General features: G+C 60.0%; 38 protein-coding genes and 1 pseudogene (2 of these 39 cut by a window edge). 22 read left to right on the top strand and 17 right to left on the bottom strand.

The annotated features are described in order from the left end of the window. Positions 1–16,132: the 5' portion of an SDR family NAD(P)-dependent oxidoreductase gene (locus tag AC07V8_RS00710; RefSeq protein ID WP_494677107.1), read on the bottom strand. The gene continues 230 nt to the left of window position 1, outside the view; the window shows 16,132 of its 16,362 coding nt (coding positions 1–16,132); it begins with the start codon at positions 16,130–16,132; its stop codon lies beyond the left edge, outside the window. Between the two features lie 596 nt (positions 16,133–16,728). Here AC07V8_RS00710 and AC07V8_RS00705 point away from each other — a divergent pair. Next, positions 16,729–16,956, top strand: a pseudogene (locus tag AC07V8_RS00705) (transposase); the annotation flags it as partial. Positions 16,957–17,326: 370 nt separating this feature from the next. On the opposite strand, the gene rnhA reads toward AC07V8_RS00705, so the two are convergent. Together rnhA and AC07V8_RS00695 are read right to left on the bottom strand one after the other, a co-directional pair. Continuing rightward, positions 17,327–17,761: a ribonuclease HI gene (gene rnhA / locus AC07V8_RS00700; RefSeq protein WP_062117257.1), complete on the bottom strand. Its 435-nt coding sequence runs from the start codon at positions 17,759–17,761 to the stop codon at positions 17,327–17,329. Positions 17,762–17,863: 102 nt separating this feature from the next. Then, positions 17,864–18,649, bottom strand: a complete 786-nt coding sequence (locus AC07V8_RS00695; protein WP_494677108.1) for a class I SAM-dependent methyltransferase — start codon at positions 18,647–18,649, stop codon at positions 17,864–17,866. Here AC07V8_RS00695 and gloB point away from each other — a divergent pair. The 3 genes from gloB (at position 18,648) to fabI (ending at position 22,205) form a co-directional block, all read left to right on the top strand. Then, positions 18,648–19,469, top strand: a complete 822-nt coding sequence (gene gloB / locus AC07V8_RS00690; RefSeq protein ID WP_494677109.1) for a hydroxyacylglutathione hydrolase — start codon at positions 18,648–18,650, stop codon at positions 19,467–19,469. The two genes, AC07V8_RS00695 and gloB, sit on opposite strands and share 2 nt — an antisense overlap. 224 nt (positions 19,470–19,693) lie before the next feature. Beyond that, a complete protein-coding gene (locus AC07V8_RS00685; protein ID WP_494677110.1) occupies positions 19,694–21,202 on the top strand; it encodes a transglycosylase SLT domain-containing protein in 1,509 nt (502 codons plus the stop codon). Between the two features lie 220 nt (positions 21,203–21,422). Further along, positions 21,423–22,205, top strand: coding sequence for an enoyl-ACP reductase FabI (gene fabI, locus AC07V8_RS00680; protein ID WP_494677111.1), 783 nt, complete (start codon positions 21,423–21,425; stop codon positions 22,203–22,205). 94 nt (positions 22,206–22,299) lie between these two features. Here the strand turns inward: fabI and AC07V8_RS00675 are convergent, their stop codons facing one another. Further along, positions 22,300–22,830 (bottom strand): OmpA family protein, encoded by a 531-nt coding sequence (locus AC07V8_RS00675; RefSeq protein WP_494677112.1) that lies wholly within the window; start codon positions 22,828–22,830, stop codon positions 22,300–22,302. A 503-nt stretch (positions 22,831–23,333) separates the two neighbouring features. Between AC07V8_RS00675 and AC07V8_RS00670 the strand changes: the two genes are divergently transcribed. Continuing rightward, the gene (locus AC07V8_RS00670) at positions 23,334–24,740 is read left to right on the top strand and encodes a DEAD/DEAH box helicase (RefSeq protein WP_494677113.1); all 1,407 of its coding nucleotides are present in this window, start codon (positions 23,334–23,336) and stop codon (positions 24,738–24,740) included. Between the two features lie 112 nt (positions 24,741–24,852). On the opposite strand, the gene AC07V8_RS00665 is transcribed toward AC07V8_RS00670, so the two are convergent. From AC07V8_RS00665 to edd, 7 genes are all read right to left on the bottom strand, one after another. Continuing rightward, positions 24,853–25,716 (bottom strand): EamA family transporter, encoded by an 864-nt coding sequence (locus AC07V8_RS00665; protein ID WP_494677114.1) that lies wholly within the window; start codon positions 25,714–25,716, stop codon positions 24,853–24,855. Positions 25,717–25,868: 152 nt separating this feature from the next. After that, complete coding sequence (locus AC07V8_RS00660; protein ID WP_098493128.1) at positions 25,869–26,999, bottom strand: ABC transporter ATP-binding protein; 1,131 nt, start codon at positions 26,997–26,999, stop codon at positions 25,869–25,871. Next, positions 26,996–27,649: an ABC transporter permease gene (locus tag AC07V8_RS00655; RefSeq protein WP_494677115.1), complete on the bottom strand. Its 654-nt coding sequence runs from the start codon at positions 27,647–27,649 to the stop codon at positions 26,996–26,998. The genes AC07V8_RS00660 and AC07V8_RS00655 overlap by 4 nt, the downstream gene beginning before the upstream one ends. Before the next feature lie 10 nt (positions 27,650–27,659). Then, a complete protein-coding gene (locus tag AC07V8_RS00650) occupies positions 27,660–28,574 on the bottom strand; it encodes a glycine betaine ABC transporter substrate-binding protein (protein WP_494677116.1) in 915 nt (304 codons plus the stop codon). A 27-nt stretch (positions 28,575–28,601) separates the two neighbouring features. Next, positions 28,602–29,318 (bottom strand): ABC transporter permease, encoded by a 717-nt coding sequence (locus AC07V8_RS00645; RefSeq protein WP_494677117.1) that lies wholly within the window; start codon positions 29,316–29,318, stop codon positions 28,602–28,604. Between the two features lie 591 nt (positions 29,319–29,909). After that, the gene (locus tag AC07V8_RS00640) at positions 29,910–30,566 is read right to left on the bottom strand and encodes a bifunctional 4-hydroxy-2-oxoglutarate aldolase/2-dehydro-3-deoxy-phosphogluconate aldolase (protein ID WP_494677118.1); all 657 of its coding nucleotides are present in this window, start codon (positions 30,564–30,566) and stop codon (positions 29,910–29,912) included. After that, positions 30,563–32,443, bottom strand: coding sequence for a phosphogluconate dehydratase (gene edd / locus AC07V8_RS00635; RefSeq protein ID WP_494677119.1), 1,881 nt, complete (start codon positions 32,441–32,443; stop codon positions 30,563–30,565). The genes AC07V8_RS00640 and edd overlap by 4 nt, the downstream gene beginning before the upstream one ends. On the opposite strand from edd, the gene AC07V8_RS00630 reads away from it, so the two are divergent. The 8 genes from AC07V8_RS00630 (at position 32,442) to AC07V8_RS00595 (ending at position 41,444) form a co-directional block, all read left to right on the top strand. Continuing rightward, entirely contained in the window at positions 32,442–32,651 is a 210-nt protein-coding gene (locus tag AC07V8_RS00630) for a hypothetical protein (protein ID WP_494677120.1), read from the top strand. The two genes, edd and AC07V8_RS00630, sit on opposite strands and share 2 nt — an antisense overlap. Before the next feature lie 105 nt (positions 32,652–32,756). After that, positions 32,757–34,448, top strand: coding sequence for a glucose-6-phosphate isomerase (gene pgi / locus AC07V8_RS00625; protein ID WP_494677121.1), 1,692 nt, complete (start codon positions 32,757–32,759; stop codon positions 34,446–34,448). A gap of 78 nt (positions 34,449–34,526) precedes the next feature. Beyond that, complete coding sequence (zwf, locus tag AC07V8_RS00620) at positions 34,527–35,999, top strand: glucose-6-phosphate dehydrogenase (RefSeq protein ID WP_494677122.1); 1,473 nt, start codon at positions 34,527–34,529, stop codon at positions 35,997–35,999. 7 nt (positions 36,000–36,006) lie between these two features. Then, complete coding sequence (locus AC07V8_RS00615; protein WP_061946325.1) at positions 36,007–36,861, top strand: SIS domain-containing protein; 855 nt, start codon at positions 36,007–36,009, stop codon at positions 36,859–36,861. Positions 36,862–36,908: 47 nt separating this feature from the next. Next, positions 36,909–38,129: an AGE family epimerase/isomerase gene (locus tag AC07V8_RS00610; protein ID WP_494677123.1), complete on the top strand. Its 1,221-nt coding sequence runs from the start codon at positions 36,909–36,911 to the stop codon at positions 38,127–38,129. A gap of 38 nt (positions 38,130–38,167) precedes the next feature. After that, positions 38,168–39,124 carry a carbohydrate kinase family protein gene (locus tag AC07V8_RS00605; protein ID WP_494677124.1) on the top strand — a complete coding sequence of 319 codons (957 nt, stop codon included), beginning with the start codon at positions 38,168–38,170 and terminating at the stop codon, positions 39,122–39,124. 405 nt (positions 39,125–39,529) lie between these two features. Beyond that, complete coding sequence (locus tag AC07V8_RS00600; protein ID WP_494677125.1) at positions 39,530–40,657, top strand: porin; 1,128 nt, start codon at positions 39,530–39,532, stop codon at positions 40,655–40,657. A 259-nt stretch (positions 40,658–40,916) separates the two neighbouring features. After that, positions 40,917–41,444 carry a cytochrome b gene (locus AC07V8_RS00595; RefSeq protein ID WP_494677126.1) on the top strand — a complete coding sequence of 176 codons (528 nt, stop codon included), beginning with the start codon at positions 40,917–40,919 and terminating at the stop codon, positions 41,442–41,444. A 51-nt stretch (positions 41,445–41,495) separates the two neighbouring features. On the opposite strand, the gene AC07V8_RS00590 is transcribed toward AC07V8_RS00595, so the two are convergent. Together AC07V8_RS00590 and zwf (AC07V8_RS00585) are read right to left on the bottom strand one after the other, a co-directional pair. Beyond that, on the bottom strand, positions 41,496–43,481 hold the full coding sequence (locus AC07V8_RS00590; protein WP_494677127.1) for a glucokinase: 1,986 nt from the start codon (positions 43,479–43,481) through the stop codon (positions 41,496–41,498). A gap of 112 nt (positions 43,482–43,593) precedes the next feature. Further along, on the bottom strand, positions 43,594–45,063 hold the full coding sequence (gene zwf / locus AC07V8_RS00585; protein WP_494677128.1) for a glucose-6-phosphate dehydrogenase: 1,470 nt from the start codon (positions 45,061–45,063) through the stop codon (positions 43,594–43,596). Between the two features lie 384 nt (positions 45,064–45,447). Here zwf (AC07V8_RS00585) and AC07V8_RS00580 point away from each other — a divergent pair, with 384 nt between their 5' ends. The 5 genes from AC07V8_RS00580 to tal all read left to right on the top strand — a co-directional run bounded on the left by AC07V8_RS00580 (position 45,448) and on the right by tal (position 51,021). Further along, positions 45,448–46,701 carry an ABC transporter substrate-binding protein gene (locus AC07V8_RS00580; RefSeq protein WP_494677129.1) on the top strand — a complete coding sequence of 418 codons (1,254 nt, stop codon included), beginning with the start codon at positions 45,448–45,450 and terminating at the stop codon, positions 46,699–46,701. A 178-nt stretch (positions 46,702–46,879) separates the two neighbouring features. Continuing rightward, positions 46,880–47,833 carry a carbohydrate ABC transporter permease gene (locus AC07V8_RS00575; protein WP_098493142.1) on the top strand — a complete coding sequence of 318 codons (954 nt, stop codon included), beginning with the start codon at positions 46,880–46,882 and terminating at the stop codon, positions 47,831–47,833. After that, positions 47,823–48,716 carry a carbohydrate ABC transporter permease gene (locus AC07V8_RS00570; protein WP_494677130.1) on the top strand — a complete coding sequence of 298 codons (894 nt, stop codon included), beginning with the start codon at positions 47,823–47,825 and terminating at the stop codon, positions 48,714–48,716. Before AC07V8_RS00575 ends, AC07V8_RS00570 begins: the two co-directional genes overlap by 11 nt. Before the next feature lie 93 nt (positions 48,717–48,809). Then, positions 48,810–49,955, top strand: a complete 1,146-nt coding sequence (locus AC07V8_RS00565) for an ABC transporter ATP-binding protein (protein WP_494677131.1) — start codon at positions 48,810–48,812, stop codon at positions 49,953–49,955. A gap of 130 nt (positions 49,956–50,085) precedes the next feature. Then, a complete protein-coding gene (tal, locus tag AC07V8_RS00560; RefSeq protein ID WP_211470577.1) occupies positions 50,086–51,021 on the top strand; it encodes a transaldolase in 936 nt (311 codons plus the stop codon). Between the two features lie 87 nt (positions 51,022–51,108). On the opposite strand, the gene purU is transcribed toward tal, so the two are convergent. Then, positions 51,109–51,978, bottom strand: coding sequence for a formyltetrahydrofolate deformylase (gene purU, locus AC07V8_RS00555; protein ID WP_211443768.1), 870 nt, complete (start codon positions 51,976–51,978; stop codon positions 51,109–51,111). Here purU and AC07V8_RS00550 point away from each other — a divergent pair. Continuing rightward, the gene (locus AC07V8_RS00550) at positions 51,919–52,182 is read left to right on the top strand and encodes a hypothetical protein (protein WP_494677240.1); all 264 of its coding nucleotides are present in this window, start codon (positions 51,919–51,921) and stop codon (positions 52,180–52,182) included. The two genes, purU and AC07V8_RS00550, sit on opposite strands and share 60 nt — an antisense overlap. On the opposite strand, the gene AC07V8_RS00545 is transcribed toward AC07V8_RS00550, so the two are convergent. Next, on the bottom strand, positions 52,179–52,730 hold the full coding sequence (locus tag AC07V8_RS00545) for a bactofilin family protein (protein ID WP_494677132.1): 552 nt from the start codon (positions 52,728–52,730) through the stop codon (positions 52,179–52,181). The two genes, AC07V8_RS00550 and AC07V8_RS00545, sit on opposite strands and share 4 nt — an antisense overlap. 299 nt (positions 52,731–53,029) lie before the next feature. Between AC07V8_RS00545 and AC07V8_RS00540 the strand changes: the two genes are divergently transcribed. The 3 genes from AC07V8_RS00540 (at position 53,030) to AC07V8_RS00530 (ending at position 56,008) form a co-directional block, all read left to right on the top strand. Next, the gene (locus AC07V8_RS00540; RefSeq protein WP_494677133.1) at positions 53,030–54,127 is read left to right on the top strand and encodes a YjgN family protein; all 1,098 of its coding nucleotides are present in this window, start codon (positions 53,030–53,032) and stop codon (positions 54,125–54,127) included. Between the two features lie 12 nt (positions 54,128–54,139). Further along, a complete protein-coding gene (locus AC07V8_RS00535) occupies positions 54,140–55,147 on the top strand; it encodes a M48 family metallopeptidase (protein ID WP_494677134.1) in 1,008 nt (335 codons plus the stop codon). Positions 55,148–55,213: 66 nt separating this feature from the next. Next, positions 55,214–56,008 (top strand): thymidylate synthase, encoded by a 795-nt coding sequence (locus AC07V8_RS00530; RefSeq protein WP_098493150.1) that lies wholly within the window; start codon positions 55,214–55,216, stop codon positions 56,006–56,008. 12 nt (positions 56,009–56,020) lie between these two features. Here AC07V8_RS00530 and AC07V8_RS00525 read toward each other — a convergent pair whose 3' ends face one another. Beyond that, complete coding sequence (locus tag AC07V8_RS00525; protein ID WP_494677135.1) at positions 56,021–57,490, bottom strand: efflux transporter outer membrane subunit; 1,470 nt, start codon at positions 57,488–57,490, stop codon at positions 56,021–56,023. Between the two features lie 11 nt (positions 57,491–57,501). Beyond that, positions 57,502–57,671 carry the 3' portion of an efflux RND transporter periplasmic adaptor subunit gene (locus AC07V8_RS00520; RefSeq protein WP_494677136.1) on the bottom strand. It continues 1,102 nt past the right edge of the window, so only the last 170 of its 1,272 coding nucleotides appear in the window; the start codon falls outside the window, past its right edge; the stop codon is at positions 57,502–57,504.

Here is a 57,671-nt window from a genome sequence, read left to right as displayed (position 1 = left end):
CGCAGGCCGGCAATGGCGCTCGGCTCACAGTTGCAAGCGCTGCAACTGCAGTCGCATCGGCTTGCGGCCCGTGGCTCTTCTCGAAGGCAATCGCGTTGTCGAACAGGCTCTCGACGCCGATCCAGCTTTCAATCCGATGGATCGGCACATGGGCGTAAATACGCTTGCGATTCAGATTGCGCTGCAAACCGGTCAGCCAGCCCGCAATTTTTTCGCGACCGGCCGTGCAGATCCTGACCGGCACAAAATTGTGCAACGGCTCATGGCTGTCTGCATCGGACCCGGTGGCGGCGTTCGGCCCAGGTGCGAATGCCTTCAAGATACCGAATTGAGAGCAACGCACCTTCGTGTAACGGTTGATCAGGATGGCCCAGGCCGCCGCGATCAGGGTTTCCACTTCAATCCGATGCAATTGGGTGCAGCGTTGCAGGGAGTGGGTCAACTCGCGTCCGAGCGAATCGGAGACGAAGTGTGCCGGCAGCTCCTCGGCGGCATCCTGTCCGACATACTCGGGCAACAGCGCCGGCGCGAGCAGGAAGCTAGAGTCGGCGATGTCTTGCAGATGGCCGATCCAGTACTGCCTGGCCATTTCATCGCCCTCGTCAGCGCTGCCCTCAGCGTCTTGCAGCGCCTGATTCGGCGTAGCCTCCAGACTGAACCACTCTTGGTTTCCTTGCAGTTCGTCCTCGGCCGCAGCGTTCTGGGGCAGCGCATCCACTTCAACTGAAGACGAGGCGGCAGTGCCGGTTTCGAGCGCTACCTGACGCTTCCCATGCTCCCCTCGTGCGCCTGCGTCACCTAAGTCGCAGCGAATCGTATCGAACGGATACGCCGGAAAGGACACCCGCCGCCGGCTTGCATTGAGGTGCAAGCGCGGCCAGTCGATGGCGCATCCACGCGTCCAGATCGAGGCTAATTTGTCCCATTGCCGCGATTGCAGCAGCGCATCGATAAATTCCCGGCCGGCATTCCCCGCCAGCAGATCCGGCAACCCGTCCGGCGAGCGAGCGCCGTCGGCAAAGATGCCGAGCGCTGCGACAGGCCCGGATTGAAGGTATTTGTTTACCTTGGCGATGAGTTCCAGTCGATCGGTCGCGACGATTGCCAGGCGATGCTCGAACGCTGACCTTCCGATCTGGCTCGAATACGCCATATCTGAAAAATCCGCAGTCGACCATGCTTCGCAGTCGCCATGTGCCAGGAAGGCCAGCAATGCGCTTGCATAAGCCCGTAAGCGATCTTCGCTTTTCGCCGACAGCACGACGATTGACGGCTCGACCTGAGCGCCCGCCCGGTTCTGCCTGGATGTAGCCGGATCCCGGGATTCAAGCACCACGAACACGTTAGATCCCCCCATGCCGAAGGAATTGATGCCGGCCGCACGCGTGCCGCGCTGGTTCACATTCCATAGCTGCGGCTCGCGCGGAAAGTGGAATGGCGAGAACTCGTGTTCGAACGACGAATTCACCGAGGTCAACTTCGCGCACGGCGACAGATGGCCATGCTTCATGCTCAACAGCACCTTGATCAGCGAGCAGACGCCAGAGGCTGCCTCCATGTGGCCGAGATTGGCCTTGGTGCCTATCGCGCAGAACCGTTCCGCCGAAGTAGACTGCCGCAGCGCGTTGGCCAACGCCTTGAGTTCGATAGGATCGCCCAGTTCAGTACCGGTGCCGTGGCTCTCGATGTAAGACAAGTCCTCGGCACGCAGGCCGGATTCGCGCAGGCTGCGCACCGCCGTTTCCTCAAGAACCTTGAGATTGGGCAGGTATTGACCGGCGCCGGTGCCGGCATGGCTGATGCTGGAGCCACGGATCACGCCGTAGACCTGGTCGCCGTCCGCCAGCGCGCGGCTCAAGCGCTTGAGCAGCACCATCCCCACACCTTCGCTCGGCACCAGGCCGTTGGCCGACTCATCGAAGGTGCGCTCCTGGCCATCCGGCGACAACACTTTCATATCCTGCAACATGAGGTACTTGCTGGGATGCAGGCTCAGGTTGACACCGCCGGCAAGCGCCATATCGCACTCGCCACCCAGAATCGATTGCCGCGCCATGTGCACCGCCGTGAGCGAGGACGAACACGCCGTGGATACAGTCAGGCTGGGGCCGCGGAAGTTCATCAGGAAGGAAATTCGGTTGGCCAGTTCACTGACCACCGAACCCGGCCCCTGATACTCGCCGGTGCGAGCGTACAACTCCGACATGATCCAGGTGAAGTCTTCGTTCATGGCGCCGACATAAACGCCGACACGCTCCGGTAATAGCGCCTCCGGCGTGTAGGCGGCATCCTCGATGGCATGCCATGCGGCGCGCAACAGCACTCTCAATTGCGGGTCGGTCTTTGCCGCCTCGCTCTGCGACATCCTGAAAAATGCGGGATCGAAACGATCTGCATCACTCAGGAAACCGCCCTTGTTGCAATAGCCGCGACGCGCATCGCGCTGGCCGCTGGCCGTCGTCGACCAGCGATCTTCAGGAATCGGCGACAAGCAGTCCTTGGCCTGTTGCAGGTTGCTCCAGAATTCGCCCAGATCAGCGGCCTGCGGGAATTGACCCGCCAGGCCGATGATGGCGACCGCATCGTCCGCGGCAGCCGCTGCGCCAATTGTCGTAGCACGGCGTTTGCCGGAAACCGGCAGCGCAGCAGGCCTCGGCCCCGCGACGGCCGATGTAACTGACGCAACTGATGCAACTGCGGCAACCGAGGCTGACACGCTCACGAGCGGAGTGGCAATCGTCTCATCGGCCGCCGTAGGCGCTAAACCGCCCAGGCAGGTCCGCAAGGCGTCGGCGTGCTGCTGCATCAGGTATTGCGCCAGACGCGCCGGTGTGTCGTATTCAAACAGCGCGGTCTTAGGCAGGCCGGGGAAATCCTGCGTAAGGCTATTGCGCAACTCCATCAGCATCACAGAGTCCATGCCGAGCTGCTCGAAGGTTGTATGCGCAGCGATATCGCTTGCCGCCACCTTCACCACAATCGCCAGTCGCTCCTTAATATAGTGCTCGGCGCGGCGTTGTTGATCTGATGTATTGACCACTATTGCACCGGAGGATGAACCGGAAGGCAAGGCCGTCATATTATGGTCTCCGACCGTACGCGTTGTTGACGCCATCGTTAAAACCGTCTTGATCGGCAACGCCCTCGGCGCTGCCTGAGCAATGGCTGGCGCCGGTTCGGTGTGCGAACCGACGGCGCCCTGCACCCGCAGCGCGCGCCCGATTTTCGCGGCGTCGCCCACGGCCAGCAGCACCTGCTGCATATCGCCACGCAACAGACGTTCAAAGGCTTCGATACCCTCGTCCTCAGTGAGTGCGGACATTCCCGAGAAGCTCAATAGCGATGCATCCTCAAGTGAAATCTTCATGCCGCCAGTTGCCCACAAAGGCCAGCCGATCGAGAGACTCTTGCCAAAACGCTGACCTTGCCGGCACAGCGCATCGCGCCACACGGCGTGGCTATCCATGAAGCGATTGGCTACGGCATAAGCGCCGGAGCCCAGATCGCCCAGCATCGCAGAGACGGAGGAGAAATTGACGAAAAAGTCCAGCGGTTCACTCCGGGTAGCACGGTCCAGGGCCAACAGGCCGTCGATCTTCGGCGCCAGCAAGTCGGCAAAGGCCATCTCATCCAACTGGGTAATCAGCGTGTCGCTGGCCACCCCAGCGCAATGCAGGACGCCATCGAGCCGGCCATAAACCTGTTTGGCGACAGCCAGCAAAGCATCGGCCTGCCCGGCCTGGGCGATATTGGAGCAGTGGTAATGCACCTCTGCACCGACAGCGCGCAACGCCTCGATCTGCGCCAGTGCTTCGTCGTGCAGCCGCTCGCTGCGTCCGCTCAGTATTAATCTTGCCTGGTAGTGCGTAGCCAGGTAACGGGCCAGCACCAGGCCAAGCTTGCCGGCGCCGCCAGTGATCAGATACACGCCACGCGACTTCAGCGGAAGCGCATTCTGTGCCATGCCCATGCCGGACGGATCGAAAGGCGTCAGGCTGCGCAGGTAGCGGCGGCCATTCCAGCGGGCGATTTCCAGTCCGGTAAGCGTCCCGGATGCATCGAATTCACTCTGCAACGCGGCCGCGAGTTCAGCCGTTTCAGCATGATCGGACCGGAGCGTGAACAATTCGAAGCGATGATTGATGGTCAGCAGCGATCTGGCATAGCCGGAGATCGCATCGTGCTGCGGCTGAATCGCTTCTCGCGTGGTCTCGAATACGTAGGCGCAACGCACGCTCTGGCCGAGCATCGCCTGTTCAAGTGCATTGAACAGGTGACGCATCGACAATATCCCGCGACGCAGGCTCTGCACGTCGTCATGATCGACTGCCGCAGTGAAGTCCTGCACATCTTGCAAGTAATGTGCAATGTGCGACGGCCGGAGATCCTGACTGGCCAGATGCGTCAGCAGTTCCGTATAAGAGTGAGCGCTGGCCGGATCGAAGCGGTAGTGCCGCTCGCCCAGCTTGGCAAATGCAGCGCCGGGCTGTGCCAGCACGACATTGGCCGATGATGCGAAGCGAAGCGACAATGTTTCGGCCAGCGGGGTATCGTCGGCGATCACCAAAATGGTCCGGCCTGAGAGCGTGGACGCTAGCGCAGGCAGCGCCGATGTCTCCAGCCAGTCATAGCCGTAGTACTGCAAAGTACGCGAGGCTTGCGGCTCCGCCTTGATCAACTGCCGAGCGGAGAAATTCCAAAGCTTGATCAGCACCCGCCCATCGCTATCGGTGACGACGATGTTGTATTTGCGCAGGCCGCTGTGAGGATCGGCCTGCAACTCAGCATCGACGACTGCGGTCGCGTAGGCATAGCATTCCTCGGTGAGCGGATGCCGAATCTCCAGTTCGCCCAGCGCGAACGGTACCAACGGCACCGTCGCATCCAGCGACTCCGAACCGATGGCGAGGCAAGTGCGCAGCGCGCCGTCGAACAGCGAAGGATGCAGACAGAAAGCCATGGCGTCATGCCACAGAAACTCCGGCAGCCTGATACGGCTGAGCGCGCCGTCTGCCATGCGATAGCGTGTCTCGGTAACCTGATAGCTGCTGCCATAGTGGAAACCCATGCGACGGAAGCTGTCATAGATTGCTTGCTTGTCTGCCTCTATGACTCCGTGGCTGCGCAGGGCATCGAGGTCGAGCCACTCATCCGCCACTGCTTCGTCACGGCGGCGATAATGCAATTCTCCTTCGACGCTGACGTCCTTGGTCGCGCTGCGGGTGATGTCGAATTCCACCGCATCGTCGACTTGCGTGAGCGTCACCGTCACTTCTTCAGGAGCATCCTTGATCTCGACCGGCTGGATCCAGATCAGATTGCGTATCCGGTCCACCGACCATTCCTCGCCCATCGCCAACTCACCGGCGGCGCGCGCCATTTCAAGGTAGGCGACGCCAGGCAGGATCACCCGCTTCTGGCCCGCTTCGACGATGTGATCGCGCAGGTAGAACTCCTGGCCGGTCAAGAGTTTGGCATAGCGCTGCTGCGTCAATGTCGATACATTGCGGTCGAGCAGAGGATGTAGCGCATCGTGACGGATGGCGCCGGTCGCGGCCGGTTTCTCTTCCACCCAATGCCGTTTTGTCAAGAACGGCATCACCGGGAACGAGAGGCGGCGGACTGACGCTGTACTTGTGCTGCGGGCCGAAGCCGGATCGGCGGCGAACAACAGATCGGCGTAGCGGCTCCATTCGATATCCAGCAGCGACACCCAGGCTTTGGCAAGTTGTGGCAGCCGTTTATCCTGCAACAGGGAACGCACCATCGCGTCGCGCTGTGTTTCATCGAGGATGGCGTCGAGTTTTTCGCTGTGTTTCTTGACGCTGCCGCGTTGCACCTGGTTCACGACGACGCCCTGCCGATACTGAGCAAGCGCGTCGATCAGGTCGTCGAGGCTCGAGATCACGACAGCGAGCCGTTCGTTCATGGCCTCGCGTCCTATCAGCGACGAATAGGCCAGGGAGCGCAAATCCAGCGTGCTGCCGCCCTGCTGGTGCTGGACCAGGAATGCCAGCACACGGTCGATGTACAGCGTCAGACGTTCCTCGCTGTCGGCCGACAGCACGAACAACAACGGCTGCGGCAGCGATGCCGGAACATGTTGCGTCGTAATCGCGGCCGCAGCCTCGTATTCTTCGATAAGAACGTGCGCATTCGCCCCGCCCGCTCCGAATGAGCTGATGCCCGCGCGCCTGCTTGCCGGCTTGCCGCTAGCGCCGGGCCGGGCTGGCGCATGCCAGTCTTCGAGCGCCTGCACCACACGGAATGGGGTCTTGGCGAAATCGATATTCGTATTCAGCAGCGTCGAATGCAGCGACGGTGCAATGCGCCGATGACGCATTTGCAGCAGGATCTTGGTCAACGCCGCCATGCCGGCGGCGGATTCCAGATGGCCGATATTGGTTTTCACCGAACCGATGCGGCAGGACTGCGCTGTCACCGAGCTCCCGCCATCACCAACATCGCCACCGCGGGCCTGCTTTCCCATGTCCTGCGCGGCAGAGTTGAAGGCTTTCGACAGGCCGGTAATTTCGATCGGATCGCCCAGTGAAGTACCGGTGCCGTGCGCCTCGATGTAGTCGATCGAACTCGGGTGCCAGCCGGCGCGACGCAACGCCTTGCCGATCACATTGCTCTGTGCGACCTGGTTGGGCACGGTGTAGCCGTTGGTCTTGCCGCCGTGATTGACGGCAGAGGCCTTGATGACAGCGTGGATCTGGTCGCCGTCTTCGATGGCCTGCCTGAGCGGCTTCAATAGCACGGCGCCGACACCCTCGCCCGGTACGTAACCGTCGCCGCCGTCGCCGAATGCACGGCAGCGTCCATCAGTGGAGAGAAATTGTCCTTGCGCCAGCAACTGATATTTGAGCGGATGGACGATCAGGTTGACGCCGCCGGCAATCGCCATTTGGCAATCGCCATTGCGGATCGCCTGGCTGGCCAGATGGATAGCGGTCAGCGAGGACGAACACATCGTGTCCAGCGCTACGCTGGGGCCGTTCAGATTCAGGAAATAAGACACCCGATTGGCGATTGAGGAAGACAACGCCGCCGGCCGGCCATACTTGCGCTGCTGCTCGGACACGTCGATGGCTTCGTAGTGTCCCCACATCACGCCGACGAACACACCGACATCGCGATCCTTCAACGCCTGCCGGGTATAGCAGGCATCTTCCAGGCATTCCCAGGCGGTCTGCAGGAACAGGCGCTCCTGCGGATCGGTGATCTCCGCCTCACGTGGGGAAATACTGAAGAAGCCCGCATCGAACTGATCGATATCGTCAATGAAGCCGCCCCACTTGCTATATACCTGCCCCTTGGCATTGCGGTCGGGGTGGTAGTGCTTCTGGTGATCCCAGCGCGATAACGGAATCTCGGTGATGCTGTCCCGGCCCGCACTGAGGTTCTGCCAGAATTCCTCGACGTTGCGGGCGCCCGGATAGCGGCCGCTGAGACCGATGATGGCAATCTCCTGATCCTGATGGCTGGCCGACATCGCCGTACCGCCCGCCTGCGCGAATCGTGTAGAAAATCGCGAAAAGCCAGGCGCGCTCGCTGTCGTGCTTGTCGTGCGCACCGCGCTCGGCGGTGCTGCGGTGTCGGCGTCGGTACTCACGCCCACCGTGGCTGTCACGGCGCGACCGACAGGCTGCGGCGCTGCTGCCCAGATCGCCGCAGCCCAATCGTCCAGAGTTGCATGGCGGTACATGGGGCCGATATCGATGCCGCCAAACTCCTGCCGCAACGCATGCATCAGCCGGACATGGCTAATCGGATCGATCGGCCATTCTGCCAGTGCTGTTGTGTCCGTGCAATTCCGCGCATCGTCGCCCAAAGTCTCCCGCAGGCAGACGAATAGGCGCGAGCGAAGCGCTGCCGGCCCGAGGTCGGCGACCTCAACCACTATAGTTTTTGGCTGCGGGCTTGGCGCCGACTGATGATTCGACGATGTCGCGGCAAGGCTGCGCACCTGCTCCGCATGGCTGTCGAGGAAGTATTCCGACAGGCTGTGCAGATCCTGATATTCATAGAACAAGGTCTTCGGCACTTCACCGAAGGTCGGATGCAGTTTTTCGGTGAGGGTAAGAATCATCACCGAATCGATGCCGTAATTTTCCAGCGCACTTTTCGGGTCGATCTGCTCGGCCGGAACCTTCGTCACCGTCGACAGCAATTCGACCAGATGGGCCACCACGGCAGCCTGCTGCGCTTCCTGACCGGCCGGAGCGCTTATGGCGTCGGTCGGTTGCGGCATCGGCTGTGGAATCAGTTGCAAAGCCGGCGCCGCCGCGAGGACTGGCGAGACCGCCGCGAGACCGCGTACTTGCTCCATATGGCTGTCGAGGAAGTATTCCGACAGGCTGTGCAGATCCTGATATTCGTAAAACAAGGTCTTCGGCACTTCGCCGAAGGTCGGATGCAGTTTTTCGGTGAGGGCAAGAATCATCACCGAATCGATGCCGTAATTTTCCAGTGCACTTTTCGGGTCGATCTGCTCGGCCGGAACCTTCGTCACCGTCGACAACAGGCCGACCAGGTGAGTCACCACGGCGGCTTGCAGTGCTTCCGGGTTGTCCGAGCCGCTCGTGGCGACGCTCAGGCGCGGCTGCGCTGAAGCTGGCGTGGCAGCGGTGATCGCCGCGATAGCCGCGCGCCGCGCAGGTTCGCTGACCTTAGCGGGGGATCGGCTGAGGCCGAGAGACGGCGCCGCCTGGATCACCAGTTGCTCGATCCGCGCCAGCACCCGGCCGGCGGCATCCAGAAGGTCGATGTCGTAACTGTGCTGATCGGCGTGGCGCGCCTCGACATTGGCGCGACGCGCATGGGCGAAGCAACTGCCGACGATCGGCAGCAGCACTTCAATGCGCTGCAACCGTACCGGCGCATGCACGCCCCGCAACGCAAAACCCAGACCGCCGATACCCAATGCCGTCCTGACTGCGCCGTCCAACAGCGCAGGCGGCAGCGTGAAACCCTGCACAGCCGGCATAGCGAGCTGCGTCGGCAGGCTTAGCTGCGCCAGCGCTTCGTCCGCATTGAAATGCAGAACGTCGAATACCTGGAAGCTGGGGCCGAAGTTGAAACCCATTTGGGTGAACGCGGCGGCAATCGCTTCGCGGCTCTGCATCTGGCAACGGCCGATAATGGCGTGCAGATCGACCATGCCGGCGGAGGTAGACAGGGGCGACGCCCCGAATTCCAGCATGCCTTGCGAATAGATCTGGCGCGTATCGCCATGCGCTTGATAAATCTCGAAATGGACGCCGTCGGCGGCCGGGATCAGACCGATGTCGAAGCTGCTGCTGCCTTCGTTGACAAAGATCGGCTTCAGCCATTGCACATCACGCAAGGCGCACACCGGTTCGCTGCTGCCAAGCCGTCCGGCGGCCAGCGCCATCTCCAGATAGGCCACGCCAGGCAGGATGCGGTTACTGCCGAGCTGATGGTCACGCAGGAAGAATTCCTCGGCACGGAAGGTCTTGCGGAATGTCTGTTCTTCCAGGGTCGAAACATTGCTGTCGATCAGCGGATGCAGTGCCGCGCTGGTGGCCACAACGCCGGGCTTGGTGACCCAATAGCGCTGGCGCTGATACACGTAGCCGGGCAGCGACAAACGCTTGCGCGCCTGTGGCGCGTGCAGTTGCGCCCATTCGACGGCATGGCCGCTGACCCAGGCTTTGGCGAGCTGAGGCAGATCGCCTTGAGCCAGCCACTGCGCCACCGGCGGCGCCGATGCGGCAGCTTTGGCCTGATCGAGATGACCGCTGAACAAGTCGGTGTCTGTGCCACTACTGCTACTGTTAACATATGCCCGCAGCGCAGCGACCAGTTGCGCGCCGCGCACGGCCACCACCGCCAGCCGGTGCTCCATGGCGACGCGACCTGTCTGCAGGGTGTAAGCCGCGTCTTGCAGCGATAGCTCCGGGTTGGCCTCGACGAAGGCCGCGAGATTCTCGGCCATCGCCTTCAGCGCAGTCTCTTTTCTTGCCGATAGCATGATCAACGCCGGGCGATCGCGATCCTGATCGTTCGCGCTTTCCGATTCGGTGTATTCCTCGACGATCAAGTGCGCGTTGCTGCCGCCCGCACCGAATGAGCTGATACCCGCCAGGCGCGGCAGCTCCATGCGCCGGGTGCTGCCGTCCTGATCCGTGACGTCGAGCCACGGACGACTCCATTCCTGCAAGGTACGCTGTACGCGGAAGGGAGAGTTTTTGAAATCGATGTACGGGTTGAGAACGTCCGACTGGATCGAAGGCGCCAGCGTGCGGTGCTTCATTTGCAGCAGGATCTTCGTCAATCCGGCAATCCCTGACGCCGCCTCCAGGTGGCCGATGTTCGACTTCACCGAGCCGATGGCGCAATACTGGTGCTCCTGTTGCGCGAAGGCTTTGTTCAAACCCGCGATCTCGATCGGATCACCAAGGCTGGTGCCGGTGCCGTGCGCTTCCAGATAGCTGATATGACGCGGATTCACGCCCGCTGCCTGCAGCGCATCCTGGACCAGCATGGCCTGGCGTTTCGGATTGGGTACGGTAAAGCCCGAAGTCTTGCCGCCATGATTGACCGAAGTGCCTCGGATGATGCCGTAAATGTGGTCGCCGTCGGCCCGCGCCCGCGCCAGTGATTTGAGCAGCACTGCGCCGACGCCCTCGCCCGGCACATAGCCGTCACCGCCCTCGCCGAAGCTGCGGCAGCGACCGTCGGTAGATAGGAAATGCATATCCGACAACAGGTTGTATTTATTGATATGCAGCGAAAGATTGACCGCGCCGGCGATAGCGACGCCGATTTCGCCGGCGCGGATTGCCGCGCACGCCAGGTGGATTGCGGTCAGCGACGACGAGCATGCGGTGTCGATCGTGATGCTGGGACCGGAGAAATTAAAGTAGTGCGAAACCCGATTGGCCACCGCCCAGTAGAACGAATGCGGTGTGGCCCAGGTGTGCGGCTGCCCTTCCACGCCATGGAGCTGGTAGTCGCCCCACATCAGGCCGACATAGACGCCGACCCGATTTTCTCGTACGCCTAACGGTGAAACCAGCTTATCCGCGGTGTAACCCGCGTCTTCGATGGTGAGCGCAGCCGTCTCCAGAAACAGCCTTTCGTTCGGATCCATGTTCTCCGCCTCTTTGGGCGAAATATTGAAGAACAGCGGATCGAACTGATCGACCCCTTTCAGGAAGCCGCCCCACTTGCTGTACGTCTTGCCGATCACCGCCGGTCCAGGCTGGAACGTGGTCTCGATATCCCAACGGTCGGACGGAATTTCCACCACGCAGTCACGGCCGAATTTCAGGTTTTCCCAGAATTGCTCCAGACTTTCAGCCTCGGGATAACGTCCCGACAAGCCGATGATGGCAATGTCGTCATGTTCGGCAGCGGCTGAAAACATGCTGTCGGCAGCCGACAGCGTCGCCGGCGCATCCATGGCAGCGCTCTCGGACCGTACCGGCCCGGCGGCGTCGATCATTTTCCCACCCAGTTCGGCTTGCACGATAGCCCGGCATGACTCGGCGTGATGCTCGATGAAGAAGGCCGTGAGTTCACCCAAGGTTTGGTGTTCGAAAAACAATGTCTTCGGCAAACTCCCGAATTTCTTCTCCATCGAATTGACCAGGTCGATCATCACGATCGAATCGAAGCCGTATTCCCGGAACGAACGGGTCAGCTCGAAATCCGAAGAAATCTGCAGCTGCGCGGCGAATAGCTCTGCCAGATAACGCGCAACTGCAGTGCTCAAATCGCCTCCGGCTACCGGGGATTGACTGTGTGCATATGGCGCGGAATGCATTTTTGCAGGCATGGCAGCAGCAACCACAGCGGCAACCGGCATCGCCGTGGCAACGACACCCAGCACTTCCTGTACTTTGGCGGCGTCGCCCGGCATTACCACCAGCTGGCTATTCGGCTGGGTGAGAGCGTATTCGAATATCTCTATGCCTTGTGCGCTCAGCAAAGGGACCAGGCCGAAGCTGCGATGCAGGTTTTCTTCTTCCTTATCGGTCAGCCGCATGCCGCCTTCTTTCCAGTACGGCCAGTTGATCGACAGGGTTTTGCCGTGACGCGATGCTTGCCGGCGCAAGGTGTCGCGCTGGTGCGCGAAATAGTCCTCGAAGGCGTTGCCGAAACCGTAATCGCATTGTCCGATGTTGCCCAGCACGCCGGTGACGGAAGAAAACAGCGCGAAGAAGTCCAGCGGTTCATCTCGCGTTTCGATATCAAGATGCCAAGTCCCCAGCGTCTTGGGCGCGACCACGCGTGCAAACGATTCCGGGCTCTTGCGAAGGATGAAATCATCCTCGATGACACCGGCGGAATGAATCACGCCGTTGAGTTGATGGCCTGCCGCATGAATGCTGTCGATCGCGCGACGTACATCGTCACGGTTAACAACATCGCAGGTCAGGAACGAGGCGTGACCGCCCAGCGACGACAGCTCATTGAGCGTAAGGCGGTGCTGCTCGGTGGGGGCGGAACGGCCGGTCAGGAACACGGTTGCCTGATAGCGCTCACATAAATGGCGCGCAAAAAGCAGGCCCAGCGCGCCCATACCCCCGGTAATGAGGTAAACACCTTCTTTGCGCAAGCTGGCCTTCAAGTCGGCAAAGGTAGCCGGCGGCAAAGAATTGGCGTCGAGCTGGCGAAATTTTCTGACTGACCGGACATCGTCGCTGTAGCTGACATCGACATCTTTATCGGCAGCGTGAAATTCTTTAAAAACCAGCTCGGCCAGGCGCTGCGCGGGCAACTCGGCCAGATCGCACTGCACAACCCGGCCGCTATAGCTGGGTTTCTCGATTCTCAAGGTTTTATAGAGTCCGCTCAGGCCCTGGTATTCAGGACGCTGCGGCTGCCTGGAAACCAAGTGCAGGAATTTTGCGCGCTTGGTGCCACGCATCATCGCCTTGACGAGGGCAAACAGGTTTTGAGCGATCTTGCCAACCGGCGAATCCGGGCTATCGGATGCAATTTGCGCAATATCGCTGGTCAAACGCGGCGCAATCAACAGTACATGATCGAGCTTGCCGCCCCTGGACGCCAATGCGGCGACAGCCGCCTCGTAATCTTCCAGCCGGCCCGGCCTGACATGCAGTGCGCCGGCATCTTCCACGGCAACCTCGGAGCCGAAATACAAATGCTCGATCCGAGTCGACGCAAACTGCGAAGAAGTCCGCAGCTGTTGTGTCAGCCAGCTTGCATCATTGGGATCGCCCACCAGGAGCAGATGATCGATGGCCCCCTCGGATGCTGCGCCAGCGATCGGCTGCGTGGTCCAGACCGGGGTGTACAAGCTCTGCTGGAGCTCTGGCGACAGGCGTGCCTCGAAAGACGGCGCCATGGGCGGCGCGAATGAAGCATCGGCCGCCATCGGCCGGATGCTAAGCCCTCGAAACGCGAGGCATATACGTCCTTGGCCTGAACCGTCCGCATCGATCACATCGATGTCGATCTTCTTGCTGGATGCGTCGGCGGAATGACCCGGCGCATAGCGCACCCAGGCGTGCATGGCGGACGTGCAGCGGTGGTAAACATCCAGGCGATCCAGGGCAAAGGGTAAAAACGTCGTAGCCGAGGCATCGCCAATCTCAACACCAGCGACGAACGCCACCGCAGCCTGAAGCGCCGCATCCGCTGTACTGGGATGAATGACATAGGGCTCGCTGCCTGCGACCAGCTGCGCCGGAAGAGATAGTTGCGCGATGCACTGATGCGTACCGCTGTGAAGCTGAGCTATTGCCTGCTGGGCAGGACCGTAATTCAAACCGAGATTTGCCAGCGATCGATAGCACTGCTCTGCCGAATACACCTGTCCGTCACAAGCTCGTTTCAGCGCTGCAATATCGAGCGCCGCGAGATTTGCCGCGGACACGATGTCGACGCTACCGCGACAATAGATCTGCGGGAGTGCGCCGATCTCGGCGCTCGTCACCTGGAACGCCAGGCCGGTGCCGCCCTGTCGGCCAACGCCGGCGGAGTCGGCGCTCTCAGGCCACAACTTCACATGCACCGAAACCGGCTCGCCTCCGACCTCAAGCGGCCGCATCCACAGCACATCGGAAAGTTGTACCGACCCGGGGTCTGCGCCTAGCGCATCGACAATCGCGGCCCGGACCATCTCCAGATACACCACGCCCGGTAATACCGGCTGGGTCTTGATCACATGGTCGGCCAGGAAAAATTCCTTGCCGGTAAAGGTCGATGCATAACGTTGCGTTCCAATCATGGAAACGTTACGCTGCAACGCCGGATGCAGCGCCTGCCTCTGGTCCGCATCGCCCCTGTCGTCACTTTCCGCGATCCAGAAGCTATCGCGCGAGAAGGGATAAGTCGGTAACGAAACAGGCTTTACAACAGCCTCTCCGAACAGCGTAACCCACGGCAGGTCGACGCCTTCGGCATACAGGTCTGCGAGCTGTTGCAGCGCCGCAGGGTATTTTGCGCCCTTCAATCTTGGCTTGGCGCTGAGCTGTTTGAGCAACTTCTGTCCCGCCTGAACCGCATCGGGTGCGGGCGACTTCTGGCCCTGGCCCGTTACGCTGCTGGCGCCCGCATCAATGGCGATGGACTGGCCGAGCTTTTCGATCAATTCCTGGACATTAGCTGCAATGCAGGAGAACCGATGCTGGAAATGCTCGCGTCTTGTCAACAAGGTAGCGCTGATATCCAGCAGATCGCTCTGCCCGGCGTCATCGCGCAACCAAGCCGAGATATCTTTCTGCTTTTGCAGCAGCGCTTCGCTGCTCTTCGCAGACAGGGCGATCAGATATGATGGACGCTTCGACTGCGACGGCAGTGCTTTCTGCGAATGTTGCGATGGCGGCGCTTCTTCCAGCACCAGGTGGGCGTTGGTGCCGCCGAAGCCAAACGAACTGACGCCCGCCCGGCGAGGTTGATCCTTATTCTTATCTACCTGGGCCCACTCGCGCGTCTCGCCGAGAATATAGAACGGCGTTTCGTTGATCGAAATCTTCGAATTCAGTGTTGTAAAGTCGTGCAGTGCCGGCAAGGTGCGATGCTTGAACGCCATCAAGACCTTGATCGCTCCCGCAACCCCCGCTGCCGCCTCCAGATGACCGATATTGGTCTTGACCGAACTCAAGCCGCAGAACGCATTACCCAAATGGATGTCTTGCTTATCGGCCAGGGTCTGAAAGGCCGTCAGCAAACCCTCGAATTCTATAGGGTCCCCCTTCGGCGTTCCCGTTCCATGCGCTTCGATATAGCCGACGCTATCTACCGGAATGCCTGCCCGTTCATGCGCAGCAACAATGACCTCCGCCTGAGCCCGTGGGCTGGGATAGGTCAGCGTATAGGTTGCCCCGCAATGATTGACGGCGCTGCCTTTTATTACACCATATATAGAGTCGCCGTCTGACAGCGCCTTATCCAGTGGCTTAAGCAACAGCAAGCCGGCGCCTTCTCCGCGTACGTAGCCGTCGGCACTGTCATCGAAGGTTTTGCAGGTTCCGGTCGGCGACAGCATGCCCATCTTGGAAAACGAGATATGCCGCGTAGGCGTCAGCAGCAGATTGATGCCGCCGGCCAGCGCCATCTCGCAATCGCCGAATTCCATCGCCTGGATTGCGCTGTGGATGGCGTTGAGCGAACTGGAGCACGCCGTGTCGATCGGAATGCTGGGACCGCGAAAATCGAAATAGTGCGACACGCGATTGGCAATCATGGCGGTCGCCGTGCCGGTGGAATTGTGCGCCTCGATCAATGGCTCGTCGCGCTCCTGCAATTCCTTATAGTCGTGATTGAATACGCCGACGATGACGCCGACCTTTCTGCCACGTAGCTGCGATGGCGGAATACCGGCGTCCTCCAGGCATGACCAGGTTAGCTCAAGCATGATGCGCTGCTGTGGATCCATGCTTTGGGCGACTTTGGGCAGCACGCCGAAGAACCGGTTGTCGAACGCATCCACGCGCTCGATGAATCCACCCCATTTGCTCAAGCTTTTATTGATTTTGGTTCGAGAATCGCCCCAGTAGGCTTTCCAATCCCAGCGGCTGGAAGGCACAACAGAAATACTGGCTTTGCGTTCGGCCAGATTGGCCCAGAACATATGGTGATCATTTGCACCTGGAAAACGACAAGCGATTCCGATAACAGCAACATCCATACTATGAACCCCAATCAAGTGGCTACGCGGCAGCCTGAAATCATGAATTTATTGCGATAGCATTACGCTCTGGCCATTAAATCAAATGACTTTCAATGTTAAAAATGTCAAAGAGTTATTTCTGCCGGGAGATAATATTTCTCTTCCGCAAGGAAAACCACCTGTAAACCTTTACAGGTGTCACCTGTAAACTCTTACGGGAGGATAAAAGGGAACTTCAGTCGCGATCGAGGCAGTCCGCATCCTGGTCTGCCGCCCTATGGGCCACCTCTAAAAGCCCGCCACCCATTGGTCTGATTCGGTAAAATTCTGGCATCAGCCAGAGCAGCGGGTACCCACGATGATGAAGCTGGGGATCAGCCTATTTGCAGAACATGAGCGCGAAGACCTGCGTATCAAGATCGGCGATCCGCTGGTCGGTTTGGGTGACCGCAAGGATTTGTACAATTTTGGGCAATAAGCCTAAAAGTAATAAAGACTCTAGGGCGTGTTGACATACCGAAAAGAAATCTTTCCATAGTTGCCGCCAAGGCCAGTTAACTTTTTATGGTTTGTGTTTACATTCGGAAATTTGGGCGGAACGAAGGATGTGACCTATTTTGCGAGACGGTCAGTGGGAACGGATTGCGCCACTGCTGCAAGGCACACCAGGCGATAGCGGTCGAAAAGGTGTTGACAATCGATTGTTTGTTGAAGCTGTATTGTGGATCGCTCGCACCGGCTGCCCATGGCGCGATTTGCCTGCGGAATTTGGTTTGTGAAATAGCGTCCATGTTCGCTTTGCGCGCTGGTCGGACAAACAGGTGTGGTTAAAAGTCTTTGCGGAGTGGACTGCCCCCCTCGGACTGGACCAAGGTTGATCGAGAATTTAAGCCGCTTTACTCGCGTTCAGTGCGCCCCTCCTGGGTTGGGGTGCTGTACTTTTATGCTCCCCCTGCCCAGCGGCGCAGCAGAAGTGTAAACAGTTATGCCTGCAAAATGTCCATTGTTTACACAATACCGTTAAGCACATGCAATTTTGCAAGCCTCTCGAGGTGCTGTACATAGGGGAAAGCACCCACCGTTGACAATCCTTCTAACTATATAGAAAGACTTAATTTGTCGCATGGTCACTCTTCAATACAAACATAAAAACAAAAAACTGCGTGGCGCGACGGCGGCGCCGGCAATGCTGCCGACACCCTCAACGTGCGCTTATACAACCGTGGTGACGCCGCGATTGGCGAGCTGGTCGGCGCGCTCGTTGCCGACGTGGCCGGCGTGCCCCTTGACCCAGCGCCATTCGATCTTGTGCCGGGCCTGGGCGGCGTCCAGCGCCTGCCACAGGTCGACGTTTTTCACGGGTTCGCGCGCCGCGGTTTTCCAGCCGCGCGCTTTCCAGCCGTGTATCCATTCGCTGATGCCTTTTTGCACGTACTGGCTGTCGGTAAACACGATGACTTCGCAAGGTCGGGTCAAGGCGGTCAGCGCCTCGATCACGGCTTTCAGCTCCATGCGGTTGTTGGTGGTGTTGCGTTCGCCGCCGAACAATTCTTTTTCCTTGCCGTCCGCTACCAGCAGCGCACCCCAGCCGCCGGTGCCAGGATTGCCCTTGCAGGCGCCGTCGGCAAAAATTTCTACTTTATCCATGCTGTCTTTCATTACTCTGTTTACTTTGTTATCGGGATAGCCTGCAGCGCAGGCCATTCTCTGGAAACCGTGGTTGCGTGCTTATGAGCGCTGATTGCGCGCTTACTCCGCGCCGCTCTGATCCGCCTTGTGGATCTTGTTGGTGGCCGGCACGCCGCGTCCGGCCTTGATCGCCTGCTTGCTGAACGCCGGACCGATCAGGTGCATGCCCTTGACCCGCTTGATCGCCTGCACAATATATACCGCGCCGAAATACGGCCACCAGCGGTTGCCGGCTTTCTCCATGAAAGCGGAACGGTGCAGCCATTTGCTGCTGGTGTACGGCGGCGCATAGCAGCCGAAGTGGCCGCGGTTGACCTCCATGTTCAGCAGCTTCAGCCAGTCCTTCAGCCGCAGCAGGCTGATGAATTCGGCGTTCTGCGGGAGGAAATGCGCGCCCGACATGCGTCCCATGGTTTGCCGAATGCCCCACAGGCTGGCCGGATTGAAACCGCAGATGATGACCTGCCCTTCCGGAATCAGCACACGCTCCACCTCGCGCAGTATCTGGTGCGGCTCGGCGGCAAATTCCAGCACATGCGGCAGCACCACCAGGTCCAGGCTTTGCGAGGCGAACGGCAGTTCGGCGAAATCGTGGGTCACCACCACACCGGACTGCGCTTCGCCCACTTCAGGCAAGCGGCTGTCGGTCAGCCATTTATGGCGCATGCGATTGGCCTGCAAGGCCTTGATCTGCGGCACGCCGATTTGCATCGCATTGAAGCCGAAGATGTCCGCCGTCATCGCATCCAGGCGCGCCTGCTCCCATTCCAGCATGTAACTGCCGGTGGGCGTCTGCAGCCAGGGGCCGAGCGCTATAATGGACTTTTCTGCTGACGGATTTGCCATGCCTGCCTTGTTCGATAAATCACTGGATGAATCTTTAAATAAGTCGCTAAGTGTATTGGCGGTGCCGGCTTTTAACGACAATTATCTTTGGCTGATTCACGATGGCCGCCTGGCCGCCGTGGTCGATCCCGGCGATGCCCAGCCGATCCTGGCATCACTGGCCGCGCATGGCCTGACGCTTGCCGCTATTTTACTGACTCATCACCATGCTGACCATGTCGGCGGCGTACAAACTTTGCTGCAGCATTATAAGGTGCCGGTGTTCGGCCCTGCCGGCGAAGCCATCGCTGGCGTCACCAGGCCGCTGCGCGAAGGCGATACCGCCATCCTTCCGGAGCTGGGGCTGAGCTTGTCGGTGCTCGATGTTCCTGGCCACACCAGCGGCCATATCGCCTATGTGGCGCAGGGCCAGCCCTGGCTGTTTTGCGGCGACACCCTGTTCGCCGGCGGCTGCGGGCGGCTGTTTGAAGGCAGCCCGGGGCAGATGGTCGCCTCACTGGCAAAACTGAGCGGCTTGCCGGGCGACACCCTGGTCTATTGCGCGCATGAATATACCATCTCGAACCTGCGCTTTGCCCTGGCGGTCGAGCCGGACAATGCCCGGCTGGTTGAACGCATGACAAACGAACAAGCCAAGCGCGCCCGTCAGCAAGCGACCGTACCGTCGACCATTGCACTGGAAAACGCCACCAACCCGTTCCTGCGCTATCGGCAGCCAACCATCGTCGCCAGCCTGCAAGACAGCGGCCGCCTCGCCGGAAAAGACGGGCCGGTGGCGGCTTTCGCCGCGCTGCGGGAATGGAAAAACGATTTCAAATAATCCGGCAGAGCGCGATGCCTGCCTTAAAGATTGATAGTGATCGATCGCTCGGGATCGTTAGATAGTCTCCGCATATCGATTTCCGGAAAGTAATACCTAATAAATCAATCACTTATCGCATGTAACATTGCAATTTCCGCTTGACGGGAGAAAACCGCCTTACGTACACTGCGTCTAATCCATTATTACCGGTCGATGACATCCCGGTCACATAAATTGAACCCATGTACCAGCTAAAACTCAAGACATTCGCCTTTGCCGCGCTCGCTTTTTTCGGCACTCCGCTCTTGGCTCAAGCCAACGACATTTCCATCTACACCCCCACTTTCAGCCTGATCGACCCGAACGACCCCAGCGCCGGCATGCTTGGCATGGAGCAAGTCGACATCTGGGCGCGCATACGCAAGGGCTTTGGCATCCCGGACCTGGATAACCAGCAGGTGGTCAACCAGACCGATTTCTACAGCGCCCGGCCCGAATATTTTGAACGCACCACAGTGCGTGCCTCCCGCTATCTGTTTCACGTAGTGCAAGAACTGGAAAAACGCGGCATGCCGACCGAACTGGCGCTGCTGCCGTTTATCGAGTCTTCGTTCAATCCGGAGGCCTATTCCAGCGCCAAGGCGGCCGGCATGTGGCAGTTCGTGCCCGCCACCGGACGCGACTACAACCTCAAGCAAAACATGTTCAAGGATGAGCGCCGCGATGTCCTGGCCTCGACCGACGCCGCCCTGACCTACCTGCAAAAACTGTATGGCATGTTCGGCGACTGGCAGCTGGCGCTGGCTGCCTATAACTGGGGCGAAGGCTCGGTGCAGCGCGCCATCAACAAGAACCAGGCCGCCGGCCTGCCGACCGATTTCAACAGCCTGGCGCCGCTGATGCCGGCCGAAACCCGCAATTACGTCCCCAAACTGCAAGCCGTCAAGAACATCATTGCGGCGCCGGACATGTATAACATTGCCTTGCCCAAGGTCGACAACCAGCCCTACTTCGTCACCATCGGCAAGACCCGCGACATCGACGTCAAGGTCGCCGCGCAACTGGCCGAACTGTCGCTGGAAGAATTCAAGGCCCTCAACCCGCAGTTCAACCGCCCGGTCATCATCGGCAGTTCCGACACCAAGATCCTGCTGCCGGAAAGCAATGCCGAGAAATTCAAGAACAACCTGACCAAGTGGACCCACACGCTGTCTTCCTGGACCTCGCATACGGTAGGCAGCGCGCGCGAGCGGATTGAAACCATCGCCGCCAAATTCGACACCACGCCAGCCGTGATCCGCGAAGTCAACCACATCCCGCCAAGAATGCTGCTGAAAGCCGGCTCCACCATCCTGGTGCCGAAAACCGAAGAAGCCAACAGCGACATCACAGCTGAAGTCGCCGACAACGCCACCATGGCAGTGACGCCGGATGCGCCGGAAAGCCGCCGCATCTACGTCAAGGTCGGCAAGCGCGATACGCTGGCCTCGATCGCCGCGCGCTATCGCGTCAGCGTCAGTCAGGTGAAGGCCTGGAACGGCCTGCATCACGACAGCGTCAGCCGTGGCCAGAGCCTGCAGCTGCAAGTGCCTAACCGCATGGTGGCGTCCAGCTCCGGCGGCAAGAAAGCCGGCCATAACGTGCGCTATCACACTGCCGCCGCCAGCCGCGGCAGCAGCAAAACCAAGGTGGCCGTGAAAAAGAACGGCAAGCCGGTGGTTCTGGCCTCATCCCGCGGCTCGCGCAGCTGATATTTATCTTCAGCGCTGCCGCCAAAAGACCCCTGTCGCTGGCCTGCCAGCGTCGCGGGTCTTTTTTAAAAACCTGGGAATTGTCGAAAAAGCAATATCAGGCCAGGCAGCGACATAGTTGCCCTTCGCCCGCCGAACCCCTACAATCTTGCCCTGTTCGCTAACAACCTCAAGCACACCCCCGCCCGCACTACAAACGGCGCGCACATCTGGAGTCAATATGGCATTCCTGCAAGGCAAAAAAATTCTGATCACTGGTTTGCTGTCCAACCGCTCGATCGCTTATGGCATCGCACAAGCCTGCAAACGCGAAGGCGCCGAACTGGCGTTCACCTATGTCGGCGAGCGCTTCAAGGAACGCATCACCAATTTTGCGAAAGAATTCGGCAGCGAATTGATTTTCGACTGCGACGTCGGCAGCGACGAGCAGATCAATGCGCTGTTTGCCGACCTCGGCAAATCCTGGGACCACCTGGACGGCCTGGTGCACGCCATCGGCTTCGCCCCCGCCGATGCGATTGCCGGCGATTTCCTGGACGGCTTGTCGCGCGAAGGCTTCAAGATCGCGCATGACATTTCCTCCTACAGTTTCCCAGCCATGGCCAAGGCGGCGATCCCGCTGCTGCGTCCGAATTCGGCGCTGCTGACCCTGACCTACCTCGGTTCGGAACGGGTTGTCCCCAACTACAACACCATGGGCCTGGCCAAGGCTTCGCTGGAAGCCAGCGTGCGTTACATGGCCGGCTCCCTGGGCCCGAAAGGCATCCGCGTCAACGGCATTTCGGCGGGACCGATCAAGACCCTGGCCGCCAGCGGCATCAAGGGCTTCGGCAAGATCCTGGGCTTCGTCGCCGAGCACGCGCCGCTGCGCCGTAACGTGACCGTGGAAGATGTCGGCAATGCGGCAGCCTTCCTGCTGTCCGACCTGTCTAGCGGCATCACTGGCGAAATCACCTATGTCGATGGCGGCTTCTCGCACGTGGTGGGCGGCATCGCCGAGTAATCCTGGACCCCGCAGGGCTGCGCAGGAATGCGGGGCCGAAAAAAATCCCGGCAGTGCATGCCGGGATTTTTTTTGGGGAACCGTGCTGTGCGTTTTACTGATGCACAGTGACTTCGACCCGACGGGCATCGGCATCGTTGCCGCCCAGCGAGACTTGCGGCTTGTCCAGCACGACGCGGCTTTCTTCGACGCCGGCGGCGACCAGCACGGCGCGCACTGCCTTGGCGCGCTCTTTCGACACTTCGGCGTTGACATCGGCGTTGCCGCTGGCGTCATGGTAGCCGGAGACGGCGACGGTCGCGGCGCTGTTGGCCTTCAGGTACATGACGATGGGGGCGACGTCGGTGCCAGCGCTGGCCGGCACTTCGGACTTGCCGGTTTCGAAGAAGATTTTGACAGCGCCGGGAATGCCGGCAGCGGCCTGTTCCGCACTCGCAGCAACGTTAGCGACAGCCGGAGCTTCCGCACTCTGGGGCGCCGACACCGTTGTCGCCGGCTTGCCGCCGCCCTTGCCTGAGGTAAGGCCAAAGTAGCCTGCCAGGAACAGCATCGCCACCACGACCACGCCAACGATGGCCCAGACGATTCCCAATGCTGCCTTTTGTTCGCTATCGTTATTTTCCATGCAAGCACTCCTATTGTTGATTAGTAAATATTTGATTGTATCCGAATCCGCAAAAGACCAATACGCGCTACCGGCAAACAACGATATAGCGACAAATCAACGACATATTCCCGGCAATTGCATGAATATGCTGCACCAAGTCTGAAAGTATTGTATTATTCTGTGCTGCGTTGCAATAACGAGCGCAGACAGTGCACTGCTTCACGATCATATCCAGTTTCCGGTGCTCTGTAAAAACCTGCTGTAAAAATAATATGTAGCTGCGCAAGCCTAGGCGTGTCCTGATCTCTGTAGGACATTGCATTGTAAAAGCCCTCCCGCCTTGTGTGTCGATCCTGACACCGTCCCGGCGCAAAGCTTTTGTGCCGAAATTTCTTTGTATTTGTCTCTTAGTCATTTCGTTGGTTGGCGTTGCTTTTTTGCGTTCGCTGCATTCATCGCCTGGTCGATTGTTTGCGCGATTATTTGTAGCTTATGACGCTGCACTTTACGAAAGAAGAAAAATGACTTTTGAATCACTTGGCCTCCACACGTCCGTTATCAAAGCACTGACCGAAGCTGGCTACACCAAACCGACTGGCGTTCAAGAACAAGCCATCCCTGCCGCTATCGAAGGCCGTGACCTGCTGGTTTCCTCGCAAACCGGTTCCGGCAAGACTGCAGCATTCATGCTGCCTGCGCTGCACAAATTCGCTTCCGAGCAACAAGCCGCTCCTGCTGCTGCCGGCAAGACCCCAAATCAAGAAATGCAAGCTTCCCGTTCCCGCGGCGAGCGTCCGCGTTTCAAGCCGGCACAACCGAAGATGCTGGTATTGACGCCGACCCGCGAACTGGCTTTGCAAGTCACCACCGCGACCGACAAGTACGGTTCGCACATGAAGCGCGTCAAGGCGATTTCGATCCTGGGCGGCATGCCTTATCCAAAGCAGATGCAATTGCTGGCCAAGAACCCGGAAATCCTGGTTGCCACGCCTGGCCGTCTGATCGACCACATGGAATCGGGCAAGATCGATTTCTCGCAACTGCAGATCCTGGTGCTGGACGAAGCTGACCGCATGCTGGACATGGGTTTCATCGACGACATCGAAAAGATCGTCGACGCAACGCCTGAGTCGCGTCAAACCATGCTGTTCTCGGCGACGCTGGACGGCGTGGTCGGCAACATGGCAAAGCGCATCACCAAGAATCCGATGATCATCCAGATCGCCGGTTCCGCCACCAAGCACGAAAACATTCAACAGAAGGTTCACTTCGTCGACGACCTGTCGCACAAGAATCGCCTGCTGGACCACCTGCTGCGCGACGTCACCATGGACCAGGCAGTCGTTTTCACTGCCACCAAGCGTGATGCCGACACCATCGCCGACCGTCTGAACATCGCCGGTTTCGCTGCCGCTGCCCTGCATGGCGACATGCACCAAGGCGCGCGTAACCGCACCCTGGACAGCCTGCGCCGCGGTCAAGTCCGTGTGCTGGTTGCTACCGACGTTGCCGCTCGCGGTATCGACGTCCCGGCAATCACCCACGTATTCAACTACGATCTGCCGAAATTCCCGGAAGACTACGTCCACCGTATCGGCCGCACCGGCCGTGCCGGCCGTAACGGTGTTGCGGTATCGCTGGTGAACCACGCTGAAGGCGTCAACGTCAAGCGTATCGAACGTTTCACCAAGCAACTGATCCCGGTCGATGTGGTTGAGGGCTTCGAACCAAAGCGTTCGGCTTCGGCTCCGCGCTCGAACCACAAACCAGGCGGCTGGAAACCAGGCGACAACCGTGGCGGCGCAAAGCCGGGCGGCCGTACTTTCAGCAAGCCAGGCGCAGCACCGCGTAAAGAAGGCGGCGGCGGTGGCTACAAGGGCAACCGTTCCAACGACAGCGGCGCACGTCGCTCGTTTGGCGATCGTTAATCAGCCAGGCAAGTCGGGCGATCGCATGATCGCCGCGTAAGAAACGCAAAAAATAAAAAGGCCGCTGGAATTCCAGTGGCCTTTTTCATTGGGACAGGCTATCAATAGCGCTTCAGGCCGCCCATCCCAGCATCACCGCCCCCGCTGCAATCACCGAGCACGACAACAGCCGGCGCACGGTCAGGGCCTCCCCCAGGAACATGCGGGCAATCAATGCCGCAAACAGCACCGAGGTCTCGCGCAAGGCCGACACCGGCCCCATCGGCGCCAGCGTAATCGCCCAGATCACGATGCCATAGGCCAGCAGCGACATCATGCCGCCGCCCAGCGCATTCCAGCTGGCGCGCGTATTCAGCGCCAGCGGCAGCCGGCCATGCAGCGACAGGTAAATCACCAGCAAGGGCAAGCCATCCAGCAGGAACATCCAGCCGGCGTAGGATGCCGCGCTGCCGGCCAGGCGCGAACCGAGGCCGTCGACGATGGTATAGCCGGCAATGAACACGCCTGTCGTAAATGCCGACAAGGGCGCATCCCATTGGCGGTAGCCGCCAATAGCATTGCCGTTTCGCTTGAATTTGATCTGCGCCAGGCTGACGATGCCGGCCGAGATCAGGGCGACACCGATCAGGGTCAGGGTCCCCAGCTGCTCGCCTGCAAAGAATGCCGCTCCCAGCGACACCAGCAAGGGCGAGGAGCCGCGCGCGATCGGATAGGACTGGCCGAAATCGCCGGCCCGGTAAGCACGCACCAGGAACAGGTTGTAGCCGGCATGCAGCGCCACCGACATCAGGATATAGGGCCAGCTGGCGGCCGCCGGCAGCGGCGCCCACAGCACGATAGGCAAAGCGGCTACCGCGGAGCCTATGGTCATCAGGGTGATGGCCCATAAACGGTCGCCGCTGCTTTTCAGCATGGCGTTCCAGGAAGCATGCAGCAAGGCTGCGCACAGCACCAGAGCAATCACGCCAGCCGTCATGCGCCAGCCCCGCTGAACCACCTTGAGTACTCAAGCATATGTATTTGACGGCGCTATTTGACGGCGTTAGCTGCTAAAACCGTCTATTGTAAATGCTCAGCGGCGTTCGCGCCTTGGCGTGGACGGGTCTTGTTGCCCGCAACGCTTGAGTCTTACATGCCCACCCTGCTGCGCGTGCGGCCGGAGCTGAGATAGTCGGCGATGGAATCCTGGGTAACTTCACCGAGGTAGCTGTTGTCCTGGCCGATCACCGGCATCCAGCTGGTGCTGTGCTTGTACATCTTGGACAGCACCACGCGCAGGTTTTCATCCGGCGCCGCGCTGACCGTAAACGGCTTCATCTTGTCGCTGCAGGCGCCCTGCCCGCCGCGCGCATCGCGCCGCGCCACATAGCCCAGCGCGTGATTGGCGGCATTCGTCACGGTGACGTAGCGGTAGTCGTTGTCATCCATGACGCCATAGGCCGCCGCCAGGCTGGCGTCTTCCAGCACGGTGGCCGAGTTGGCGGCGGCATCGCCGGCGCGCACCAGCAGCAGACGCTTCAAGGTGGCGTCCTGGCCGACGAAAGAAGCAACGAACTCATCCTTGGGCCGCGCCAGCAGGGTATCCGGATGATCCACCTGCACCAGCTTGCCGGCGCGGAAGATCGCGATCTTGTCGCCCAGCTTGATGGCTTCGTCGATATCGTGGCTGACCATGATGACGGTCTTGTTGAGCGCCCGCTGCATCTGGAAGAATTCGTTCTGTATCGATTCGCGGTTGATCGGATCGACCGCGCCGAACGGCTCATCCATCAGCAGCACCGGCGGATCGGCCGCCAGTGCGCGGATCACGCCGATGCGCTGCTGCTGGCCGCCCGACATCTCACGCGGATAGCGGCTCAGGAAACGCTTCGGATCGAGCGCGACCATCGCCATCAGCTCGGTAGCGCGTTCATGGCAGCGCTTCTTGTCCCAGCCCAGCAGGCGCGGCACCACGGTAATGTTTTCTTCGATCGTCATGTTGGGGAACAGGCCGACCTGCTGGATCACATAGCCGATCTGGCGCCGCAAGCTGACTTCATCGATATCGGTTGTATCTTCGCCATTCAACAAGACGCGGCCGGAGGTCGGCGCAATCAAACGGTTGATCATCTTCAGGGTGGTGGTCTTGCCGCAGCCGGAAGGCCCGAGAAAGACGCAGATCTCGCCCTCGGCAACCGTCAGGTCAACCTGATCCACCGCCTTCACCTTGGCGCCGTCCTTTTGTGTGAATACTTTACTGAGCTGGTCGAGTTGAATCATGATTTTTGCATTCCTTTCGGTGTAAGCAGGCGCTGCAGCCATTGCAGCAGCAGGTCGGCGACAATCGCCAGCAAGCTGATCAGTACCGCGCCGATAACGAGTTTTTGCATATTGCTTTGGCTGATGGCATGCAGGATCAGCACGCCCAGGCCACCGGCGCCGATAATCGCCGCCACCGCCATCACGCCGATATTCATGACGACCGCGGTACGCACGCCGCCCAGGATGACCGGCACCGACAAAGGCAGATCGACCAGGCGCAGGCGCTGCCAGAAGGTCATGCCGATGCCGATGCCAGCCTCCTTGATGCCGTGTTCAATGCCGTCCAGCGCCAAGTAGGTATTGCGCATGATCGGCAGCAGCGAATACAGGAACACCGCGGTGATCGCCGGCAGCGGGCCCAGGCCTTGGCCAAAACGCGAGAACAGCGGAATCATCAGGCCGAACAGCGCAATCGACGGCAAGGTCAGGATCACGGTCGCCAGGCCCATCAGCGGACTGGCCAGCCAGCGATGGCGGATCATCACAATGCCCAGCGGCACGCCGATCAAAATCGCCATGCCCACCGCTATGCCGACCAGCATCAGATGCTGGATGGTGAGCTGCAGGATTTCGGGCCAGGCGCTTAGCAGGTAGTTATAAAATGTCATTGCACGCCTCTCATAGCAAGCCTTCGGCGCGCAGGAAATCCGCGGCAACCTGGGCGATCGGCAACTGGTCGATATCCACTTTTTTATTCATCTCGGTCATCTTGGCGGTGTCGATCTTGGCCGACAGCGCGTTGAGCTGCTCTGCCAGCTGCGGATTGGCGTCGAGGATTTCCTTGCGCACGATCGGCGTGGCGCTGTAGAACGGGAAGAAGCCCTTGCTGTCTTCCAGCAGCTTCAGGTTGAAACCCTGCACCCGGCCGTCGGAGGAATAAGTCAGGCCGACATTGAGCTGGTCGTTATGCAAGGCGGTGTAGACCAGGCCGGCGTCCATCTGCTTCACTTCGCTGCGGTCGAAAGCGAAACCGTACAAAGCTTGCAATGGCTCCAAACCGTCAGGGCGCGAGGCGAATTCAAAGTCGACCCCGATCAGGTATTTTTTATCTGGATTCTGCTGATGACTCTGGTTGATCCTGCTGGCGAGATCCTCAATCGTATTCAAGCCCTCTTCCTCGGCGCGCTTTTGCGGCACCGCCAGGGCATAGGTGTTATTCAGGGCCGACTGCTTGAGCCAGATCAGGTTCCTGGCGGCGTCCAGCTGCTTGACGCGCTCGTAAGATTGGTCCTGGTCCAGCTTTTCATCGATCTTGTTATAGACGATCAGCGCGGTGCCGGTGTAATCCCAGACGATATCGATCTGACCGCTTTCCAGCGCCTGGCGCATGATGGTGGTGCCAAGACCGTTCTTGAGATCGACCTTGTAACCTTTGGCGCTCAGGTATTGCTGGGTCATCGACGACAGGATCAGCTGTTCGGTGAAGTTCTTGCCGCCGACCACCAGGTTGCTGGCGCCGGCCGGCGCCATGAAGCCCAGCGCTACGGCCAGCAGCACAGCGATGCGCGATGCGGCTTGAGATAAATTCTGCATATGGTTTCCTTGTCCGGTTGGGAGAGATCAGCGCAGCAGCCCGCGCTTGCTCAGGTAAGCATTGCTGCCCAGCGAGACGATCGCATCCAGCAGCAAAGCCAGCACCGCGGTGGCGGTAGCGCCCAGCAGCAGCTGGCCCTGGTTGTTCAGATAAATGCCGGGAAAGATCAGACCGCCCAGGCTTTCGCCGCCGATCAGGATCGACAAGGGCGCGGTGCCGACAATGATCGCCAGCGCGGTGCGGACGCCGCCGACGATGATCGGCAAGGCGTTCGGCAGCTCGACCCGGAACAGCACCTGCAGCGGCTTCATGCCGATGCCCTTGGCCGCCTCTTTCATGGACGGCGACACCTGCTTCAAGCCTTCATAGGTATTGCGCACGATGGGCAGCAGCGCCGCCAGCCACAAGGCGATGATGGCCGGCTTGTCGCCGATGCCGAACAAGGCCAGCGCCAGCGCCAGCACCGCCATCGAGGGAATGGTGTTGCCGATATTGAAGAGCTGCATCCATTTCTCGGCGTGGCGGGCAAAGTACGGCCGGCTCAGCATGATGCCGGCCGGGATGCCGCACAGCAGAGACAGCGACAGCGACCACCCCACCAGCACCAGGTGACGGCCTGTGTAGTAGATCAGGTCGCCCTGGTATTGACGGATCACCGCCGGGCCGATCGACCAGCCGATGACGGCCACCACCAGCACGGTGACGGCAGCGCCTATCAAGGCATTGCGATAGCGATTTGTCATGCTTTTTTCCTTCCATAAGCATGGCCGGAAAAAGTCTGCAGTGTGCACGGGCCTGACGCGAGCGCTAGCCCGTGACCGCGAATCCGACTTTGTCTGGCGATGCATATTGAATGACCACCGAGCACGCACCGGAATAGCCGGAACCTGTCAGCGCGACATACAAACAATTTTTTATGATCCCGTCCGGTCTTCCCGCGGGGAGGACATTGAACGAGCCGACTACCGCATGGGGCGGTACAGAATGCGAGGATGAATTCCCCGACGCTTGATGAAACTCCGGCGTTGCCGAAGCATGAGACAACCCGCTGACGCGAGCCACGAAACCCAAAAATGTGCTGTTGAGAAAGCACGATGTTGTTGAGAGCCAGTTATTCTAACAACTTTTCTTGATGACGTCCAGTAATGGGATTTGCGAAAGCTATTACCGGAATGTCTGAAGAGCAGAATAACATGCCTTTTTACTAAAAAATATAGGATTAATCCGAGACGAAATGCTATGGGGGAGTTTGCAGAAAAGATGGCGCGAAGGCCTGGTCGAACCCGCCGGCATGGCTGAAAAACCATGCCGGCGGACTCGGAGGGGGAATGCGATCAGAGCGCCTTGCGCAGCTTGCTGGCAGCCGCCGCCAGCGCGGTAATGCGGGACCAGTCGCCCGCCTTCAGCAAGTCTTTCGGCGTCAGCCAGGAGCCGCCGACGCAGGCCACGTTTTTACAGGCCAGGAAATCCGGCGCCGTTTCCAGCGAAATGCCGCCGGTCGGGCAGAAAGTCACATCGCCCAAAGGACCGGCAATCGCGTTCAGCATGCCGACGCCGCCGGCCGGCACCGCCGGGAACAGCTTCAACTGGCGGAAGCCGGCTTCGCGCGCCGCCATCACTTCGGACGGCGTCATGACGCCAGGCAGCAGCGGCAGGCCGCTGGATTTGGCGGCGGCGATCAGCGCTGGCGTCAATCCTGGCGAGACGCCAAACACCGCGCCGGCGTCGCGCGCGGCGACGAATTCATCGGCCTGGGTCAGCGTGCCGACGCCGACGATGGCGCCCGGCACCTGCTCGGCGATCGCGCGGATGGCCGGCAAGCCATGCACGGTGCGCAAAGTCACTTCCAGCACGCGGATGCCGCCTGCCACCAGCGCCTTGGCGAGCGGCACCGCATGCTCGATGTCGTCGATGGCGATCACCGGAATCACCGGCGAAGCGCGCATGATGTCTAACAGCTGATTACCGTACAAGAGATTTGAGGATGTCATAGCGTTGCTTTCTGTGGTTGTTCTGAAGATGCCGACTCCGTTGCCGTTGCAATCGCCGGCGGCAGGCCGAAGCAGGTAGCGCCCTCTTCCGCCGCACTGACCGTGGTGCGGAACATGGCAAACAGTTCGCGTCCCATGCCGACATGGTTGGCCGACAAGTCAGCCGCCTGCGGCTGCCGCTGCGCCCATTCTTCGGCCGGCACCAAGGCTTCCAGTATACCTTTCTCGGCGTCGAGGCGGATCATGTCGCCGTTGCGCACCAGGCCCAGCGGACCGCTGGCCAGCACTTCCGGCGTCACGTGGATCGCCGCCGGCACCTTGCCGGAAGCACCCGACATGCGCCCATCGGTAACCAACGCCACGTGGTGGCCGGCATCCTGCAGGATGCCGAGCGCCGGCGTCAGCGCGTGCAGTTCCGGCATGCCGTTGGCGCGCGGGCCTTGGTGGCTCAAGACAGCGATGAAATCGCGGTCCAGCTCGCCAGCGCGGAAGGCGGCCATGAAGGCTTCTTGCGAATGGAACACGATGGCCGGCGCCTGCACCACCCAGTGCTGCTGCTTGACGGCGGAAATCTTGATCACCGAACGCCCCAGGTTACCCGACAGCAGACGCAAGCCGCCATCCGCCGAGAACGGCGCGCTGGCGGTGCGCAACACCGAATCGTCGCCGCTCTTTTCCGGCGCCGGCTTGAACACCACCGTCTCGCCCTGCAGGAACGGCTCGGCGCAATGCGCGCGCAGGCTGTCGCCCAAAATGGTTTTGACATCTTCATGCATCAGGCCGGCATCCAGCAGTTCGCGGATCACGAACCCGGTGCCGCCGGCAGCGTGGAAATGATTGACGTCGGCATCGCCGTTCGGATAGATGCGGGTGACCAGCGGCACCACGGCCGACAGGGCATCGAAATCGTTCCAGTCGATGACAATGCCCGCGGCCTTGGCGATTGCCACCAGGTGCAAGGTGTGATTGGTAGAGCCGCCGGTGGCCAGCAAGGTGACGATGGCGTTGACGATGCTCTTTTCGCTGACCACATGGCCGACCGGCAGGTACTGGTTGCCGCGATCGGTGATCCGCAAGGCCTGGCGCGCGGCTTCCGCGGTCAGGGCATCGCGCAGCGGCGTGTTGGGCGTGATGAAGGCCGAGCCCGGCAAATGCAGGCCCAGCGCTTCCATCAGCATCTGGTTGCTGTTGGCGGTGCCGTAGAAAGTGCAGGTGCCGGCGCTGTGATACGACTGCGCCTCCGCCTCCAGCAATTCCGCGCGGCCGACCTTGCCTTCCGCGTAAAGCTGGCGAATCCGCACTTTTTCCTTGTTGCTCATGCCGCTGGTCATCGGGCCGCCGGGAATGAACACCGCCGGCAGGTGGCCAAAATGCAGGGCGCCGATCAGCAGGCCGGGAACGATCTTGTCGCAGATGCCGAGATAGACCGCGGCATCGAACATATTGTGCGACAACGCAATCGCGGTCGCCATGGCGATCGCATCGCGCGAGAACAGGGACAGTTCCATGCCCGGCTGGCCCTGCGTCACGCCGTCGCACATGGCTGGCGTGCCGCCGGCAAACTGGGCGACGCCGCCGGCGGCGCGCACGGCTTCCTTGATGATCTGCGGATAATGCTCGAACGGCTGATGCGCCGACAGCATGTCGTTATAGGAAGATACAATCGCAACCGATGAACTTTTGTCCTGTTTCAGCTTCAACTTGTCATTGACTGGAAAGGCGGCAAAACCGTGCGCCAGGTTAGTGCAGGACAGCGCGCCACGCTGTACATCCTGACGGCGCGCATGCTCCAGGCGCGCCAAGTAGGCGCTGCGGTAAGGCTGGCTGCGTGCAACAATACGCTCGGTGACTTTGGCAACGCTGGCTTGAACAGACATGATAAAAATCCTTGAAACAGTAGACGAATTGAAATTTTACTACAAAATAGCGATCCGACGTCAACTTGCAAACCCATTCCTGCTGTCGTTGTGGTTTTTTGAAGGCGGGCCGCACCTGCATGAAACAACCAGTTTAGCCTCACGACGAACAATAGCAATGGCGCAGGAACAGGCGAGGCAGCAATCAGAAAAAAACTCGCCCGGTTGACGTAAATCATCCCGGCTTCAGCAAACCACAAAATAATTTGTAGTGAAATTACCGCCAACGTTGTATAGTCGTATAAATTCCTGACCTACCATGAAGACTCCGGATATGCCACAGACAGCGCTTAATACTACCGCCAGCTTTCAAGCCTTGCATGCACATTACGCCACCGTCAAAGAGCGGCCGTTGCGCGAGCTGTTCGCTGCCGACTCTTCCCGCTTTGAACAGTTCTCGCTCCGGGCCGCCGGCCTGTTCCTGGATTACGCCAAGAACAATGTCACGGCGGACACCATGGCGCAGCTGTTTGCCCTGGCGCGTGAGCGCCAGGTCGAAAACCGGCGCGCGGCGATGTTCGCCGGCGAAAAGATCAACACCACCGAACAGCGCGCCGTATTGCATACCGCCCTGCGCGCACCGGCCCTGCCGGCGCTGGTGGTCGACGGCCAGCAGGTCAGCACCGATGTGCACGCGGTGCTGCAAAGGATTCAGACTTTCACAACGGCGGTTCGTTCCGGCGCCTGGCTGGGATATAGCGGCAAGCCGATCACCGACATCGTCAACATCGGCATCGGCGGCTCCGATCTCGGCCCCAAGATGGTGTGCCAGGCGCTGCGTCCTTACCAGCAGGCCGGCCTGCATCTGCATTTCGTCTCCAACGTCGATGGCGACGACCTCGACGCCGTGCTGCAGCAAGTTAATCCGCAAACAACGCTGTTCGTGATCGCCTCGAAAACCTTCACCACCGCGGAAACCATGATGAACGCGCATTCCGCGCGCAACTGGTTCCTGCAAAACGGCGCCTCGGCGAACGAATCCGATCTGGCCCGGCATTTCGCCGCGGTCTCCACCAATGTCGAAGGCGTCACTGCATTCGGCATCGATGCGGCCAATATGTTCCCATTCTGGGACTGGGTCGGCGGCCGCTACTCGGTATGGTCGTCGATCGGCCTGTCGGTCGCGCTGGCGGTGGGCTTCGAGCATTTCAGCGAATTCCTGGCCGGCGCCCACGCCATGGACCAGCACTTCCAGAGCGCGCCGCTGGAACAGAACATGCCGGTGATCATGGCCCTGCTGGGCATCTGGTACCGCGACTTCTTCGACTATCGCTCGATCTCGATTGCGCCCTACCACCAGGACCTGGGCAATTTCCCGTCCTACCTGCAACAGCTGGAAATGGAAAGCAACGGCAAGCGCGTCACGCTAGACGGCAGCACGCAGGCAGTGGCGACCTGCCCGATCATCTGGGGCAACGTCGGCACCAACGGCCAGCATGCGTATTTCCAGCTGCTGCATCAAGGCAGCGACATCACGCCGGTCGATTTCATCGCTACCCTGCACGCCAGCCACCAGCTGCCAGGCCACCAGGCAGCGCTGCTGGCGAACTGCTTCGCGCAGTCGGAAGCGTTCATGCGCGGCAAGAGCGCGGACGAAGTCCAGGCCGAGATGCAGGCCAAGGGCATGCCGCCAGAACAGATCGCCGCCCTGCTGCCGCACCGCACCTTCCCCGGCAACCGCCCCAGCAACACCATCCTGATGGATGCGCTGACGCCTGCCAATTTGGGTGCGCTGATCGCCTTGTATGAACACAAGGTCTTCGTGCAAGGCGTCATCTGGGACGTCAACAGCTTCGACCAGTGGGGCGTCGAGTTGGGCAAGGTCCTGGCCAGCAACATCCTCGGCGAGCTGACCGGCACACCGGCACAGCAGAGCCATGGCCATGACAGCTCGACCAACGGCTTGATTGCGTTGGCGCGCGCAGCCTCTAATGCGCCGGCTGCAGACAGATCAATTGCAATTTAATATCTCACTTAGTTTCACTTAATTAGCTGGGGATAACAGGCCACCGCGTGGCGGCCTGCTGTCCCGCAAAGGAAAACAATGGCTCTTGCAGAATTTGATTTGGCAATCTTCGGTGGCACCGGCGACCTGGCAATGCGTAAATTGCTTCCGGCGATGTACGCGCGCGATCGCGCCAACGACTTGCCGCCGGAGGCCCGCATCCTGTGCATAGGCCGCCACGACAGCAGCGACGCCGACTTCCTCAAGCATGTGGAACAGGACGCCAAGCCGCACATCAGCAAGGACAGCTTCGACGCCACCGTCTGGGCGCGCTTCTGCCAGCGCATCAAGTACGTCGGCATGGACGCCACCGATGCCTCGTCCTACAAAGCGCTGGTGGAAGCCATGCGGCCCGACCACGCGATCACCAATGTGTTTTACCTGGCAACGCCGCCCAGCCTGTTCTCGAAAATCTGCAAGAACCTGGCGGCCAGCGGCCTGGCCACCTCCAACTCGCGCGTAGTGCTGGAAAAGCCTCTCGGCCGCGACCTCGCCAGCGCCAAGCAGATCAATGCCGAAGTCGGCCAGGTGTTTGCCGAATCGCAGATTTTCCGCATCGACCACTACCTCGGCAAAGAGACCGTGCAAAACCTGCTGGCGCTGCGCTTTGGCAATGTGCTGTTCGAACCGCTGTGGCGCCGCGAATGGATTTCCGACGTCCAGATCACCATCGCCGAAGAACTCGGCGTCGGCAACCGCATGGGCTACTACGAAACTTCCGGCGCCTTGCGCGACATGCTGCAAAATCATTTGCTGCAGCTGTTGTGCATCGTCGCCATGGAACCGCCGGTATCGATCACGCCGGATGCGGTGCGCGATGAAAAGCTCAAGGTGCTGCGCTCGCTGAAGCGCTTCACGCCCACCACGCTGGCGCAAAACGTGGTGCGCGGACAATACCGTTCCGGCCACGTCGAAGGCGTTGCCGTGCCCGGCTACCGCAAGGAAACCGACGCCAATCCGCATTCGCGCACTGAAACCTTTGTCGCGCTGAAAGCCGAAGTCGACACCTGGCGCTGGGCCGGCGTGCCGTTTTATCTGCGCACAGGCAAACGCATGGCCGATTCGCTGGCGGAAATCGTGATCCGCTTCAAGACCATTCCGCATTCGATCTTTGCCCAGCCGAACAGCAGTTTCGAGCCGAACTGCCTGGTGATCCGCCTGCAGCCGGACGAAGGCCTGACCTTGAACCTGATGGCCAAGACGCCGGGCGACGGCATGCGCTTGAAGCCGGTGGAGCTGGAACTGAATTTCCGCGAAAGCTTCAAGTCGCCCCGCATGGAAGCCTACGAGCGCCTGCTGCTGGACGTCTTGCGCGGCCAGCTGACCCTGTTCATGCGCAGCGACGAACTGGAAGCGGCATGGGAATGGGTCGAACCTATCCTGGAATTCTGGGACCAGGAAGAAGATGATCCGATACCTTACACCGCCGGCACCTGGGGCCCGGCTGCGGCCAGCGCCCTGATTGCGCGCGACGGCTTGCAATGGCGCGAAGAAGCATTGCCGGAACTATAGAATGACAATGCTGCTGGACGCGATCAAGACCCAGATCGACCTGCTCTCGAAGTCGGAGAAAAAGGTCGCCCTGACCATTCTCGACAACCCGCAGCTGGCGCTGGCGGAAAACATCACCGCCTTGGCGAAAAATGCACAGGTATCGGAGCCGACGGTGGTGCGCTTCTGCCGCGCCATCGGCTATGAAGGCTGGCACGATTTCAAGCTGAAACTGGCGCAGAGCCTGGCGGTGGCGCTGCCGGGCGCCAACGAAATGCTGGCGCAGGACGATATCGCCGCCGACCTGGTCAACAAGATCTGCAGCCGTTCCATCAACACCCTGCTGGACCTGCGCAACCACCTGAGCGCCGACGCCATCCAGAAGGCGCTGGACGTCCTGCTCAAGGCCAACAAGATCGAATTCTATGGCCAGGGCACTTCCGGGATCGTCGCTGCCGACGCCCAGCACAAGTTTTTCCGTTCCGGCGTTCCCACCGTCGCCTATTCCGATCCGCATATCCACAGCATCGCCGCCTCGCTGCTGCAGCCGGGCGATGCCGTGGTCGCCATCTCGCAGCGCGGCGGCAATGCTGCCCTGCTGCGCAGCGTGCAACTGGCCAAGAAGGGCGGCGCCGACATCATCGTGCTGGGACCGAGCGGCACGCCGCTGGCGGAACTGGCGACGGTGCTGGTGCCGATCGACCTCAGCTTCAACATCGACCCCTACACGCCGATCTCGGCACGGCTGGCGCACCTGGTCGTGATCGATATCCTGGCGGTCGGCCTGGCGCTCAAGCGCGGGCCGGAATTTCGCAAGAAAATGCAGAATGCGCAGAAAGCCCTGCAGCAGTTCGACATGCAGTTCGATTCGTTTTTTCGCTGATGGCGCGCAGCCAGCCTTCATCTGCATGCGCCCATAAAAACACAGACATGAGACCAGCTTCTTCTCCGCCAGACTACCGCGACCCTGAATTCCTGCGCGACCGCATGCGGCGCGATATCGCTTTTTTCCACCCGCGCGCGATTGACCCGCATGGCGGCTTCTTCCATTACCTGAACGACGACGGCAGCGTCTACGACAGCGCCAGCCGCCACCTGGTGAACAGCTGCCGCATGGTGTTCTGCTATGCGCTGGCTTGGCGCCTCGATGGCAAAGAGGAATATCGCGAAGCCGTCCGGCATGGCCTGCGCTTCCTGCAGCAACAGCATTGGCAGCCGTCGTACGGCGGCTATGCCTGGGTGCTGGAAAACGGCGTCGCCGTTGACCGCACCCAGCATTGCTACGGCCTGGCGTTCGTGCTGCTGGCGCATGCGCACGCGGCACGCATCGGCATCAGCGAGGCGGCCGACGGCATAAGCGCCACCTTTGAACTGATGGAAAAGCTGTTCTGGTCGGAAGCCGACGGCTTGTACGCCGACGAGGCAACGCCCGAAGGTGTCGTGTCCTCGTACCGCGGCCAGAACGCCAACATGCACAGCTGCGAAGCCCTGATCGCCGCCTTTGAAGCAACCGGCGAGCGGCGCTATCTGCTGCGCGCCGAACTGCTGGCGCATAACATCACCGTGCGGCAGGCCGCCATGGCGGACGGCTGGATCTGGGAGCACTATCATGCCGACTGGAGCATAGACTGGGAATACAACCGGCACGACAGCAGCAATATGTTTCGTCCCTGGGGCTTCCAGCCCGGCCACATGACGGAATGGTCGAAACTGCTGTTGCTGCTGGAACGCCATAACCAGCACTTGCAAGGCGATGCCGGCTGGCTGCTGCCGCGTGCGCGCGCGCTGTTCGACCTCGCCGTGCCTGCCGCCTGGGATCAGCAATCCGGCGGCCTGGTGTATGGCCTGGCGCCGGACGGCAGCGTGTGCGACAGCGACAAGTACTTCTGGGTGCAAGCCGAATCGCTGGCGACTGCTGCCCTGCTGGCCCAGCGCAGCGGCGACGCCGCGTACTGGGACAGCTACGAAAAATTATGGGCCTACAGCGACGCGCATCTGATCGACCAGGAGCGCGGCGGCTGGTATCGCATCCTCCACCGCGACAACCGGCGCTACGGCCCGGAAAAACCGCCGCACGGCAAGACCGATTTCTATCATCCGATGGGCGCCTACCTGGAAGCACTGACAGCCGTCGGCAGCCCGCTTGAATAAATAATATAGACCACACCTCACATTGCATGGATGCCGTCATGTCTGAAACAAGCAAACCCGCACACTCCCTGCCTCAATTCGTCAGCGCCGGCGAAGCGCTGACCGACCTGATACGGGTCGGCCCCGACCAATGGCTGAGCAAGACCGGCGGCTCCACCTGGAACGTGGCGCGCGCCGCCGCCAGCCTGGGCGCGCCTTCCGCCTTTGCCGGCGCCATCAGCCAGGACTGGTTCGGCGACGAGCTGTACGCCGCCAGCCAGGCCGCCGAACTCGACCTGCGCTTCCTGCAGCGCGCCGCGCGTTCACCCTTGCTGGCGGTGGTCTATGAAACCACGCCGCCGCAATACAATTTCATCGGCGACAACAGCGCCGACCTTGCCTTCGATCCCGCGCTGCTGCCCGAAGGCTGGCAGCAGGCGGCGCAGTGGGTGCATTTCGGCGGCATCAGCCTGACCCGCGCGCCGCTGGCCGGACGCCTGATCGAACTGGCCGAAGACCTGCACGGCCGCGGCGTCAAGATCAGCTACGACCCGAATTTCCGCAATGTGATGGACCAGCGTTACGACAGCGTGCTGAAAAAAATGGCGCAGCTGGCGGATGTGATCAAAGTGTCGGATGAAGACCTGGTCGGCCTGTTCCGCGACGATGATACCGAAGCCGCCCTGGCCACCCTGCGCAGCTACAACCCGTCCGCCACCGTGCTGCTGACACTGGGCGCCAAGGGCGCGGCGATCCATGCCGGCACCGACTACTGGCAGGTGGCGCCGCCGCCCATCACCGTGGTCGACACAGTGGGCGCCGGCGACGCCGGCATCGCCGGCCTGATCTATTCGCTGATACAGGAATCCAATGCAGCTCCTGCCGCCCACGTTACCGCCCCCGACTGGTTGCAGCATCTGCAATTTTCGGTTGCCTGCGGTTCAGCCGCTTGCCTGAATGCCGGCGCCAAGCCGCCGCAACTGGCGCAAGTGCATGCCTTGCTGGGGAAAACCTAGAATTACTACAGCCGCGACGACAAGGACGTTCCGATGCGCATAAATGTATCAAAATTACTTGTAGTAAAAATACAGCAAAAAAAACATTTCCTCAAGAAAACAAAATAAAAACCTGCCAAATCCAGGCGCTCCTGATAGACCGCCTGGTTGCCACAGCTAGCCGCTGCACGCATAGGAAATCAGACAGTGCTGTAAATTAGCAACAGAAATATAGTAAAACTACACAAATAAAACAAAAATTTCATAAATCGGTTTACCATTCTTACCAACAAAGAAATCGGCATCAATTGAACGCAAAGTACAGCAAGCAAGTACCAGCAATAAGCAAAGTCCGATTCAAGAATTTCGAGCTACACAAGACTCGGAAAGCAGTGGTCAACGCCACATTTTTACTTAGGAGATGAAATGAGAAAATCTGTTCTGAAAGCCATGCCGTTGGCCAAGCCACTCGCGGTTGCAGCTGCCCTGGCATGCGCCCTTGTCGGCCAGGCCCAAGCGCAAACCAATGTGATCATCTACGGTCGTGTTGACGCAGGCATCAACTATCAAAGCAATCAAGTAGGCAAAGACGCTAACGGCAACACCATCCGTGGCGGTCAATGGGGCGTTGGCGGCAACGAATGGGGCACCAGCATGATCGGCTTCAAGGGCACCGAAGATCTGGGCGGCGGCTTGAAAGCGATTTTCACCCTGGAAAGCGGATTCCAGGCCGACACTGGCCGTTTCAACGGCACTGGCCTGTTTAACCGTCGTTCGACCGTTGGTTTGAACGGTGGCTTCGGTACCGTGAAAATCGGCCGCGACCTGGCACTGCCAAGCGACCGCGTATGGAGCATCGACCCGACCGGCCAACAGAACATGAGCACTTCGACTCTGTTCAAAGGCCGCAACTGGCCGCAAACCAGCAACCAGATCCAGTACGTCACGCCTGATACCATGGGCGGCCTCTACGTCCACGCCATGTACGGCGCCGGCGAAGCAGCAGGATCGACTACCCGCGGACCGGCTGGTTCAGGGATCGGCAACAGCACCGGCCTCGCAATCGGTTTCGTGCAGCCTACCTATGAATTGCTGGCGATGTATGACACCGCACGTGACGAAAACGGCACTTTCGACAGCTTGTTCTCGCGCTCCAAAGAAATCACCGTCGGCGGCAACGTGACCTTCGGTCCAGCGAAACTGTACGCTGGCTGGCAAAATCTGTCGGCGCCGGCACAACCTCTGGCGACCAGCGGCATAGGCGCAGCCAATAAAGCCAATCAATTCTGGCTCGGCGCAAACTACCAGGTGACACCGGCCTTGACACTGATCGGCGCGGCTTACCACGTCAAGCTTAACCACGACGTCGGCAGCGCAAACCTGTTCATGCTGGGCACCAACTACAGCCTGTCCAAACGCACTCTGCTGTACGCGAGCATCGGTACCATCCGCAACGGTTCCAATACAGACTTCCAAGTGCAAACCGGCGACAGCACTGGCCTGACTGGACAGAACCAAAACACGTTCTACACTGGTATCAGCCACTCGTTCTAAAGATAGCAAGCGTCGTTGGCGCGCCGCTTGAGCTCGGCGCGTCAATCATTCTTGTTAGTACTGCCTTGTAGTGCTTGCTGCGAAGAGTGGCATTAGTGAAAGACGTCCCTGGGTAACTCCCAGACTTTGCCCATTCGCGTGCGAATGGGCATTTTTTGTGGGCGACAGCTTTGTTGTGGCCGGCAATCGCCAGGCAGCATTGTTATTGCCGACCCCGTGTGCCAGAATCACTGCTCGAATACTCTACAGAATGGCGACCATGCCAACCCCCTCCCCGCAAGAACGCTTCTCACGGCCGGCAATCCTGTTGCACTGGGCTATTTTCCTGCTGGTTGCCCTGGCTTACCTGGCGATTGAAATACGCGGCCCCAAGGGCAGCGACTCGCGCGCATTCTGGACTGCGACCCATTTCTGGGCCGGCTGCAGCGTGTTGGCAATGTCGGTGGTGCGCGTCGCCTGGCGCAGCTATCGATCGCCGCCAGCGCCGCTGACAGCTCCGCCTGTCCTGCAATTCCTGTCCAAGGCTTCACATCTGTCGCTGTATATATTCATTATCGCCCAGCCCATACTCGGCATTCTGACCGTCAACCTCGCCGGCCATCCGGTAAACCTGCCCGGACTGGGTTCGTTTACGGTAGTCGGCCCCGATCATGATCTGGGCAAATCGGTGAAAGACATTCACGAAACGCTGGGAAATGTTTTTTACTGGGTGATCGGCCTGCATGCCCTGGCGGCGCTATGGCATCACTTCGTCAAACGCGACGATACCTTGCGCCGGATAATCTAGGTAGGCATTGCCGGCCTCTTTCAAGAAAGAGAACCGGCGCCGGCTTGCCATTTATTTGATGTGCGAGATAACGTTTGGCGACAAGGTCACTTCCTGGTTGCCGCGCGCCGATTGCGCCGATTTGCCGTCGCCTTCGGCGGCGATCTTGTCGCTGTCCGACTCGCCCAGCGAGGCGATATGAGTCAGAATGCCGCGCTTGGCCTGGCGCTGCAATTCAGCAAACGGACTGGAACGGTTAAGCGAGACGCCGACCGCCAGTACGTCGATCAAGAGCAGCAGCAAGATCCGCGACACCATCGGAATATGCATCATGCTGCTTTCATCATGCTCGACCGCCAGCGTGTAATGGGCACGCTTGGCCAGCTGCGAATTGCTGGGCGCCAGCGCGATGATGGTGGCGCCGGAATGCACCGCCACCTCCACCGCCGGCGCCAGATGACGCAGGCGCCCGGAATTCGAGATCACCACCACCACATCGCTGCTCTTCAGCATGGCGGCGGACACTTCCTGCAGCTGCGGGTCGGTGTAGGCCGAGGACGGGATGCCAAGGCGGAAGAATTTTTGCTGGGCGTCTTCCGCCACCAGGCCGCAGCTGCCGAAACCATAGAATTCGATGCGACTGGCCTGGCTCAGCACTTCGATCACGCGCGACAAGGTATCGGCGTTGAGGTTGTCGCGCACTTCCATCATGGCGGAGATCGTGTTGTCGACCACCTTCACGCCAACGTCGAGCGAAGAATCGCCCACATGCACCTGGCTGTGCGCGACCGGCACCGTGCCGGTGACGCCCGAGGCCAGCTTCAGCTTGAAATCGGCCAGGCCCTGGCAGCCCATGGTGCGGCAGAAACGGATCACGGTCGGCTGGCTGACATCGGCACGGCGGGCGATTTCCGAAATCGGCTCGCTCATCACCGCGCGCGGGTGCGCCAGGATCAGGCTGGCGACCTTCTGCTCTGCCGGTGAAAACTGGTCGCGCGCCTTGCGGATCTTTTCCAGGATAGGCACGGCGTTGCCCCCGCCCAGATGTTCGGAAAGAATCGCCGCGACGCCGACAAACGCCGGATACGGCGCGGTAATCACAAAGGTCGGGATTTTCGCCAGATAGCCGCTGAAACGCCCTTTGTTTTCAAAGCGGGCGCGGAATGGCGAACGCGCGAAGTAATCGCCCAGGCGCGGCACCACGCCGCCGCCGATGTACAAGCCGCCCAAGGTGCCCAGGGTGACGGCGACGTCGGCCGCTACCGTGCCCAGCATGGCGCAAAAGCATTCGACCACTTCCATGCACAGGCCGTCCTGGCCCTGCAAGGCGCGCTCGACGATCTGCGCCGTCTGCAGCGGCTCGGGCTTGACGACGCCTTGCAGCTCGGCCAATGCCTGATAGATCATTTCGATGCCGGGGCCGGACACCAGGCGCTCCGCCGAGACGTGCGAATAAGTACGCCAGCAGTAAGCCAGCACCGCCGCCTCGCGCGCATCGCCGGGGGCGAAGGTGACGTGGCCGCCTTCGCTGCCCAGCGCAATCCAGCGCCCCTCGGTAGGGATCAGGCCGCCGACGCCCAGCCCGGTGCCGGCGCCGACCAGCCCGACCACGCCGCCGCTGAGCGCCCTGCCGCTGCCGATCTGGATGCAATGCGATTGCTCCAGATGCGGCAAGGACATCGACAGCGCGGTGAAGTCGTTGACCACCAGCAGCGTATCCAGGTTCAGGCGGCGGCGCGTATTCTCGATCGAGAATTCCCAATGATGATTGGTCATCTTGATGTCGTCGCCCTGCACCGGATTGGCGATCGCAATCGCAGCGTGGCGCACTTGCGCATGGGCGCCGCTAGCCGCGCTATAAGCCAGATACGCCTCTACCGCCTGCGCGAACTCCGCATAATCGGCGCAGCGCAAAGTCTGTATCGTATCGATCTGGCCTGGCGCGCGCTCCAGTGCAAAACGCGCATTGGTGCCGCCGACGTCTGCCAGCAGACGCGGACCATCCAGATAGCTAGTCGCCGAAATCTCGCTAGCATTCATGATCGTGGATGAAGACATGGTGTAAAACTTTCACTTAAATACTGTTAGTAGGACGAGGCGAAGGCAAGATTTCTGCTCGCTTCTAAATTTGCTTCTCGATTCGTCAAAATCTTCAATCAGGATGCGCTCTTCAACGGTCTTCCGGCCATTGGGCGCCGGCCCGCTCCATCATCGCAAACGATGCAGTCGGCCCCCAGCTGCCAGCCATATAAGGCTTGGGCGCCGCACTGCTGGTCTGCCAGTGGCGCTGCAAAGGCTCCACCCAGCGCCAGGCGGCTTCCTGCTCGTCGCGCCGCACGAACAGCGACAAATTGCCGCGAATCGCATCCACCAGCAAGCGCTCATAGGCTTCTGCCCGGCGCTGCTTGAAAGCCTGGTCGAACGCCAGGTCAAGCGCCACCGGCTGCACCGTCATGCCGTCGCCAGGCTGTTTTGCCAGGCAATGCAGCTGGATCGATTCGTCCGGCTGCAGCCGAATCACCAGGCGATTGCTGCTGGCCCCGGCTTGGCCGCCCGGCATCGGCAGGATGGCGTGCGGGATAGGCCGGAAGGTAATGATGATTTCCGCGGTACGCTGCGCCAGGCGCTTGCCGGTGCGCAAAAAGAACGGCACGCCGGCCCAGCGCCAGTTGTTGATCTCGGCATGCAGGGCGACGAAGGTTTCGGTCCGCGACTGCGGCGCGACGCCCGGCTCCTGCTGGTAACCGGCCACCGACTGCCCTTCCACCGCGCCGGAAACATACTGGCCGCGCACTGCCTTGAGCTCCATGTCTTCCTGCGAGAACGGCTTGAGGGCGCGCAATACCCGCAGCTTCTCGTCGCGCACCGCATCGGCATCCATTGACGTCGGCGGCTCCATCGCCACCATGCACAACAATTGCAGCAGATGGTTTTGCACCATGTCGCGCAGGGCGCCGGTGCCTTCATAAAAATCGCCGCGCCCTTCGACGCCCAGCTGTTCGGCGATCGTCAGCTGCACATGGGCCACCGACTCGCGCCGCCACAAAGGCTCAAACAGCGAATTGGCAAAGCGCAGGGCCAGCAGGTTTTGCACCGCCTCCTTGCCCAGGTAATGATCGATGCGGTAAATCTGTTCTTCGGCGAATACGCGCGCTACCGCATCGTTGATGGCGCGCGAAGACAGCAAATCGTGGCCGAGCGGCTTTTCCAGCACCACCCGGGCTTGCGACAGATCGATCTTGCTGGCAGCCAGATTGGCGCAGATCGGTTCAAACAGCGCCGGCGCGGTAGCCAGATAAAACACCGAAACCGCGTTGCCGGCGGCCAGTTCCTGCGCCAGGGCCTGGTAGCCGGCGCTGTCCAGCAGATCCAGCGGCAGGTAAGTCAGGCGCGCCAGGAAAGCCCGCCATACGGCCTCATCCTGCACGCCGCCGCCCTTGACATAGGGCGCGGCGCTCTTGCTGACCCAGGCCAGATAATCTTCCTGGCTGAAATCCTGCTTGGCGACACAGATGATGCGCCCGTCCTGATGCAACTTTCCTTCCCTGTGAGCAACAAACAACGCAGGAAGAATCTTCCGCATCGACAAATCGCCGGTAGCGCCAAATAAGGTGAATGTAAAAGGAATATTGGGTTGCATCAAAATTTTTGTAATAAATAAAAAACTTATATTGCAATATTAATGTAGCATTACTACAATTACAAGCGGCGAACAGAGTAAAACCCCGATATTTTCAGGTAAACTCAAGATCGCATGTAGTTTTACTAGTTTTTACATGATACACATGGACTGGCATGTTCGCAGAGCCTGGCTTTGCGCAAACGGCTGGTGCTGCGACGGTTTGGCGTTCCGCTGCACATTGGAACGGATTTTCAGGTAGGAGCAACAAAGGCAAGCCAGGCATGACCGCTCCCGGAGAGAGGCAGGCAGGGCGACAATCAGATCAGGCGTGCGGATCAGGCAGCAATGACCAAGCGCTTAATCACATGCATCGCATGCATTTTTTCAACACAGGAGACAAGAATGAAACTGAGTCAAATAATAAAATCGGTATTCGCCACCACTGCATTGCTGTCCAGCGCCGCGGCAGTCCACGCGGCTGAAGTTGAAGTACTCCATTACTGGACATCCGGCGGCGAAGCCAAATCGGTCGCCGAGCTGAAAAAGATCATGGAAGCCAAGGGCGTGACCTGGAAGGACTTCGCAGTCGCTGGCGGCGCCGGTGAAAACGCGACCACTGCGCTGAAAGCCCGCGTCATCGCCGGCAGCCCTCCGACAGCCGCGCAGATCAAGGGACCTTCGATCCAGGAATGGGGCCAGGAAGGCGTGCTGGCCAACATCGATGCCGCGGCCACTGCCGGCAAATGGGACGCGCTGCTGCCTAAGGTTGTCTCCAACACCATGAAGTACCAGGGCCACTACGTGGCAGCGCCGGTCAACGTCCATCGCGTCAACTGGATCTGGATCAATCCTGAAGTCTTGAAAAAGGCTGGCGCCAAAGTGCCGACCACATGGCCTGAATTCTTCGACGCCGCAGACAAGATCCAGAAAGCAGGCTTTATCGCCGTCGCCCAAGGCGGCCAGCCTTGGCAAGACGCGACCATGTTTGAAACCGTCGCGCTGGGCGTAGGCGGCGCCGACTTCTACAACAAGGCGCTGGTCAAGCTCGATCCGGCCACCCTGACCGGCCCGACCATGGTCAAGACCTTCGACACGCTGGGCAAGATCAAGGGCTATATCGACAAGAACGCCGCCGGCCGCGACTGGAACCTGGCGACCGCCATGGTCATCAACGGCAAGGCCGGCATGCAGTTCATGGGCGACTGGGCCAAGGGCGAATTCACTGCCGCCGGCAAACAGCCAGGCAAGGACTTCCTGTGCGTTGCAGCTCCCGGCACCGACAAGTCGTATACCTACAACATCGACTCGATCGCCATGTTCAAGGTCAAGAATCCTGATTCGCAAAAAGCGCAGCTGACTCTGGCCACCGCTATCATGAGCCCGGAATTCCAGGAAGTCTTCAACCTGAACAAGGGTTCGATCCCGGTCCGTCCTGATATCCCGCGCACCAAGTTCGACAGCTGCGCCACCAAGTCGATGGATGACATGGCTGCCTCGAGCAAAGCCGGCACGCTGGAGCCAAGCATGGCGCACGGCATGGCGGTCAACTCTGCCGTACAAGGCGCTATCCTCGACGTGGTTTCGAAGTTCATGAACTCCAACATGACTTCGCAGGCTGCGGTACAGGCGCTGGCAAAAGCAGCAAAGACACAATAAGCCGTTATTTTATTGCTTAGTTTTGTTAGTTGATTAACGTAAATTAGCAACGTAAATAAGCATCGTAAATGAGAACAGGGGCCGGAGCGAGTAAGATCGATCCCGGCCCCCGCCCTGTCCGGCAATGGCTAACGCCGCATTGCCGGACACGGTTTTGATCCTGCTTCAGGAGACTTGCATGTCCGATCACACCCTCCCCTATACAGCTGCCGCTGTCGGGAGTCCAAGCCACACGCCCAAGCAGCAAGGGCGGATTGCGGCAATCGCCGATGCCTGGCTGCCACGCCTGGTATTGTCACCCACCATCATTCTCTCGCTGGTCTTCGTATACGGTTTCATCGCCGTCACCGCCTGGCTGTCGCTGACCAATTCGCGGATGCTGCCGAATTACGAAATTTCCGGCTTCAATCAATATGTCACGCTGTTCGGCCTGGACCGCTGGTGGGTAGCTGCCGCCAACCTGGGCATCTTTGGCGGCCTGTTCATCCTGTTCTGCCTGGCGATCGGCCTGATCATGGCGATCCTGCTGGACCAGAAAATCCGCGCCGAAGGCGCGCTGCGCGCGATCTACCTGTATCCGATGGCGCTGTCGTTCATCGTCACCGGCGCCGCCTGGAAATGGATCTTGAATCCCGGCCTGGGCCTGGAAAAAATGATGCACGACTGGGGCTTCGCCAATTTCCATTTCGACTGGCTGGTGAACTCCGACTTCTCTATCTATACCGTGGTGATCGCCGGCGTCTGGCAATCATCCGGCTTCGTCATGGCGCTGTTCCTGGCCGGCCTGCGCGGCATCGACGACAGCATCATCAAGGCTGCCATGGTGGACGGCGCCAGCTTGCCGACCATCTATCGCCGCATCGTCATCCCGGCGCTGCGTCCGGTGTTCTTCAGCGTGCTGCTGGTGCTGGCGCATATCGCGATCAAGAGCTTTGACTTGGTGATGGCGCTGACTGCGGGCGGCCCGGGCACTTCTTCCGACCTGCCGGCAATTTTCATGTATCAATTTTCTTTCTCACGCGGTCAACTTGGCCTTGGCGCGGCATCGGCAATGATGATGCTGGCTACCGTACTGGCAGTGCTGGTGCCCATGATGTACCTGGAAACCAAAGGAGCGCGCAATGGCCGCTGACAGCACCAGCAACACCATCTATAACGAAGGCAGCAAACTGACCGCCGGCCGCGTGGTGATCTACGCGCTGCTGGTCTTGTGCGCGCTATATTACCTGGCGCCGCTGTACGTGATGCTGAGCACTTCCGTCAAAACGCTGGATGAAATCCGTACCGGCAACCTGCTATCGCTGCCGATGTCGCCCACCGGCGCCGCCTGGAGCAAAGCCTGGAGCAGCGCTTGCACCGGCGTCGACTGCAACGGCCTGCAGCCGTTCTTCTGGAACTCGATCAAGATGGCGGTGCCTGCGGTGCTGATATCGACCCTGGTCGGTTCGCTCAACGGCTATGTGCTGGCGCACTGGCGTTTCCGCGGTTCCGAGATCCTGTTCACGGCGCTGATGGTCGGCTGCTTCATCCCGTTCCAGGTCGTGATCCTGCCGATGGCGCGCCTGCTGGGCACCGTCAATCTGGCCAACACCACGCCGGGACTGGTATTTGTGCATATCGTCTACGGCATCGCCTTCACCACCCTGTTCTTCCGTAACTACTATGTCACGGTGCCGGAAGAACTGGTGAAGGCAGCCCGCATCGACGGCGCCGGCTTCTTCATGACCTACCGCAAGATCATCTTCCCGCTGTCGCTGCCGATTTTCATGGTCTGCTTCATCTGGCAGTTCACGCAGATCTGGAACGACTTCCTGTTCGGCGTGGTGTTCGGCGGCTCAGACGCCAAGCCGGTGACGGTAGCCCTGAACAATCTGGTGAATACGTCCACCGGCGTAACGGAATACAACGTCAACATGGCGGCAGCTATCATCGCCGCCCTGCCGACCCTGGTGGTGTATCTGCTGGCCGGGAAATATTTTGTGCGCGGCCTGACTGCGGGTGCGGTCAAAGGCTAAATCGAAGCGACCGGCCGCCTTGGGCGCGGCCGCGCAATGAATGAAACGCATTGAATCAAACGCAATGAATCAAATTCGAGGAATGAGTTAAAGATGGCAAGCTTATCAATTCGCAATGTGCGCAAGGTCTACCCGAACGGCAATGAAGTCCTGAAGGGCATCGATCTCGAAATCGAAGACGGCCAGTTCCTGATCCTGGTGGGCGGCTCCGGCTGCGGCAAATCCACCCTGCTGAACATGATCGCCGGACTGGAAACAGTCTCCGAAGGCCAGATCATGATCGGCGACCGCTGCGTCAACGACGTGCCGCCCAAGGAACGCGACATCGCCATGGTGTTTCAGTCGTATGCGCTGTATCCGACCATGACAGTGCGCGAGAATATTTCCTTCGGCCTGGGCATCCGCAAGGTCCCAAAAGCCGAACAGAAACAAATCGTCGACCGCGTCGCCAACACCCTGCAGATCACCCATCTGCTGGACCGCAAGCCGGCCCTGCTGTCGGGCGGCCAGCGCCAGCGCGTCGCCATGGGCCGCGCGATTGCGCGCGATCCGTCGCTGTTCCTGTTCGATGAACCGCTGTCCAACCTGGACGCCAAGCTGCGCGTCGAAATGCGCGCTGAAATCAAGCTGATGCACCAGCGCCTGGGCAGCACCATCGTCTACGTGACGCATGACCAGATCGAAGCGATGACCCTGGGCGACCGCATCGCCGTGATGAAAGACGGCGTGGTGCAGCAGTTCGGCAGCCCGCAGGAAATCTACGACAATCCTAGCAACCTGTTCGTGGCCGGCTTCATCGGCTCGCCGTCGATGAACTTCATGCGCGGCAACCTGGTGGCGAATGGCCATGGCCCGGCTTTCGAACTGCTCCACGACGGCCGGACGACCTTGCTGCCGCTGGCGCCGGCGCAGGCGCAAAGACCGGAAATCGGCGCCTGGCTCGGCAAGGAAGTGATCCTCGGCATCCGTCCGGAACATGTCACCGACGCCCAAAGCGCCCGTACCTCGGACGCCGGCGATACCGACAGCAACTATCATCCGACCGAAGTCGGCTGCACAGTGGAGCTGACCGAGCCAACCGGTCCGGACACCCTGGTGTTCACCACTTTCAATGACGCCCGCGTCACCTGCCGTACGCACCCGCGCGCGGCAGCCAAGCCGAAGGATGAAATGCAGCTGGCCTTCGACCTGTCGAAGGCGGTGCTGTTCGACGCCAAGACGGAAGAACGGATCAGCTGAATCGGGCGCAGCTCGCGGCAATAACAAAGTAAGACAGCGCTGCTTCTGCCAACTGTGGCAGAAGCGCATAAAATGCGTAGAATGGCAGAAAGGCATTTCCGATTAACAGTCTCTGCTTTTCTACGCTGCCATGAACCAACTCGAACAACTCAAGCAATTCACCACCATCGTCGCCGATACCGGCGACTTCCAGTCGATCAAGGCGTTTGCGCCGCGCGACGCCACCACCAACCCGTCGCTGATTCTGAAAGCCGTGCAGAAGCCGGAATACCAGCCCCTGCTGGCGCGGGCGGTGAAGGATCACGGCCAGTTGTCGACAAAAGAGATCATCGACCATCTGCTGGTCACCTTCGGCCAGGAAATCCTGAAACTGATTCCGGGCCGGGTTTCCACCGAAACCGATGCGCGCTTGTCGTTCAACACCCAAGGCACGATCGACAAGGGCCATGCCTTGATCAAGCTGTATGAAGCGGCCGGCATAGACCGCGACCGCGTGCTGATCAAGATCGCCTCCACCTGGGAAGGCATCCGGGCGGCGGAAGTGCTGCAAAAGGCCGGCGTCCATTGCAACCTGACTCTGCTGTTTTCGATGCCGCAGGCAATTGCCTGCGCCGAAGCCAAGGTGCAGCTGATCTCGCCTTTCGTCGGCCGCATCTACGACTGGTACAAGAAATCCAGCGGCCACGACTACAGCGGCGCCGACGATCCGGGCGTGCAGTCGGTCAAGCAGATCTACAGCTATTTCCGCAAGTTCGGCTACGCCACCGAAGTCATGGGCGCCAGCTTCCGCAATACTTCGCAAATCATCGAACTGGCCGGCTGCGACCTGCTCACCATCAGCCCCGAACTGCTGCAGGCGCTGGCCGAAAGCGACACGGCGGTCAGCCGCAAGCTCAGCCCGGAAGTCGCACAGCACAGCGACCTGGCGAAAATCGACCTGGATGAAACCATCTTCCGCACCATGCTGAACGACGATGCGATGGCGACCGAAAAACTGGCGGAAGGCATACGCCAGTTCAGCGCCGATGCAGTCAAGCTGGAAAAGATGGTGGATGCCTTGCGCTAATGTCGCGCCGGCCCGGCAGGCAGGCGCCGCGCAATAAAAAATGGCCTCGGTTCACGCCGAGGCCATTTTTTCATTCTCCGCAATGCTTTATTTGAACACGACGGTCTTGTGTCCGTTGAGCAGGATACGGTGCTCGATAAACCACTTGACCGCCCGCGCCAGCACCACGCATTCGACGTCGCGCCCGATGGCGGTCAGGGTCTCCGGCTCCATCGCATGATCGACGCGCGCCACGTCCTGCTCGATGATGGGTCCTTCGTCCAGGTCGCCGGTGACGAAATGGGCGGTGGCGCCGATCAGCTTCACGCCACGGTCATGCGCCTGGTAGTAAGGCTTGGCGCCCTTGAAGCTAGGCAGGAAGGAATGGTGGATGTTGATGGCGCGTCCGGTCAGCGCGGTGCACATGGCCGGCGACAGGATCTGCATGTAGCGCGCCAGCACCACCAGGTCGATATTGTTCGCCTCGACGATTTCCATCACGCGCGCTTCCTGCGCCTGCTTGGCTTCGGCCGAGGCGCCTGTCGCCAATGGCAGATGATGGAAAGGGATGTTGTAGCTGGCTGCCAGCTGATAGAAATCGGTGTGATTGGAGACGATGGCGCTGATTTCCACCGGCAGCAGGCCGCTCTTGTAGCGGAACAGCAAGTCGTTCAGGCAATGGCCGATCTTCGACACCATCAGCATCATGCGCGGCTTCTTGCGGGCATCGTGCAATTGCCAGTTCATCTGCATGCTGCCGGCCAGCGCGGAAAATTCCGCGCGCAGGCTGTCGTCGGCAATCGCCGCATCTTCCGACGAAAAATGCACGCGCATGAAAAACAATTTGGACTGAGCGTCTCCGAACTGGGCTGAATCGATGATATTGCAACCGTGATCGGCCAGAAAGCCTGAGACGCGATGGACGATTCCGCGCTGATCGAGGCAGGACAAGGTAAGGATATATTCTGGATGGCTCATGAGTTTGGCGGGTACGGGCAATTGAAAATGGCGCTTGGCAGAATGCCAAAAGCGCTATTGTCGCATGCCTGCATGCACATGACAAAAACCAGAATGGATCGCCGCCACTCTGGTTGTTTTGCACAAATAACGCCCTCCGGCCGGGATTCCCGGCCGGAAAAGCTGAAACTGCTGCGCGCCGGCGTGGCCGGCGGCAGGCTTTAGACTAAAGCAGTTGCTGCAGCGCTGGTAGTTGCGCTGCTGGCAGGACTAGCGGCGGCAGGCTTGGTGGAAGTGCCGACCTGGACTTCGCCAGTCAGCTGGCCGCCTTCTTCGATGACAACCTTGCCATAGCGGATTTTGCCGGAAACCTTGCCGGTTGAATAAATCACCAGCTTTTCACGGACAGTCAGGTCGCCGTCGAACTCGCCATAGATTTCAGCCAGGTCGATTTCAGCGGAACCCTTGAACGCGCCTTTTTCGGCGATGTGGATCACGCGCGAATTCATGGTCGCTTCCACCCGGCCTTCGACCACGAGCGTGTCGCAATCGGTGATCTCAACGCCTTTGAGCTTGATGTTCGGGCCGACAATCAGTTTGCTGCCGACTTCGTTGGTGCTGGACGACGAGTGGTTGACTGGAGTGCTCACAGGGTTGCTAGCCTTTGGAATATTGGAAGAACTGCCGGAAGTGAGATTGCTGCTGGCGCTGAACGGTGAATTTGGGGTCGGGGTTTCTCGCTTGCCGCCGAAAAACGTATCTGATTTAAGCATGTGATCTCCTGAATGGTGTTGCTTGCACTAGTGCGGCCAGCACGCTGGTGCGAATGAATATGAAAATGACCAGATAAAATTGGCCAGATAAAAACGACCGGATACTGCATGACCGTGTGAGACAAAGGTCTCCAGCTTTCGAGGACCGCCTTCCGGAAAAGTTCATGGAGAAAACCACTAATTTGTAACCGTGGGCAACTCCCGGCACCAACAGCAATGATTGCCGCACAGACTTTGATTGTCATTCTTTATAGCTTGCCGGATAATCAATCAAACCAATAAAACAAAGGGAATCAGGGATGAACACCGTCACTTCCGGCACGCCGCCTTCCGGCTTTGCAACAAACTCTCCCCCGCCACACCAGCCTGCGCCCGAAGCATTCGTCTTTTCCGGCCGCGGCAGTGAATATTTCCGCATATGGATAGTTAATCTTCTACTATCCATCGTCACTCTCGGCATCTACTCGGCCTGGGCCAAGGTGCGCCGCACCCGCTATTTCTATGACAACACCCGGGTCGCCGGCAGCAGCTTCGAATACCACGGCAACCCGATCGCGATCCTGAAAGGGCGCATCATCGCGCTGGTGCTGATCGGCGGCTACCAGGTCGCCTTCAGGCTGAGTCCGAAACTTGGACTGCTGGCGCTGGTGCTGATGTTGTCGGTCATGCCATGGCTGATCTGGAGAAGCTATCAATTCAAGCTCTATAACTCCAGCTACCGCGGCATCCGCTTCGGCTTCCAGGGCAGCGCCGGCAAGTCCTACTTCATTTACCTGGTGTTGCCGCTGATATCAGCCTTCTCTCTCGGCCTGCTCTCGCCTTTCGCCTATCAACGCAATAAAAAATACCTGCACACGGAAAGCAAGTTCGGCGCGACGCATTTTTCCTTTGACGCCAGTGTAGGCTCTTTTTATCAAATTTTTCTCATTTGTTTCGCCATCGCCGTGCTTGGCTATATCGGCATCGGCATACTCTTCAGCGGCAGCCTCATGGCCGTCGCCAGCGCCAGCAAGCATGCTGCGCCGGCAGCCTACGCGGGCCCGATCTTCAGCATGATATTTTCCATGTATGCGTGGACCTTCCTGATTGTTCCGCTGGCCCTGACCATGTTCCAGAACCTGATCTGGAACCACACCAGGCTGGCGGACCATCAATTCCAAAGCAAGCTGAAATGGACCAAGGTGGCTTTCATCATGATCACCAACCTGATCGCCATCGTCTGCACGCTGGGCCTGTTCACGCCGTTCGCGCAGATCCGCTCGCTCAAATACCGGCTTGAATCGGTCAGCTTGCTGGCGGCAGGCTCACTCGATCATTTCCTGGCCGATGCAGAACCGCAGGGCTCCGCCGCCGGCGAAGGCATGTCCGATCTGCTCGATTTCGACTTGTCGCTGTAAAGCCGCGCTCAGATGCAGAATACGCAAGCGCGGGCAGTGCGGGCTTTCTATTTCGATGGCAAGACCTCGCACCGCTATACGGTCGAACTGACGGTCGCGGCAGGCATCGCCAGCATTTCCGGCGAAGCCCAGAGGCAAGCGCCGCTTGAGGAGCTGCGGGTGTCGGAAAGAGTTTCCAGCGCCACCCGCAAGGTGACCTTTGCCGACGGCGCCTATCTTGAAATCATCGATCTCGACGCCTTTGCAGAACTGCTGGCGAGCACCGGCCACGCCGACTCGCTGGTGGTCCGCATGCAGCAAAGCTGGCGCACCGTCTGGCAAGCGGCCGGCGCGCTGATCCTGATCCTGGTGCTGGGTTATTTATATCTGTTGCCGGCAGCATCAGGCTGGATCGCCAATGCCTTGCCCGAATCGGTCGAAAGAAAAATCGGCGGCAGCACCCTGGATTTTCTGGACGAACGCGTATTCAGCGCGTCCACCCTGCCGCCATCGCAGCAAGCCTCCATCGACAGCCGCTTCCGCGCGCTTGAGCCGCCGCGCCAGGGCGCGCCGCGATTTCAGATCATTTTCCGCAAAAGCAAGATCGGCCCGAATGCCTTCGCCCTGCCGTCCGGCGACATCGTGGTCACCGACGAGCTGGTCAGGCTGCTGGACGACGACGATGCCTTGATGGGCGTGCTGGCGCATGAACTCGGCCACCTGCATCAGCGCCACCTGATGCGGCGGCTGATCCAGGTGTCCGCAGTCGGCGCCACCGCGACGCTGCTGTTCGGCGATGTCTCGGCCCTGGTGGCAAGCATTCCGCCGTTGCTGCTCGATCTCAAGTACTCGCGCGATATCGAGCTGGAAGCGGACGATTATGCGATTGCCATGTTCAAGGCAAACGGCATCAGCCTCACCAGGCTGGCGCTCACCTTTGAAAAGCTCGACAGCCTGCCCGCCGCTTTCTCGCCCTACCTGTCGACCCACCCGCCCAGCCAGGAACGGATTGCCCGGATCCTGAAGGCGCAGGCGGAATAAGCCTCAGGCGGCAGCCATGCCGGATGCGTTACAATCTTGGAATTAGATTCAGCAATCAAGATAAAAATGCGCCAATACCTCGATCTCATGCGCCATGTGCAACAACATGGCACCGTCAAAACCGACCGCACCGGCACCGGCACCCGCTCGGTGTTCGGCTACCAGATGCGCTTCAACCTGCAAGACGGCTTCCCCTTGCTGACCACCAAGAAGCTGCATCTGCGCTCGATCATCCATGAGCTGATCTGGTTTCTCAACGGCTCGACCAATATCCAGTACCTAAAAGACAACGACGTCAAGATCTGGGACGAATGGGCTGACAGCGAAGGCAACCTGGGGCCGATCTATGGTTATCAATGGCGCTCCTGGCCGACCCCGTCCGGCGGCCATATCGACCAGATCACGCAGCTGGTCGAGCAGATCAAGAACAATCCGGATTCGCGCCGGCTGATCGTCTCCGCCTGGAACGTCGCCGACATCCCGCAGATGAAGCTGCCGCCCTGCCACGCCTTCTTCCAGTTCTATGTGGCCGAGGGCAAGCTGTCCTGCCAGCTGTACCAGCGCAGCGCCGACATTTTCCTCGGCGTGCCTTTCAACATCGCATCCTATGCCCTGCTGACGCACATGATGGCGCAGCAGTGCGGGCTTGAGGTGGGAGATTTCATCTGGACCGGCGGCGATTGCCATCTGTATTCCAACCATGCGGAGCAGGTCGAACTGCAATTGTCGCGCACACCGGGACCGCTGCCTAAGCTGACCATCACGCGCAAGCCAGCGTCGATTTTCGATTATCGTTTCGAAGATTTTGAAATCAGCGGCTATCATCCGCAGGCGCATATCAAGGCGCCGGTGGCGGTCTAGGGGCGACAGCTCTTATTTATCCGGCGACGGCTTGCCAGACGTCGCCGCCTGCCGCTCCAGCGGCTGGCTGGCGTGCACATCCTGCCAGCCGCCGCCCAATGCCTTGTACAGCGACACCGTCGCCTTCAAGCGCTTCAGCTTGATCTGCCCCAGCTCGTTCTGCACTTCCGACAACGACCGCTGGGTATCCAGCACCGTCATCAAATCCTCCGCACCGACCCGGTAGCGGATTTCCGACAGTTCGAAGGCGAAGCGCGCCTGTTCCATTTCCGTGATTTTTAATTTGCGTTGTTCGTCCAGGCTGCGGATCTGGCCGAGCGCGGTATCGACTTCCGACAGCGCCGCGATCACGGTCGAACGATAGATTTGCACCAGCTCCTGCTTCTGGGCGACGGCGAGATCGCGCTGGCTGTTGAGGCGGCCGGCGTCGAAGATCGGCGCCACCAGCCCCGCACCCAGGTTGGCCAGCATGTTGGGGCCGTTGAACAGCGACAGCAAGGCATTGCTCTGGCCGCCGGCCGAACCGGTCAGACGGATGCTGGGGAACAGCGCCGCACGCGCCACCGCGACATTGGCGTTGGCAGCGGCCAGTTCGGCTTCCGCATGACGGATATCCGGCCGGCGCGACAGCAGTTCCGACGGCAAGCCGGGCGTCACCTGCGGCAGCAGGATCTTCGCCAGCCCGGGCTCATTGACGGTAAAAGTTTGCGGCGGCCGTCCCAGCAGGATCGCCAGCGCGGTCTGCGCCTCGCGTTCTTGCTGTTTCAGATCGGGAATCACCGCCTGCTGCCCTGCCACCGCCGAGCGCTGGCGCGCCAGGTCCAGCGGCGAGGCCGAGCCGGCGCGGCTCTGCGCCGACACCAGTTTCAGCACGCGCTCGGCGTTGTCGACGTTCTGCTGGGCGATCTCGATGCGGTCGCGCAGCGACAAGACTTGCAGATAGGTCGAGACGATGCCGCTGGTGACGGTCAGCGCCACCGTTTCACGGTCATAGCGATTGGCTTGCAAAGTGGCTTCAGCCGCCACCAGCCCGGCCCGGTTCTTGCCCCAGAAATCGACCTCGTAGCCGATCTCGACCAGGCCGCTGGTCGAGGTGACGGCGCTGCCGCTGGAAGCGAGCGGCAAGGCACGGTTGATGCTGGTGGAAAAATCCGCATTCGGCAGCAGCGGCGCACCGGCGATCCGGGCTTGCGCTTCCGCTTGGCGCACGCGCGATACCGCGGCGGCGATCTCCAGGTTGCTGGCCTGCCCCTGCGCCACCAGCTGGCTCAGCTCGTCGCTGCCGAAACGCTGCCACCAGCCGGTATCCGGCCAGTCCTGTTCGCCGTTGTTGGCCGACAGGTCCCAGCTCTGCGGAATCTCGACGCTGGGCGTGGCCTCCCGCATCTCGATCTGGCTGGCGCAGGCGGATAGCAAGAGCAGCAGCACGCTGCTTGCGCAAGCCGTGGCGATGTTGCGGGGACGCTGAAAAAAATGAGGCATGCTGGTGGCCATCAATGCACCTTGACGGCGGGTACGGAGGAAGACGAAGCCGCGGAAGCGCTGGCGGATGCCGCGGCATTTTTAGCAGCCGGCGCCGGAGCGGATTCCACCACAACCAGCTCGCCGGCCTGCAATCCAGACAAGACTTGCGCCATCTGCTGGTTGCGGATGCCGATCCTGA

It is taken from the genome of Collimonas sp. GW821-FHT02H07, assembly GCF_059421505.1.
The sequence above is the reverse complement of the archived record's forward strand: the minus strand, read 5'-3'. Positions and strand labels throughout refer to the sequence as shown.

Coding starts and splice junctions, on each gene's coding strand:
- AC07V8_RS00670 (WP_494677113.1), top strand. CDS start 23,334: ATGACTTTTGAATCACTTGGCCTCCACACGTCCGTTATCAAAGCACTG.
- AC07V8_RS00665 (WP_494677114.1), bottom strand. CDS start 25,716: ATGACGGCTGGCGTGATTGCTCTGGTGCTGTGCGCAGCCTTGCTGCAT.
- zwf (WP_494677128.1), bottom strand. CDS start 45,063: ATGCAACCCAATATTCCTTTTACATTCACCTTATTTGGCGCTACCGGC.
- AC07V8_RS00645 (WP_494677117.1), bottom strand. CDS start 29,318: ATGACAAATCGCTATCGCAATGCCTTGATAGGCGCTGCCGTCACCGTG.
- AC07V8_RS00640 (WP_494677118.1), bottom strand. CDS start 30,566: ATGACATCCTCAAATCTCTTGTACGGTAATCAGCTGTTAGACATCATG.
- pgi (WP_494677121.1), top strand. CDS start 32,757: ATGCCACAGACAGCGCTTAATACTACCGCCAGCTTTCAAGCCTTGCAT.
- gloB (WP_494677109.1), top strand. CDS start 18,648: ATGCCTGCCTTGTTCGATAAATCACTGGATGAATCTTTAAATAAGTCG.
- purU (WP_211443768.1), bottom strand. CDS start 51,978: ATGAGCCATCCAGAATATATCCTTACCTTGTCCTGCCTCGATCAGCGC.
- rnhA (WP_062117257.1), bottom strand. CDS start 17,761: ATGGATAAAGTAGAAATTTTTGCCGACGGCGCCTGCAAGGGCAATCCT.
- AC07V8_RS00660 (WP_098493128.1), bottom strand. CDS start 26,999: ATGATTCAACTCGACCAGCTCAGTAAAGTATTCACACAAAAGGACGGC.
- AC07V8_RS00655 (WP_494677115.1), bottom strand. CDS start 27,649: ATGACATTTTATAACTACCTGCTAAGCGCCTGGCCCGAAATCCTGCAG.
- AC07V8_RS00605 (WP_494677124.1), top strand. CDS start 38,168: ATGTCTGAAACAAGCAAACCCGCACACTCCCTGCCTCAATTCGTCAGC.
- AC07V8_RS00695 (WP_494677108.1), bottom strand. CDS start 18,649: ATGGCAAATCCGTCAGCAGAAAAGTCCATTATAGCGCTCGGCCCCTGG.
- AC07V8_RS00610 (WP_494677123.1), top strand. CDS start 36,909: ATGAGACCAGCTTCTTCTCCGCCAGACTACCGCGACCCTGAATTCCTG.
- AC07V8_RS00650 (WP_494677116.1), bottom strand. CDS start 28,574: ATGCAGAATTTATCTCAAGCCGCATCGCGCATCGCTGTGCTGCTGGCC.
- AC07V8_RS00525 (WP_494677135.1), bottom strand. CDS start 57,490: ATGCCTCATTTTTTTCAGCGTCCCCGCAACATCGCCACGGCTTGCGCA.
- fabI (WP_494677111.1), top strand. CDS start 21,423: ATGGCATTCCTGCAAGGCAAAAAAATTCTGATCACTGGTTTGCTGTCC.
- AC07V8_RS00615 (WP_061946325.1), top strand. CDS start 36,007: ATGCTGCTGGACGCGATCAAGACCCAGATCGACCTGCTCTCGAAGTCG.
- AC07V8_RS00630 (WP_494677120.1), top strand. CDS start 32,442: ATGATAAAAATCCTTGAAACAGTAGACGAATTGAAATTTTACTACAAA.
- AC07V8_RS00595 (WP_494677126.1), top strand. CDS start 40,917: ATGCCAACCCCCTCCCCGCAAGAACGCTTCTCACGGCCGGCAATCCTG.
- AC07V8_RS00685 (WP_494677110.1), top strand. CDS start 19,694: ATGTACCAGCTAAAACTCAAGACATTCGCCTTTGCCGCGCTCGCTTTT.
- edd (WP_494677119.1), bottom strand. CDS start 32,443: ATGTCTGTTCAAGCCAGCGTTGCCAAAGTCACCGAGCGTATTGTTGCA.
- AC07V8_RS00530 (WP_098493150.1), top strand. CDS start 55,214: ATGCGCCAATACCTCGATCTCATGCGCCATGTGCAACAACATGGCACC.
- zwf (WP_494677122.1), top strand. CDS start 34,527: ATGGCTCTTGCAGAATTTGATTTGGCAATCTTCGGTGGCACCGGCGAC.
- AC07V8_RS00535 (WP_494677134.1), top strand. CDS start 54,140: ATGCAGAATACGCAAGCGCGGGCAGTGCGGGCTTTCTATTTCGATGGC.
- AC07V8_RS00600 (WP_494677125.1), top strand. CDS start 39,530: ATGAGAAAATCTGTTCTGAAAGCCATGCCGTTGGCCAAGCCACTCGCG.
- AC07V8_RS00550 (WP_494677240.1), top strand. CDS start 51,919: ATGGACGATTCCGCGCTGATCGAGGCAGGACAAGGTAAGGATATATTC.
- AC07V8_RS00540 (WP_494677133.1), top strand. CDS start 53,030: ATGAACACCGTCACTTCCGGCACGCCGCCTTCCGGCTTTGCAACAAAC.
- AC07V8_RS00580 (WP_494677129.1), top strand. CDS start 45,448: ATGAAACTGAGTCAAATAATAAAATCGGTATTCGCCACCACTGCATTG.
- AC07V8_RS00570 (WP_494677130.1), top strand. CDS start 47,823: ATGGCCGCTGACAGCACCAGCAACACCATCTATAACGAAGGCAGCAAA.
- AC07V8_RS00575 (WP_098493142.1), top strand. CDS start 46,880: ATGTCCGATCACACCCTCCCCTATACAGCTGCCGCTGTCGGGAGTCCA.
- AC07V8_RS00590 (WP_494677127.1), bottom strand. CDS start 43,481: ATGTCTTCATCCACGATCATGAATGCTAGCGAGATTTCGGCGACTAGC.
- AC07V8_RS00565 (WP_494677131.1), top strand. CDS start 48,810: ATGGCAAGCTTATCAATTCGCAATGTGCGCAAGGTCTACCCGAACGGC.
- AC07V8_RS00545 (WP_494677132.1), bottom strand. CDS start 52,730: ATGCTTAAATCAGATACGTTTTTCGGCGGCAAGCGAGAAACCCCGACC.
- AC07V8_RS00675 (WP_494677112.1), bottom strand. CDS start 22,830: ATGGAAAATAACGATAGCGAACAAAAGGCAGCATTGGGAATCGTCTGG.
- tal (WP_211470577.1), top strand. CDS start 50,086: ATGAACCAACTCGAACAACTCAAGCAATTCACCACCATCGTCGCCGAT.